This is a genomic window from Paraburkholderia sp. BL10I2N1, assembly GCF_004361815.1.
GTDB lineage: Bacteria > Pseudomonadota > Gammaproteobacteria > Burkholderiales > Burkholderiaceae > Paraburkholderia.
On record NZ_SNWA01000001.1, the window covers coordinates 2226025 to 2282735 of the forward strand.

General features: G+C 57.8%; 53 protein-coding genes and 3 pseudogenes (1 of these 56 running past the window's edge). 31 read left to right on the top strand and 25 right to left on the bottom strand.

Annotated features, from left to right (window positions below; all coding sequences use genetic code 11):
- Positions 1 to 756, top strand: the 3' portion of a protein-coding gene (locus B0G77_RS10415) for a DUF3800 domain-containing protein (RefSeq protein ID WP_133662060.1). 390 nt of this gene lie to the left of the window's left edge; 756 of the gene's 1146 nt are visible here — the last part of the coding sequence; its start codon lies beyond the left edge, outside the window; its stop codon occupies positions 754 to 756.
- Positions 757 to 777: 21 nt separating this feature from the next.
- Here the strand turns inward: B0G77_RS10415 and B0G77_RS10420 are convergent, their stop codons facing one another.
- Positions 778 to 1035: a hypothetical protein gene (locus B0G77_RS10420; RefSeq protein WP_133662061.1), complete on the bottom strand. Its 258-nt coding sequence runs from the start codon at positions 1033 to 1035 to the stop codon at positions 778 to 780.
- A gap of 86 nt (positions 1036 to 1121) precedes the next feature.
- Positions 1122 to 3461, bottom strand: a complete 2340-nt coding sequence (locus B0G77_RS10425) for a hypothetical protein (protein ID WP_133662062.1) — start codon at positions 3459 to 3461, stop codon at positions 1122 to 1124.
- 265 nt (positions 3462 to 3726) lie between these two features.
- Here B0G77_RS10425 and B0G77_RS43125 point away from each other — a divergent pair, with 265 nt between their 5' ends.
- On the top strand, positions 3727 to 3900 hold the full coding sequence (locus tag B0G77_RS43125) for a hypothetical protein (RefSeq protein WP_166656134.1): 174 nt from the start codon (positions 3727 to 3729) through the stop codon (positions 3898 to 3900).
- A 19-nt stretch (positions 3901 to 3919) separates the two neighbouring features.
- Positions 3920 to 4108 (top strand): annotated as a pseudogene (locus B0G77_RS10430) (hypothetical protein); the annotation flags it as partial.
- A gap of 4 nt (positions 4109 to 4112) precedes the next feature.
- On the opposite strand, the gene B0G77_RS10435 reads toward B0G77_RS10430, so the two are convergent.
- Together B0G77_RS10435 and B0G77_RS10445 are read right to left on the bottom strand one after the other, a co-directional pair.
- Positions 4113 to 4616, bottom strand: coding sequence for a hypothetical protein (locus B0G77_RS10435; protein ID WP_133662063.1), 504 nt, complete (start codon positions 4614 to 4616; stop codon positions 4113 to 4115).
- Between the two features lie 1225 nt (positions 4617 to 5841).
- A complete protein-coding gene (locus B0G77_RS10445; protein WP_133662065.1) occupies positions 5842 to 6762 on the bottom strand; it encodes a LysR family transcriptional regulator in 921 nt (306 codons plus the stop codon).
- 93 nt (positions 6763 to 6855) lie between these two features.
- Here B0G77_RS10445 and B0G77_RS44160 point away from each other — a divergent pair, with 93 nt between their 5' ends.
- From B0G77_RS44160 to B0G77_RS10460, 4 genes are all read left to right on the top strand, one after another.
- Entirely contained in the window at positions 6856 to 7230 is a 375-nt protein-coding gene (locus B0G77_RS44160; protein ID WP_243751156.1) for a hypothetical protein, read from the top strand.
- Complete coding sequence (locus B0G77_RS10450; protein WP_243751115.1) at positions 7154 to 7846, top strand: LLM class flavin-dependent oxidoreductase; 693 nt, start codon at positions 7154 to 7156, stop codon at positions 7844 to 7846. Before B0G77_RS44160 ends, B0G77_RS10450 begins: the two co-directional genes overlap by 77 nt.
- A 53-nt stretch (positions 7847 to 7899) precedes the next feature.
- Entirely contained in the window at positions 7900 to 9030 is a 1131-nt protein-coding gene (locus tag B0G77_RS10455) for an alkene reductase (protein ID WP_133662066.1), read from the top strand.
- 274 nt (positions 9031 to 9304) lie between these two features.
- Positions 9305 to 10411: an EthD domain-containing protein gene (locus B0G77_RS10460; RefSeq protein ID WP_133662067.1), complete on the top strand. Its 1107-nt coding sequence runs from the start codon at positions 9305 to 9307 to the stop codon at positions 10409 to 10411.
- A 115-nt stretch (positions 10412 to 10526) separates the two neighbouring features.
- Here the strand turns inward: B0G77_RS10460 and B0G77_RS10465 are convergent, their stop codons facing one another.
- From B0G77_RS10465 to B0G77_RS10495, 7 genes are all read right to left on the bottom strand, one after another.
- Positions 10527 to 12395 carry a CocE/NonD family hydrolase gene (locus B0G77_RS10465; protein WP_166656135.1) on the bottom strand — a complete coding sequence of 623 codons (1869 nt, stop codon included), beginning with the start codon at positions 12393 to 12395 and terminating at the stop codon, positions 10527 to 10529.
- Between the two features lie 150 nt (positions 12396 to 12545).
- Positions 12546 to 13235 carry an EthD domain-containing protein gene (locus tag B0G77_RS10470; RefSeq protein ID WP_133662069.1) on the bottom strand — a complete coding sequence of 230 codons (690 nt, stop codon included), beginning with the start codon at positions 13233 to 13235 and terminating at the stop codon, positions 12546 to 12548.
- Between the two features lie 43 nt (positions 13236 to 13278).
- Positions 13279 to 13989, bottom strand: coding sequence for an ABC transporter ATP-binding protein (locus B0G77_RS10475; protein WP_133662070.1), 711 nt, complete (start codon positions 13987 to 13989; stop codon positions 13279 to 13281).
- Between the two features lie 13 nt (positions 13990 to 14002).
- The gene (locus B0G77_RS10480; RefSeq protein ID WP_133662071.1) at positions 14003 to 15784 is read right to left on the bottom strand and encodes a branched-chain amino acid ABC transporter ATP-binding protein/permease; all 1782 of its coding nucleotides are present in this window, start codon (positions 15782 to 15784) and stop codon (positions 14003 to 14005) included.
- Positions 15781 to 16704, bottom strand: coding sequence for a branched-chain amino acid ABC transporter permease (locus B0G77_RS10485; RefSeq protein ID WP_133664093.1), 924 nt, complete (start codon positions 16702 to 16704; stop codon positions 15781 to 15783). Before B0G77_RS10485 ends, B0G77_RS10480 begins: the two co-directional genes overlap by 4 nt.
- 53 nt (positions 16705 to 16757) lie before the next feature.
- On the bottom strand, positions 16758 to 17954 hold the full coding sequence (locus B0G77_RS10490) for an ABC transporter substrate-binding protein (protein ID WP_133662072.1): 1197 nt from the start codon (positions 17952 to 17954) through the stop codon (positions 16758 to 16760).
- A gap of 64 nt (positions 17955 to 18018) precedes the next feature.
- Entirely contained in the window at positions 18019 to 19230 is a 1212-nt protein-coding gene (locus tag B0G77_RS10495; RefSeq protein ID WP_133662073.1) for a porin, read from the bottom strand.
- 545 nt (positions 19231 to 19775) lie between these two features.
- Here B0G77_RS10495 and B0G77_RS10500 point away from each other — a divergent pair.
- Entirely contained in the window at positions 19776 to 20552 is a 777-nt protein-coding gene (locus tag B0G77_RS10500) for a glucose 1-dehydrogenase (protein WP_133662074.1), read from the top strand.
- Positions 20553 to 20782: 230 nt separating this feature from the next.
- On the opposite strand, the gene B0G77_RS10505 is transcribed toward B0G77_RS10500, so the two are convergent.
- A complete protein-coding gene (locus B0G77_RS10505) occupies positions 20783 to 21571 on the bottom strand; it encodes a helix-turn-helix domain-containing protein (protein ID WP_133662075.1) in 789 nt (262 codons plus the stop codon).
- Between the two features lie 157 nt (positions 21572 to 21728).
- Complete coding sequence (locus B0G77_RS10510) at positions 21729 to 23492, bottom strand: FAD-dependent oxidoreductase (RefSeq protein WP_133662076.1); 1764 nt, start codon at positions 23490 to 23492, stop codon at positions 21729 to 21731.
- Positions 23493 to 23808: 316 nt separating this feature from the next.
- On the opposite strand from B0G77_RS10510, the gene B0G77_RS10515 reads away from it, so the two are divergent.
- The gene (locus B0G77_RS10515) at positions 23809 to 24462 is read left to right on the top strand and encodes an EthD domain-containing protein (RefSeq protein ID WP_166656136.1); all 654 of its coding nucleotides are present in this window, start codon (positions 23809 to 23811) and stop codon (positions 24460 to 24462) included.
- Between the two features lie 204 nt (positions 24463 to 24666).
- On the opposite strand, the gene B0G77_RS10520 is transcribed toward B0G77_RS10515, so the two are convergent.
- Entirely contained in the window at positions 24667 to 26010 is a 1344-nt protein-coding gene (locus B0G77_RS10520) for an MFS transporter (protein ID WP_133662078.1), read from the bottom strand.
- Between the two features lie 456 nt (positions 26011 to 26466).
- On the opposite strand from B0G77_RS10520, the gene B0G77_RS10525 reads away from it, so the two are divergent.
- Positions 26467 to 27636 carry an MFS transporter gene (locus tag B0G77_RS10525; RefSeq protein WP_243750962.1) on the top strand — a complete coding sequence of 390 codons (1170 nt, stop codon included), beginning with the start codon at positions 26467 to 26469 and terminating at the stop codon, positions 27634 to 27636.
- Between the two features lie 82 nt (positions 27637 to 27718).
- On the opposite strand, the gene B0G77_RS10530 is transcribed toward B0G77_RS10525, so the two are convergent.
- Positions 27719 to 28552: an IclR family transcriptional regulator gene (locus tag B0G77_RS10530; RefSeq protein ID WP_166656137.1), complete on the bottom strand. Its 834-nt coding sequence runs from the start codon at positions 28550 to 28552 to the stop codon at positions 27719 to 27721.
- Between the two features lie 97 nt (positions 28553 to 28649).
- Between B0G77_RS10530 and B0G77_RS10535 the strand changes: the two genes are divergently transcribed.
- The 6 genes from B0G77_RS10535 to B0G77_RS10560 all read left to right on the top strand — a co-directional run bounded on the left by B0G77_RS10535 (position 28650) and on the right by B0G77_RS10560 (position 36855).
- Positions 28650 to 29459 carry an IclR family transcriptional regulator gene (locus B0G77_RS10535; RefSeq protein WP_133662079.1) on the top strand — a complete coding sequence of 270 codons (810 nt, stop codon included), beginning with the start codon at positions 28650 to 28652 and terminating at the stop codon, positions 29457 to 29459.
- Between the two features lie 657 nt (positions 29460 to 30116).
- Entirely contained in the window at positions 30117 to 31073 is a 957-nt protein-coding gene (locus B0G77_RS10540) for an MBL fold metallo-hydrolase (RefSeq protein ID WP_116117929.1), read from the top strand.
- 150 nt (positions 31074 to 31223) lie between these two features.
- Positions 31224 to 32558, top strand: coding sequence for a homogentisate 1,2-dioxygenase (gene hmgA, locus B0G77_RS10545; RefSeq protein ID WP_133664095.1), 1335 nt, complete (start codon positions 31224 to 31226; stop codon positions 32556 to 32558).
- Positions 32558 to 33940, top strand: coding sequence for a fumarylacetoacetase (gene fahA / locus B0G77_RS10550; RefSeq protein ID WP_133662080.1), 1383 nt, complete (start codon positions 32558 to 32560; stop codon positions 33938 to 33940). Before hmgA ends, fahA begins: the two co-directional genes overlap by 1 nt.
- Positions 33937 to 34584 (top strand): maleylacetoacetate isomerase, encoded by a 648-nt coding sequence (gene maiA / locus B0G77_RS10555; RefSeq protein WP_133662081.1) that lies wholly within the window; start codon positions 33937 to 33939, stop codon positions 34582 to 34584. Before fahA ends, maiA begins: the two co-directional genes overlap by 4 nt.
- A gap of 273 nt (positions 34585 to 34857) precedes the next feature.
- On the top strand, positions 34858 to 36855 hold the full coding sequence (locus B0G77_RS10560; protein ID WP_133662082.1) for a malonate decarboxylase subunit alpha: 1998 nt from the start codon (positions 34858 to 34860) through the stop codon (positions 36853 to 36855).
- A gap of 936 nt (positions 36856 to 37791) precedes the next feature.
- Here the strand turns inward: B0G77_RS10560 and B0G77_RS10565 are convergent.
- Positions 37792 to 38529: a Sir2 family NAD-dependent protein deacetylase gene (locus B0G77_RS10565; RefSeq protein ID WP_243751116.1), complete on the bottom strand. Its 738-nt coding sequence runs from the start codon at positions 38527 to 38529 to the stop codon at positions 37792 to 37794.
- A gap of 436 nt (positions 38530 to 38965) precedes the next feature.
- On the opposite strand from B0G77_RS10565, the gene B0G77_RS10570 reads away from it, so the two are divergent.
- Positions 38966 to 39604, top strand: a complete 639-nt coding sequence (locus B0G77_RS10570; RefSeq protein WP_133662084.1) for a sel1 repeat family protein — start codon at positions 38966 to 38968, stop codon at positions 39602 to 39604.
- 65 nt (positions 39605 to 39669) lie between these two features.
- Here B0G77_RS10570 and B0G77_RS10575 read toward each other — a convergent pair whose 3' ends face one another.
- From B0G77_RS10575 to B0G77_RS44165, 3 genes are all read right to left on the bottom strand, one after another.
- Positions 39670 to 40389, bottom strand: coding sequence for an H-NS family nucleoid-associated regulatory protein (locus B0G77_RS10575; RefSeq protein ID WP_133662085.1), 720 nt, complete (start codon positions 40387 to 40389; stop codon positions 39670 to 39672).
- Between the two features lie 705 nt (positions 40390 to 41094).
- The gene (locus B0G77_RS10585) at positions 41095 to 41691 is read right to left on the bottom strand and encodes a hypothetical protein (RefSeq protein ID WP_166656138.1); all 597 of its coding nucleotides are present in this window, start codon (positions 41689 to 41691) and stop codon (positions 41095 to 41097) included.
- The gene (locus tag B0G77_RS44165) at positions 41594 to 42013 is read right to left on the bottom strand and encodes an enolase C-terminal domain-like protein (protein WP_133662087.1); all 420 of its coding nucleotides are present in this window, start codon (positions 42011 to 42013) and stop codon (positions 41594 to 41596) included. The genes B0G77_RS10585 and B0G77_RS44165 overlap by 98 nt, the downstream gene beginning before the upstream one ends.
- 342 nt (positions 42014 to 42355) lie before the next feature.
- Between B0G77_RS44165 and B0G77_RS10595 the strand changes: the two genes are divergently transcribed.
- Entirely contained in the window at positions 42356 to 42838 is a 483-nt protein-coding gene (locus tag B0G77_RS10595) for an HU family DNA-binding protein (protein WP_133662088.1), read from the top strand.
- 257 nt (positions 42839 to 43095) lie between these two features.
- Here the strand turns inward: B0G77_RS10595 and B0G77_RS10600 are convergent, their stop codons facing one another.
- Positions 43096 to 43569: a hypothetical protein gene (locus B0G77_RS10600; protein ID WP_133662089.1), complete on the bottom strand. Its 474-nt coding sequence runs from the start codon at positions 43567 to 43569 to the stop codon at positions 43096 to 43098.
- Positions 43570 to 44063: 494 nt separating this feature from the next.
- On the opposite strand from B0G77_RS10600, the gene B0G77_RS10605 reads away from it, so the two are divergent.
- Positions 44064 to 44492 (top strand): hypothetical protein, encoded by a 429-nt coding sequence (locus B0G77_RS10605; RefSeq protein ID WP_018420731.1) that lies wholly within the window; start codon positions 44064 to 44066, stop codon positions 44490 to 44492.
- A gap of 708 nt (positions 44493 to 45200) precedes the next feature.
- Positions 45201 to 45422, top strand: a complete 222-nt coding sequence (locus tag B0G77_RS10610; RefSeq protein ID WP_133662090.1) for a hypothetical protein — start codon at positions 45201 to 45203, stop codon at positions 45420 to 45422.
- 50 nt (positions 45423 to 45472) lie between these two features.
- Here the strand turns inward: B0G77_RS10610 and B0G77_RS10615 are convergent, their stop codons facing one another.
- Positions 45473 to 46024 (bottom strand): hypothetical protein, encoded by a 552-nt coding sequence (locus B0G77_RS10615; RefSeq protein WP_133662091.1) that lies wholly within the window; start codon positions 46022 to 46024, stop codon positions 45473 to 45475.
- Between the two features lie 420 nt (positions 46025 to 46444).
- Here B0G77_RS10615 and B0G77_RS44170 point away from each other — a divergent pair, with 420 nt between their 5' ends.
- Together B0G77_RS44170 and B0G77_RS10625 are read left to right on the top strand one after the other, a co-directional pair.
- A complete protein-coding gene (locus tag B0G77_RS44170; protein WP_133662092.1) occupies positions 46445 to 46717 on the top strand; it encodes a hypothetical protein in 273 nt (90 codons plus the stop codon).
- 46 nt (positions 46718 to 46763) lie between these two features.
- Positions 46764 to 46940, top strand: a pseudogene (locus B0G77_RS10625) (cold-shock protein); the annotation flags it as partial.
- A gap of 300 nt (positions 46941 to 47240) precedes the next feature.
- Here the strand turns inward: B0G77_RS10625 and B0G77_RS10630 are convergent.
- The 3 genes and pseudogenes from B0G77_RS10630 to B0G77_RS44175 form a co-directional block, all read right to left on the bottom strand.
- Positions 47241 to 47420 (bottom strand): DUF2934 domain-containing protein, encoded by a 180-nt coding sequence (locus B0G77_RS10630; protein ID WP_133662093.1) that lies wholly within the window; start codon positions 47418 to 47420, stop codon positions 47241 to 47243.
- Positions 47421 to 47789: 369 nt separating this feature from the next.
- Positions 47790 to 48053: a DUF4148 domain-containing protein gene (locus B0G77_RS10635; RefSeq protein ID WP_347814156.1), complete on the bottom strand. Its 264-nt coding sequence runs from the start codon at positions 48051 to 48053 to the stop codon at positions 47790 to 47792.
- A 1181-nt stretch (positions 48054 to 49234) separates the two neighbouring features.
- A pseudogene (locus B0G77_RS44175) lies at positions 49235 to 49384 on the bottom strand (hypothetical protein); the annotation flags it as partial.
- 139 nt (positions 49385 to 49523) lie between these two features.
- Between B0G77_RS44175 and B0G77_RS10645 the strand changes: the two are divergent.
- The 6 genes from B0G77_RS10645 to B0G77_RS43130 all read left to right on the top strand — a co-directional run bounded on the left by B0G77_RS10645 (position 49524) and on the right by B0G77_RS43130 (position 53597).
- A complete protein-coding gene (locus B0G77_RS10645) occupies positions 49524 to 50408 on the top strand; it encodes an NAD(P)-dependent oxidoreductase (RefSeq protein ID WP_133662096.1) in 885 nt (294 codons plus the stop codon).
- Between the two features lie 77 nt (positions 50409 to 50485).
- Positions 50486 to 51184, top strand: coding sequence for an SDR family NAD(P)-dependent oxidoreductase (locus B0G77_RS10650; RefSeq protein ID WP_133662097.1), 699 nt, complete (start codon positions 50486 to 50488; stop codon positions 51182 to 51184).
- A gap of 105 nt (positions 51185 to 51289) precedes the next feature.
- A complete protein-coding gene (locus tag B0G77_RS10655) occupies positions 51290 to 51598 on the top strand; it encodes an acylphosphatase (protein ID WP_133662098.1) in 309 nt (102 codons plus the stop codon).
- Positions 51599 to 52196: 598 nt separating this feature from the next.
- The gene (locus tag B0G77_RS10660; RefSeq protein WP_133662099.1) at positions 52197 to 52634 is read left to right on the top strand and encodes a response regulator; all 438 of its coding nucleotides are present in this window, start codon (positions 52197 to 52199) and stop codon (positions 52632 to 52634) included.
- A gap of 208 nt (positions 52635 to 52842) precedes the next feature.
- Positions 52843 to 53307 carry a PRC-barrel domain-containing protein gene (locus tag B0G77_RS10665; RefSeq protein ID WP_133662100.1) on the top strand — a complete coding sequence of 155 codons (465 nt, stop codon included), beginning with the start codon at positions 52843 to 52845 and terminating at the stop codon, positions 53305 to 53307.
- A gap of 119 nt (positions 53308 to 53426) precedes the next feature.
- Entirely contained in the window at positions 53427 to 53597 is a 171-nt protein-coding gene (locus B0G77_RS43130; RefSeq protein ID WP_166656139.1) for a hypothetical protein, read from the top strand.
- A gap of 343 nt (positions 53598 to 53940) precedes the next feature.
- Here the strand turns inward: B0G77_RS43130 and B0G77_RS10675 are convergent, their stop codons facing one another.
- Positions 53941 to 54498, bottom strand: a complete 558-nt coding sequence (locus B0G77_RS10675; RefSeq protein WP_133662101.1) for a Uma2 family endonuclease — start codon at positions 54496 to 54498, stop codon at positions 53941 to 53943.
- A 543-nt stretch (positions 54499 to 55041) separates the two neighbouring features.
- Between B0G77_RS10675 and B0G77_RS10680 the strand changes: the two genes are divergently transcribed.
- From B0G77_RS10680 to B0G77_RS10695, 3 genes are all read left to right on the top strand, one after another.
- Positions 55042 to 55251, top strand: a complete 210-nt coding sequence (locus tag B0G77_RS10680) for a hypothetical protein (RefSeq protein WP_133662102.1) — start codon at positions 55042 to 55044, stop codon at positions 55249 to 55251.
- 77 nt (positions 55252 to 55328) lie between these two features.
- On the top strand, positions 55329 to 55610 hold the full coding sequence (gene hfq, locus B0G77_RS10685; protein ID WP_133662103.1) for an RNA chaperone Hfq: 282 nt from the start codon (positions 55329 to 55331) through the stop codon (positions 55608 to 55610).
- An 810-nt stretch (positions 55611 to 56420) separates the two neighbouring features.
- Positions 56421 to 56648, top strand: coding sequence for a DUF3562 domain-containing protein (locus B0G77_RS10695; RefSeq protein WP_133662105.1), 228 nt, complete (start codon positions 56421 to 56423; stop codon positions 56646 to 56648).
- Positions 56649 to 56711: the final 63 nt, after the last annotated feature.

Here is a 56711-nt window from a genome sequence, read left to right on the forward strand (position 1 = left end):
CGTCGTCGTCGGGGCCTTGAGGGCGAAATGCGCGATGCAGTCCTCGAGGATGCGGCGCCAAGGCAAACGCTCCAAGTATTTGCTGACGAGACGGGCAAGACCGAGGCGCACGTTATCGTCGGAGCCGTTTGGGTGCTAAATGGTCGCGCGGTATTCGACGTGTCGCAGGCCATCAATACGTGGAAGACCGGCTCCACGTTTGCGAAGAGGGAGATGCATTTTGCGAGGTTCGGCAAAGGAGACATTGCTGCAATTGCCGACTATCTCGATGTCATCAATGCCAATCGGGAGTTTCTGAGCTTCAAACTCATTGCGGTCCGGCGAGACAATCTGAAACGAAGCATCGAGGACACGGTGCAACGTCTGCATGAATTCATGCTGCTTAAAGGTCTGGAGCACGAGGTGCACAGCGGCCGAGTGGGACTGCCTCGGTACGTCACCGTGACGCTGGACGAGGAACAGTCTCTCGACCAGATTGCGATTGAGGGCATGAAGCAACGCATTCACGATGGTCTTCAGAACCGACACGGAAATGAGCTGATACTCGAGTCAATCATTGCCGTGTCTTCGAAGAATAGTGCGTTAGTGCAACTCGCAGACGTGGTCGCAGGCTCAGTGAATCGCCGATTGAATTTCGCCGGCACTCGAAACCACAAGGACGAAATTGCAGACCTCGTCATCGAAAGACTGAGCATAGAGCTGGACAGCGACGAACGCGATGCTGACTTGGACGCGACAGTCATGTTTCGCATTTAAGCAACGTCCCCTCCCGGTATGTCAATCTGATAGTCGATGTGCTGTCAATGGCTTGCCCGTGCGCAGCGTCATGGCAACGAACACCATGGTGACTGCCGCAAGGGCGATAACGCCTAAGAAGATAGCGGCACCGACCCTGTGCGCATCGAGCTGCACGACGAAGTTGCTGCACGCCTGAACTAGCGCAGCGCTTCCCACGAGATAGAGTTTGCGCGGACGTGTTGGTCGCACACTCCGATGCCCTTTTCCTGAAACTCCTGCCTGTCGCTTCTCGTTCATGTTGTATCACCGTCGCGCCGTTGGCGCAAATTGAAGGTGATACGGATTCTTTTACATGCCAACGGAAATCCCGATAGCCGCCTGCCTTAGCCTGCCTTGTCCTGTACAGCGCTGTTTAAGCCTGCCATATCTCGCTTCTTCATATTGCGCAGGCGTTCGGCCAAAGCCTTTTTTGTCAGCCGCTGCTTGGAACCCTTCGCATCTGTCCACAGGAGCGCGCCATCGTCGTCCACACCGTTGAATGGTCCGTCCTCTTCGATAGCGACTTCTCGAAGGGGTGTGAATATTACGTTGGTATCATAGCTTCCCGTTTTTGTGACAACCGCTTTAATCACCGGCGTGAGCAGGTCCCCACGAGTCGTTAGCGTATGCCGCGTCGCGCGCGACGGAGCAGTGGTAGGTTCTGCACGGTCGGCTTGCTGTGGCAATGTCGAATTATTCCGCACCGGAGCGCAAGCTTCAGTGACTGGCTGGGCCGCGTTGGCAAATTGCGGAGTGGCCGCACTAGCATTTGCCTCGACGTGCGGCGCATCAAAGCGGAACGTTATGCGTGGTTCGTGGTTTTCAGGCCATGTGTTTAGGTCGTTCCAGTACGCTTCTTCGTAGAATGGCCTGACCGGCTTGTCGTCCAAATATTCGTAGCGTGCTCGCTCGCCCGGGGCATGCATCGGAAGGTCGCCACGCCGTGCAGCGCTGGAGATTTTTTCGATAAGCGCCTCAAAGCGTTCGCCAGTCGCGGCAATCGCTTTCCCAGCATCGTTCAATGTGTATCGCCCCAAAGCGCGCCGTTCCTCTGCTTGGCGGGCGCCCTGTTCGGCGAGCGCAGCGGTGTCCGCAATCGCTCGGGATGCACTTTGACACTGCGAACTGCTCATCAACGCCCAGTCTCCAGGTGTCAGGCCGATGGTCGACAACTCGCGAGCATCGGGAACAATTTCATGACCAACAAATTCTGACCCTCCCGAGATGCTTGCGACTCCCACTGCATTGCGCGCCGTTCCATGGGAATCCTGCCACCGCAGGTGATAGCGGTCCAGATACCGCTTAATGTCGTCTCGGCGGATGAAACCCGCCGCGGTGTCTACTGTCGTTATGCCCTCTGCCGTCACGAGCGCCAATTCGCCATCTGTAACGTTTTGAGCGATTTGGGCCTTGTGTGCTGTCGATACGTCGCACCATCGAGCTTGCGCCTTTTGCATCTCTGCGCTCCCGCAGAAATCTCCGCCCAACGACCATGCGGGGCGGTTGGGTGCCTGGTCGAAAACTTCACGCCACTCAGCAAATTGGGCGCGCGAGCATCGCGTTGGGGGATTCCCACATATCGAGCGCACAATTTGCCAGTCAGCACCGGTCAACGGTTCGCGTTTCGATTGAGTTAGAACAGGGATTTGCTTTAGCACCGTCACCTTGAAAACCGTGGTCAGGCGCTCGTCGTCCGGTATTGAGACGAACGTGAATGCAATATGGTCCGCCAGCCAGTCGCATGAAACCAGCGGTGTGCTGGGAACCACCACCACGCCAGAGCCCATCGCGGCCTTCATGTCGTCCCGCTCCCTGTTCGACGCCTGTTCCTCAAGGCTTCGCAGCCAACCGACATCTAAGCCTCTTGCCTGACACCATCGGACGAAATCAAGCGGACGAATTTTGGTTGGCGGATTGACTTGGCTGCGCCAGATGCCTAACACGCGTCGAGCCTCGTGAAATGGGTCTTGACTGCCTGAGAGGAAGCAGTTGTCGAGACCCATCGCTCCTTTTTCGGAAATCTCGGTGCATAGCTGCCCCTCAACAATTGGAGCTTGGATGCCACAAATGAGCATCGCGGCCGCGGCTGGCGTCCAAGTGTCAAATTCCAGGTATTTAGTCAGCGTTGTCCGCTTCAGCAACTCCGGACTAAAACCGGCGCCTGCAAACAAGGGAGCCGGTTGGCGGCGCGCCCAAAGCGTTGACTCCGATATTGCATCAGGATGGGCAAGTGCGGACAAGGCCCGTGCTTCGTACCGAAGGCGCCCGGCGGTCACGTCCATCCTCATGAGCGTCAAGGTATCGTACAGATGTAGCTCGCCGTCATATACCCCGCACAGAAGTTGACGGTCATAGCGAACCATTACTAGGTCACGAAGCCGCTGGACCGGATTCGTTGGCGCGGCGAAGTCGTGGGCAGCCCCGAGCTGCGTTCGTGCGTCTTCCGGGTCGGTGTCGTCTGGGACGACATTCCGGGAAATCGTGTCCGACAGGATTTCGTAGGAGATGAAGTGGTGCGCGGCATCATAATCATCACCCGGGTCAGCTACAGCGAAGAGCTTGCTGAACGAGATGGGAATCTTTGTCGATGTTGCCCATGTATCCAGCTCGCCGACGTTGAACATCGCGCCATTCGCGTATTCAATCACAGCCCGATAGCGGTACTTATATTTGTCAGCGTCCATGTGCGCCCTTTGTGCGCGAGACTGCAATGAATAGTCTCCGATGCACCGGAGGGCACAAGCAAGAATCTCGGGGCAGTAGTCGAAGTCCCGCACTGAAATCAGACTGAACATTCCCAAGCGTTGTGCGAATTGGCTTTATAGCGCGTGCACGTGCGCGCCTTCTATGGCGCCATGATACCTGCGAAAATCCTGGTTATCTGTATATTCATACAGTATTTGAGGTGCCCGGTGGTGAAGCGTCTCGCGTCACCCAAGGAGGTTCAAAGTGAAAGCGAATGAGTGGGTCCGTGAAGCGGAACGAGAATCCAAGCTCGTCGACGCTTTGTACAAGGCGCGGTATCTCATTTCTTTGCATAACGGCATGACCGTACGATGCGACGGTGAGGAATGGCCGCTTGATTTCCGTCAGGAACTGAAGGTAATCGATGCGCTACGTTGAAGATGTGGCCGGCATCGACAACGTGAACGTCATCGTCTGGCCGACACCGCTCGAGAAATTCCAGCAGGCAGCGCTGGGCGCCTCGCTGCTCGCGGCGTATGAAATGTGGCAATGCGAGGGCGAGGTCCGCCACCTGGTCGCCCAACGCGTTGTTGATATGTCGCACCTCCTCGGTGGGCTTGCGGCTGTCAGTCGAAATTTCTGTTGAGCAGCTACCGGGTTTGCTGAGCGAATGGGTTGATGGGGTACACCTTCTCGGGTTCCTTGACCCGTTCGAGCATCTGGACCTTAGACCAGTCCGCCACCTTTGCCTCCAGGCCCCGCACCACATTGGTTTCCAGCGGCTGTATTCCCGCGTCACCGTTGAAGTTCGCACTGAACGCTGAGTGGAACCGGTACTGAAAGTATCCTGAGACTTCGGCTATTCGCTCCGGCGTATTTGAGTCCGTGTAGATGACCGACTCGGGCGAGAACGGGTCGTAGTAAATCACGTTTGGGTAGTCAGTGTTGACTGCAACGCGCGGCTCGTCGCAGACCATCAGCGACCCTACTAGCTGAATTGAACCTTTCATGCCTTTCGGCGTCTTGAACACCCAGATTCGCTCGGGTAATCGTCCAGCGAGTTCCGAGAGCTTTGGGTTGTTGGAACCAAAGTACCCGACCTCACGGTTCTTGAGGTTCGTTTCGAGCTTTTGCCAGTAGTAGAAGATGTCCATTCAACGACGCTTGATTGTTCGGTTGGTTGATAGATACATGGTGATTTTACCAACTCGGTGCATGAGGTCCGTCTGGCGCATGCCGCTCGCTAAGAGTAGGAGTATCGTTGTGCGACGGTCTTGATTGCCATGCGCAATCCGACTCATCGAAAGCGGCCAGTAGCGCTCAATATATCCAGCGGAGGCGGCGATGAGCAAACGAACAGGTGGTAGCCAAGGTGGCGCCCGCGGCAACTCGGGCGGTGCATCGAAGGGCTCGTCCAGTGGCGCCAAATCGAGGGGAAGTGGCGGCCGGTCGGCAAACGGCTCTCCCGGCGGCAATTGGCCGAGTACGACTGGAAATCCCTCAGCCGGTGAGCGCGGCAACGCCACACCTCGAGGGAGTCGATGACGGGTCGTTTGCCGAGGTCGAATACGCCGCCCAACGAGGTTGAGAGGCTATTCTATGCCGCAGCTTGGTCATCCCGCAATGCAAAGCGCTCGTCGTCTGCGGAAGGGGCGGCTGACGACCAGCCGTCCCTACAACGCCGCCTCGAGCCGAAGGCGAATCACTCCGGAAGTCGCCCGCTGCACTATAGGCGGCAAAAGAGAGGTTTTGCTTCCCTCCAGCGCAGCAAACCTTCGCTGAACTTCAGCTTCTCGCAGCTCGGCCCCAGACTCCAACATTTTTTTCGCAGGCAAATCTCCCGAGCACGCTGCCAGATTTCCTCGCGCTCCCCGCCAATGCGAAATCATCAACCCTGTTGCGCGGTATACATACTGCTGTCCGTTACGCGGTGCAGCCGCGCGACTGGTCGGACATCAACGGCAGCGGTCGCGGGACAACCGGTACTGTGGGATAGCCTTGAGACACCGGACAGGGTGGCGAAGTTAGCGCCCTGAGGCGAACGGCTGACGGGCGACGCTGGCTCCGAGGGGCATCTCATGATGCTTTGGAACGTGTCTGAAGGTCTCGCTCAGGATAAGGCGGGGCTCAACTTCACCAAGGGGCATTCACAGAAACAAGAGATGTACGCCAGAGAACATGCTCAAACGTAGGAAGGTGGAACGAGAGCGTTACTGGGTTACGCCGCGAGACGACGCTTGCAGCTCGGCCGCTGTCGGTCGCGCGGGATGGCGAAGAGTGACGCTGGGTCCTCGGGTCGAGATGCAACCGGGCTTAGCCGTGTCTGGCGACGGCACGGGACTGGTACCGAGTGCCACGAGACCATCCGAGGCCTGATATTCAAGGCTTGAACCCGGAGCTAACGTCGTTGGCCAACCGGATGAACTCGTCAATCACCACTCTGACTCGTGGCTGGACATATTTTGTTCTCGGCCAGATGACATGAACCGGCATCTCCCCACCAGACCATTCCTGGAGGATTTCAATCAGGTCCCCGTTGCGAAGATGCGCACCCACAAGCCAAGTTGGAAGCTGAGCAACGCCGCAACCTGCTACCGCAGCATTTAGCATCGCCTCACCGTCTCCCCACTCATGCCGCGCTCTTACCGGCGTGAGCTCAAATTCGCCAGCGTCATTCCGAAGCAGCCACGCGGGCCGGCGACTTCGTTGCAACCCCGCAATGCAGTCGTGATTCAGAAGCAGGTCTGCCTTGTCATTAGGTCTCCCGTGTTCTTCAAAGTATTGAGGCGAGGCGCAAATCACCAGACGCTGTTGCCCAAGTCGTCGCGCGGCAATGTCAGCGTCATCCTTCAATTGGCCGATTCGAACTGCAACATCGACGCCTTCGGCGATAAGGTCGACCAGCCGTTCGCTGAAATTCGCCGAAATGTCCAGCCGAGGATAGCGGCGCGAAAGTTCGAGCAGCGACGGAAGCACGTGACGCCGGCCAAAGGTGGCCGGCAACTCAATTCTGACTCGACCCACCGGTTCCTGGTGTCCTGTGGCCAAAAAGCTCTCCGTCTCGTCCAAATCTTCAAGCACGCGCAGACAGCTGGCCAGGTAAGCCTCTCCTTCGTTCGTTAGGGTGAGACGCCGAGTGGTTCGATGAACCAGCTTGGCCCCAATACGTCCCTCTAACCGCGTGACGGCCTTGCCGACCGCACTGCTGGTCAAACCAAGCCGAGCGCCGGCTGCCGTGAAGCTTCCCTCCTGGGCTGACAGGACGAACTCGCTGAGTCCATCGAATCTATCTTTCGACATGATTTGGGAATCGAGGGATGAAGTAAATGGAATTCTAGGCGGTTATTTGTCTTTTCGGACGAAATTAGAATGGAGCCAACATGGAGAACCCGTATGAACGCCTACGTTGAGCAGGGCTTAAGCCGCGCCCAGCTTTCTGAACAGCCCGCTTATGCGCGGCTCTTTTTGCGAGAAAAGTTGACCGTCGGCCTGATTCTGCCGCTTGAAACCCATCCGAACAGGCCGGCGCCGACGATGCGAGACCACGTTACGATGGCTCAGAAAGCCGATAGTCTCGGCTTTGCTGCCCTCTGGATGCGCGACGTCCCGTTCTATGACCCTGACTATGGCGATGTTGGTCAGATTCGACCCTATTCCATACATCGCCTATCTCGCTGCCTTTACTCGGAAGATAGCGCTCGGGACGGCAGGAATTGTCTTGCCAATGCGCGAGCCGTTGATTCTTGCCAAGCAGATAGCTTCGCTTGACCAGCTGTCGGGCGGACGCATAGTCTTGGGGCTCTCATCTGGCGACCGCCCGGCCGAGTACCCTCTCTTCGGCATCGACTTTGAGACAAGAGGCGAGCGCTTCCGTGATGCTTTTGATGTCTTCACCAAGGTGCTGGAGGAGGATTTTCCCCGCTTCTCTTCGCCCAGATTCGGAAGCTCGCGTGGAACGCACGACCTTGTACCGAAGCCGCCATTCGGTGGGACGCTGACTATTGCAATCGGGCGAGCCCAACAAAGCATGGCCTGGATTGCTGAGAACATGGACGGATTCATTGGCTCCTCGCCGGTGCCCGAACAGCTGCCATCATTCGCGAAACAATGGAACGTTCAGCTTGAACAGACATGCGGTTCCGGACAATTCAAGCCGCTTGGTATAGGAGGCTTCCTCGACTTGGTAGAGAACCAGAATGAGCCCCTTATCCGCACGCGCGGCGGATTTCGAGCCGGGAGCAAAGGCCTTGTGAACTTTCTGCACGACGCTCAAGCGGCGGGCGTGAATCACATCGCGCTGAATCCCAAGGTTAGTCGACGCCCGTACGCTGAGCTGATGGATGAGCTCGCTTCCGAAGTCCTTCCGCACTTTCCTTCACACTGACGATGTGCACCCGAGTGCACGCTGGCTCCCTGACGTGGTCGCGTAATCCATCTATGAAAACCATTTTTGAACCATTCTATCTCTCTGGCACCGCATTAAAGAACCGCATTGTCATGGCTCCGCTAACGCGAGCACGCGCTTCGCGTGATGTCGCTGATGAACGCATTGCTCTCTATTACACGCAGCGCGCTACCGCTGGTCTGATTGTCAGCGAAGGCACATCGATTTCGCGAGAAGGAACGGGTTATCTCTTCAACCCAGGCATCTACACGCCGGAGCAAATTGCCGGCTGGCGCCTGACTACCGATTCCGTTCACGCCGTCGGTGGAAAGATTTTCGCGCAGCTCTGGCACGTCGGTCGCGTTTCCCATCCTTCGATTCAGGATGATGGGAAGGCCCCCGTCAGCGCCAGTTCCAAACATGCAGTGAACGCGAAGGCCTTCGCCTACGACGATAACGGGAAGCCCAACCCCGTAGACACGCCCACGCCTCGTCAGCTCGAGACGCAGGAAGTTCGGCGTATCGTCCAGGATTTCGCTCAGGCTGCCGACAATGCTATGAAGGCAGGGTTTGACGGGGTCGAAATTCATGGCGCGAACGGCTATCTGTTCGAGCAGTTCATGAACCCGCTCGTCAATGACCGGAGCGATTGCTACTCAGCCGACAACATTGCGAATCGGTTGCGCTTCACTCTCGAAGTCATCGATGCCGTTGCTGGGCGTATCGGTGTTGAGCGGGTCGGAATTCGAATTTCGCCTTATGGCAAGCTATTCGACATGCCCTTCTATCCGACCATTGATGCGACATACACTGAGCTCTGCCGCGAAATCGGGAAGCGAAAGCTCGCGTATGTTCACGTCATGAATCAGTCGGGATACTCGCGCCTGGACAACGCTCTTGAACCGGAATCCGAGTCTGGATTTATGGCCCTCCTGCGTCTCCTGAAAGGCTATCTGCCAAATACTGCGCTCATTCTTGCAGGAGGTATGTCGCGAGAACTTGCGGAGGAAATGATTGACGATGACGTTATCGACCTCGTTGCATTCGGCGCTGCATTCATCAGCAACCCCGACCTCGTTGCCCGCCTTCAGAATGATTGGCCACTGAGCCCCGCAAATCCGGCGACCTTCTATGGTGGCGGCGCAGAGGGTTACGTGGATTACGCTCCCTACGCTCCGTCTTGAGGGCAATCGTGGCGCCAGATGCAAGGGTTATCGACCTCGGCAGATGTCAAGACTCTATCTTCCAGACGAAACCCACGTCGCGGACAGCGAGTGACAATGAACTCAAGATAGACCTTCGTCAGTGTGTCGGTGTCGAGTCTCCGCATGTTTAGCCTTAATGCCGTTTACCCCTATCGAAGGAGGCGCGCTGGGCGATGAGATGTCAGCGTGGTTGCGGGAGACGTCTCCATTCCCGTTCCCATTTCTCTCTTTCAAATCGTCCGAAGGTCAACCCATGTCTAACTTCGTTGTCGAAAAGCTGTTTCGACCGCCCTACGTCCAAACTCGACCAGGTGGAAGCGGGCCGCTGACAGTTCTCTTTTCGTTGCTTTCCCGTGCGGACACGACGCCAATCGACGTACGTCGAGTGGGTGATGGTTACACGCTCGACAGGTCTGGCCATCCATTACGAGACCCGGCGGAAAACTCTTCCGCCATTGGTTTCGAGAGTAATCCCAACGTCAACTTCGAGCACTGGGGCGAGTATTGGCGAAAGGTGCATGGCGTTCGTTTCACCCACATCGAAGAGGACGACGACCGCAGCTTAGAGCGACTGCTGCGTTATGACCAACTGCATCGATTCGCTCCAGGGCCAACAAGCTTTAACGCGCCCCCATACCGCGCTCCAGTCGACGAAAGCGGAATGCTCTGGCCGACAATTCTCGGACACATTGAACCGTATCAACGGCCGCGCTGGGACGGCGTCGCGTATCTCAACTTTGAGAGCATCGACGACGTCGCTGCTGTGTTCGCTAACGAGCGAGTGCGCACCAAAATTCTTCCCGAGGACTTGACCATGTTTCGTGACATCGCGCCGGTACTTGCTCGGCAGCACATCATCATTCCCAGCGAATCGGGAAATGAAGCAGTCACATTGGTCAAGCTACATGTGCGTCGAAAAGACGAGGCGCGCGAATCATTCCAGCAGTGGTGGCTCGAGGACCATGGCCCCAATGTCAGCAGTCACTGCCAGGGCAGTCAGTTGGTCAAACGTTATGCCCAGCTTCACAACATCGGTGGTCGAGAACCCGGCCAGCCGTTTTTTCACCCTGACGCAGCGAAGCTTGATGGAATAAGTCTTATGAGCTTTTCAAGCCTCGCAGACCTCGAAGATTTTCTGGTGAGCCCGATGAACGCAAGTATTGTCGAGCACGAGTCCCTGAAGACTGAGCAAGCAGCGTCAGAATATTGGACCACCATCGGCATGATGATTGTCAACCGCATCCGCCCCGAGGTTCGCACCGCGCAACGAATTCCGCTGCGGCGTTGGAGCGACCGGCCGAACTCACCTGTCCGAATAGGCGCCGCCTTATCGATTTGCTCGCCGCGCCATCTCGACTGAAAGCATTATGGGAGTCGACGGCATTGGGGCAACCTGTTGAATCGGAAATTTCCGACCCCCGCGAAACGCCCCGTCCCTTAGGACGGGGCGAACTACTTACCGCATCGAATCCCGCTCAGTCGTCGTCTGCCTCCTGGCACACGGGACCTTCCATCTTCGCCGAATCAGAGTCCCAGTATGGGAGACTCGTGTTGCCTTCAGACTTGAAGCAGCCTGCTTTGAGCAAAGGCAAATTCAAGGACGACGGGAGGCTTGCGCCAACATACAGTGAGACGGTACTTCCCGTGAGTGAGACCACCTGAGGATGCGTCGGAAAGCACGCATCCGTGCCGAGTACGGGAGAGCATTGCGAGTTTGCCGGAGGCGGCGACCCGATGCCGTTCGACTGCTGCGTCGGAGTCTGAGTGCTGACGATGAGTCGGACCTTGCTTCCCGCCGGAATTGAGGCAAACTTCGGCGAAATCACGAAGTCGTAACGACGAATATTACCGGCGGGTACGTAGTGGTCTGCGAAGTATTCGCCGTAAGGCTTCACAGGCACGCCGTTCTTATCGAGCCACGAGCGATTCGGGTCGTTCCTCGAGAGGCTGCCAAGGACAGTACCACTGGAAAGCGGAGTGACAGTCCCATCCGGACCCACCAGTTGCACCGTCGCGATGAGTTCCAGATTCGGCGTTGTCGACGAGGCGTAGAATGACGCACTCATCGGGCCGGCAAGCGTCGCTCCCTTCTTCAGAACCGGCCCATCAAATTGGGCCGTGCTACCGGCGCCTGGCTGCGCCCAAAGTAGATTAACTTCCGCCGATTGATTCGAAGGCTTCTTCGATAGAATTCCCCGTGGCGTCAGGAAGTATTGCTTGTACACGGGCGCAACAGGGTAAGCCGAGGTGCTAATCCAGTTGTTGGAAATCAACTCGTGGACGTGGACCGGCTGCTTCGTGTCGGCCATCCCCGTCTTCTTGCCTTTAAGCCAGGTGTCGAACCATTCCAGCGTGATGTTGTTTGCAATGTTCTGCCCTGTCGTCTGCTCCTCAAATTGGCAGTGACCGCCTTGGCTGATAATCACCTGATAGCGGCCAGTGACATCCTGATTCGGACGCATAGGCCCGTACACGTATTGGCCGCTTCTCGTGTTCTGCAGATATGCGTACATGGACATAGAACTCTCAGCGTAAATGTCCTGGTGCGTGCTCCAAATCAGAGTCGGAATGTCGAGGTCTGCGAGTTGCCGAGCGAACGTGCCGGGAGAGCGCGCCTTCCAAAAATCTCTGTCATAAGCCCTGGGACCACCCGCGTTGATTTCGTCGACCATAGACTGGCCGTAGGCGGTCGCGCCATGATTGTTACCAACCGCCGCACCGAAACCCAATGGGAATTGGCCCGTTTGTGTCGGGATTCCGCCTGCGAAATACGTCTCACGGTAAAACTCCGCCCCTGCACAAAACGGCGCCAGAGCTTTGATTGGTGAATTTTTTCCGGCTGCCAGCGCCGTCGTATATTGGTTCAGTCCTGACCAAGAACCGCCTTGCAGAGCAATCTTGCCGTTAGAGTTCTGCAGCTTCGTGGCGGCCCATTGGACTATCTCGGCACCATCCTTCCCGTCGCTCCCGAAGAAGGAAAATTCGCCGCCTGAATTCCGTGTCCCTCTGACCGACGCTGTCACATAGATGTAGCCTCGCTGAACGAAGTAATCACCAGCCGTGGACGGATTCGTGAGGTATGGCGTTTGAGTGAGGATGACAGGGAACGGACCCTTCGCCCGAGCACCGGTATGCAAGTCGGTGGGGTAGGACACATCGACCATAAGCACTGTTCCATCGCTCATGGTGACCGGGACGCTTTTGTCTAGTGCAGTCCCGTAAGTCGGGTTGCCCGGGCTCCATACTCCACCCGGAAAAGGCGTGGACGCAAGCGCGGGAGCTGCCGCACCGGATAACAGAATTGCCACGGCTGCAAGCAGCCCTGCACGACTTGAACGCTTCATAACGACCTCCATCGGTGTTTCGCCAATTGTTAGATAGAATTGACTCTGCATTCCTAAATTTATTTACAAAACGTAATCCACTTACGCCGGCACCACAACCGCAGCCCGCGCCGTCGCCGGGACGCGGGTACCTACTCAATTCCAGCGACGTCAGATGATTCGGTGCTCCTCGACCAGGAACGCGGTGATGCCGGCGAGGAATGTCTTCGCATGTTCCATCGTCTTCAATCCAACCTCTGATTCGAACGCCTTTTGCAGCGACTCAGTGCTTTCGAACCAGAACTCAACGACCCCATCGATGGGTAGGTCGTCGTAACTGCAGGGTGTGCCTTTCTGTAGCTCTCGCTGCAGTACCGCGTTCTGCCGATAGCCTTTGACGCCGGGCATCGTGCGAACGAAATCCGCATGTACTTTCCACTCGTTCAGAAATTCCTGTTCCGAAAGCTCAGGGCGACGGCGGATGAGAGAAATCCGCTTCTTCAGCTTTGCACGAGACGCGTCTTCCGGCACTTCCACGACCGTCGTCTGCTTGACGGTCAGGATATGAAGGCGGCCGAGGAAATGGTTCTCGTCTTCGATGATTCTTTGCGGCAGCTCCGCCTCTCCGAACGGCTTGTTCGGGTCCGAAATCCACAGTTGCGAGAAACCGTCGAACTCCCACGGCTCCCGCTCGAAGTCGATTCCCCGCTGAACACGGTCGACAATGTGGTTCTGCCAATACTGACTAAGTCCAGGTGCGTTTTTCACCAACGGGCCGTGATGACCGAGCCAATGCTTGTAAAACTCATCGTTCGACCATTCGGGCTTTCTTGAAATAAGCCCCATGCGTACCGTGCTCATCAATCCTCCAGTGTCGTGACTTCAGGTCGAAAGGTCGGCGCCGTCAATTTGCGCCCAGATATGCTGCTTTGACTTTTGGGTCATTCAGCAAGTCGCGCCCGGAGCCCTCCAGCGTGATACTGCCAACCTCGAGCACGTACGCCCTGTCAGCAACGCCCAAGGCCTGCTTCGCCATTTGCTCAACCAGCAGAATGGTGAGACCCTCCTTGCGCAGACTACGGATGGCATCGAAAATGTCACGGATGACCAAGGGAGCCAGGCCCAACGAAGGTTCATCGAGAAGAAGCATTCGCGGCTGACTCATCAACGCGCGCGAAATCGCGAGCATTTGCTGCTCCCCCCCGGACAGCGTTCCCGAGAGCTGGTTCTGGCGTTCCCGAAGACGCGGGAACCGGTCAAACTCCCGCTCCATCGCTGCCTCAGTCGCGGACATCGGCTGCTTGCGGGAATAGGCCCCGAGAAGAAGGTTCTCACGCACGGTCTGGTCGGGAAACACGCCGCGACCTTCGGGCGATAGGGCAATGCCGAGGCCGAGGCGCATGTGTGCAGGCAACTGGGTGCAGTCGCGACCGCCAACCGTGATGCGACCAGAGGAGACCGCCTGCAGCCCCGCGATGCTCTTTAGAAGGCTACTTTTCCCGGCACCGTTCGCGCCGATGATGGTGACGACTTCGCCTTCCCTCACCTCGAGGCTCACACCCTTCACGGCCTGAATAGCGCCGTAAGAGACCTTTACTGAATCGACTTTGAGCATCATTGCTCCTCTCTCACGCGGCTTCAGCTTCGTCGACGCCGAGATATGCTTCGACGACGCGGGGGTTGGCCTGGACGTCTGCAGGCTTGCCTTCGGCAATCTTGATGCCGTAGTCAAGCACGATGACGTGGTCGGAAATCGACATGACGAGGTCCATGTGGTGCTCGACCATCAGGACGCTGACGCCATATTTGCTGATACGAAGGAGCAGCTGTCCCAGCTCCGCCGTTTCCTGTGGGTTCAAACCCGCTGCCGGCTCGTCCAGCAGTAACAGCTGCGGTTCGGTGGCGAGTGCACGGGCGAGTTCGGCCCGACGTTGCAGGCCATACGGCAGACTCCCTGCGGGACGGCTCGCCAGGTGACCGAGGTCAACCAGCTCAAGCAGCTCGCGCGCACGTTGCCTCGTGATTTCCTCCTCATGACGCGCCTTCGGGGTCGCGAACAAGGAAGCAAACAAGCCGTTCTTCATCCGGCTGTGCCGACCAAGCATTACGTTGTCGAGAACCGACAAATCGGCGAAGAGTCTCAGGTTTTGGAAGGTACGACCCATCCCCATGCAACAGATGGAATGAACCGCGCTTCCGCCAATCTCCTTCCCGTTGAAGCGAATCGACCCGCTATCCGGACGGACGATGCCCGTTACCATGTTAATCATCGTGCTCTTCCCGGCACCATTCGGGCCGATGAGCGCGTGGATATGACCCCGCTTCAAGGCGAACGAAATGTCTTGCGCCGGCTTCACGCCACCGTATGCTTTCGAGAGCTTCGTGACTATCAGCAGTTCTGCGCTGTTCGCCCGGCCGCCGCGCAAGAGCGTCGTAACCTGCCCGCCCGGGGCAGCGTATTCTTCCTTCGAGTCTCGACTCTTGCGTCCGACCAGCTTCGACAGCGCGCCGACAACTCCCCCGGGCATCACATAGAGCGCAAACAGGAGAAGCAGCCCATACAGCGTGTGTTGAACTGAAGGCCAACGCGCGAGAAGTGCGTCGAGCAGGGTCAGGACGATTGCGCCAACCACGGGTCCAAGCTTCGTTCCCGCTCCGCCAAAAAGGACGAGCAGCAGGATGAAGATGGAGAGCTGAAACGAAATAAAATCGGAATTGATGTACTGGTTTTGCTGAGCGACCATTGCGCCAGCAAGTCCACACGTGACCGCTGCAATCACGAACGCAATCACTTTGCCTCGATAGACACGAACGCCCACCGACGATGATGCAATTTCGTCAGCCTGAAGCGAAAGGAAGGCACGACCAAACCTTCCATTCAGCAGGTTGCGAAGCAACAGGTGAGTAACCGCGCAGAAAACGAGTCCGACGCACACCCATTGACCGAGCGACATCAGCTGCCCACCCATTTCCGGGCTACGAATCCCGTAGATGCCCTGGGCTCCGCCAAACACGTCTGTCCAGTCGCTGACCAGCCGTTCCACAACGATACCGAACGCGAGCGTGACCATGGCCAGGTACGGCCCTTTGACGCGAAGCGACGGCAGCGCGATGAGCACCCCGCAGACGCCCGAGATGGCCGTTGCGATGGCCATGGCTGCCCACGGATTGATTTCCGTCTGCGATGTGAGAAGTGCGACTGCGTAAGCTCCCGCTCCGAAGAGCCCAGCTTGACCGAGCGATTTCTGCCCTGCGAAGCCGACAAGGACGTTCATGCCGGCGGCGCACAGGTAGTAGACGCACATCATGAACGCGATGTGCAGGTAATAGTCATTTCCGATGGACAGCGCGGCGGCGCCAAGCACGACCGCGATGGCGCTTACGCATGCTATGTGGCTGTACTTTTTCATACTTTCTCCACGAGGCGGCTGCCAAAGAGGCCCGTCGGCTTGAAAGCAAGGACGAGAATCACCACAGCGAACACCGCAATCTCACGCCACTGCGCCTGCCACAAATTGACCGTTGACTCGAACACTCCGAGAGCAAAGCCACCGATAACGCAACCGCGGGGATTGTTGAGACCACCTACCATCGCGCCAGAAAAGCCCTTCAGCCCAATGGCCAGGCCCATGAAGAGAGACGCCTGCGTGATGGGTGCAATGAGAAAGCCAGACAGCCCAGCCAACGCCGAGCTCACCACGAAGGACCCAATCATCACTGCATTCGTGTTGATGCCCATCAGGCTCGCGACGTTACCGTTGGCGGCGACAGCGCGCATCATCTTTCCAACCATCGTCTTTCGCATGACGATGTCAAAGGCAATCATCACGAGGACGGCCACCGCCAGGAGAAGCAGCTCTTGCGGACGCACGCCGATTCCGAAAAGTTGAATCACGGAGTCACCAACAGGGGACGGCACCACAACCGGTTTGGGGCCCCAGATGGCCAGCCCGATGCTGTCCAGGACCACACCGAACCCGAGAGTGCTCATGACCCACGCCATTCCGGGCTGTTTTGCGAAAGGACGCACGCCGACGGCATACAACAACCAACCGAGCGCGCCCATCACGACGAGTGCGGCAACCAGCGCCAACAATTGCGCACTCACGCCAGGAACTACCCCGCCGAAAGTTGTCGAGGTGATTGGCTTGCCCAAGAGGAGCAGCATCGCGCTCATTCCAATGAATGCGCCGCTCGATACGAACTCGCCGTGCGAGAAGTTGAGCGTTTTCGTCGTAGTGAACGTAATGCTGAAGCCCAGCGCCACAAGCGCATATGCGCCGCCGACCGCCAGTCCACTGATTAACGCCTGAAAGATAGCTTCCATGATGAGTGTTCTCCGCTGTGGCGGCACCTGCGGTGCCGCCATCATCAATGGGACCGTTACTGCTTGTAGTCGGCCGGGGTCAGGGACGCAACGAGCGCATCGCTGTACGGCACGAGTCGGCCATCTTTCCAGTGCACCCAAACGAAGTCCTTTGCTACCAGTGCTTCGTGATTTGTCTTGCTGAAAGGCTTGTTGTAGGTTTTAAGCAGACCTTGCACCGGTGCATTGAGGTTCTCGAGCGCAACACGGATTGCCGAGCCATCTGTACTGTTCGCCTGCTTGATTGCCTGAACTAGAATCATCACTGAGTCGTAGCCGTGCAGCGCAAAGGAGAACGAACTGGGTGCCTTCAGTTGAGACCCAACGCGGGTGAACAGCTTGTCCTGGGCGGGGGTCCGATTTTCACTGACGGTACGCAGAAAGAGCGGCTTCTCTGCCAACGTCTTTCCAGCTGCATCATAGAATGTGATGTTGTCCGCCGCCCACGAACTTAGCGTACGCGGGTAGTAGTTGATTTTCTCCATGCTCCGCATGACCTGAGCGATAGGAGTACCCTGCGCCCAGATGATGACCGTGTCGACACCCGCCTCCTTAAGCTTGTTCAACTGGGAAGTCATGTCTGTGTCGCTGACGCCAAATTGTTCGATGGCAGCGGGAGTGATTCCCTGCATCTCGACGATGGACTTCATGTCTTTGAGAGCACCTTGACCGTAGCCTGTCGTCTCGGTCATGAAGCCAACCTTCTTCGCACTACCCGTCTTCTTCACATACGCCATCAGCGCCGCGACTTGCTCACGGTCGACCATCGAGACACGGAACATGTAGTTGTCCGCACCGGGGCTCATCGGCTTGGTGATGTCCGTTCCCGACGAGACATTGTCAATCACCGGCATCTTCTTCTGATTGACGATGTGCTTCCATGCCATTGCGTTTCCAGAGTTCGTCGGACCGAAGACGGCAACAACCTTTTCGTTGTCGATGAGGTCCGTCATGTTCTGGATGGACTTGGGCGGCTGTGATACATCGTCGCGCACGACGAGCGCCAGTTTTTTGCCGAGCAGTCCGCCCGCCGCATTTACATCAGCGATTGCAGCTTGCATGCCCAGGACAGCGGCTTGTCCGCTCTGTGCCGATGGCGACGCAGAAAGGTCGCCGTTGAAGCTAATCTTTATTTCCTGCGCCGACGCGGCGGGGACCGCCGCAGCAAAACTGAGCGAGGCTACGATTCCTGCGATGACGCGAATTGCTTTCATGATGTCTCCAACCTGTTGCTTCAGCATTCGATGGGCGTATTCATCCCATCGTCGTTTCAATCAATCAGAACTTGCTCACGACACCCAGACTGACCGCGACCAAGGAGCGGCTCGCCCCCGGGGTTGTCTGGAAGCTGTCACCGATGGCCGGTGTGGCATTAATAATTGCGCCAGTTCCCGGGTTACCCAGCGTCTGGCCCGACGCACGCTGGTATCCTTCGAGCGCGTATAAACCTGTACGCTTCGAAAGCGCGTAATACTGGGAGAGAACGACCTGGTGATACTTGGCTGCGTCCGAGATGTTGTTCGCCTTGGAAGCCCAGGTGTAGCTGTAGCCGAGCGACAAGTCGAACGCAGCGGCCGGCTTCCAATGAAGCACACTGCCCACCGTGTTCCAGATGGCCGTGTCCGTGAACTTGGAATTCACACCCGGGATGTACTGCACATTCGAATATGCAAACGAGATGTCCCAGTTCTGGTTGAAGACATAGCCGCCATCGACAGCGAAACGCTGCTGAGCCTGGGCTTGGCTGTAGCCATTTGTGATGGCTGATACGCCCTGCTGACCGGACGAGTTCACTGAAGATTCTGCGCCGTATGGGCCACCGCCAGGAGTTGAGTTATTGATGCGCCAGAAGCCTGCGGCAAGACCAAAATTCCCACCCTTGTATTGAAGTCCGCCGCTCCAGGTCGACCCCTGATTCAAGCTTCCGGGCACGCCGGCAGGTGCAAATTCGCCGCTCGCCGTGATGCCGTAAAACGTTGGCGTCGTATAAACAATCGCGTTGTTAGCGCGATAGTAGGTGTCCATGCCGTCGAGGTCGCCGGGATGCGAACCGTACCCTGTCTGATAGAACGCGGGAACCCAAGGCGAGAGCATCACGTAATAAGCGCTATATTGGCGGCCCACTGATAAGGCACCGTATGCAGGGTTCGACAACTCGATGCGCGCCTGTCTACCGAACATGGCATTCGTGAACTGCTGCCCGCCGTTCGCGAGATTGAAACCCGACTCCAGGACAAACAATGTCTGATAGCCGTTTCCGAGGTCCTCTGTGCCACGCAGCCCCCAGCGGTCTCCGTTCCATACACCCGACTGCATGCGAACGTTGGACTTTCCTGGCGTCGTCGAGCCGAGAGTTGTTTGACTGTTTTGAAAGGTGATAGACGTGTCGACAATGCCGTACAGAATCACGCTCGACTGAGCAAATGCAGGAAGAACAGCCAGACCAAGACTCGCACCTACAACACATTGAACAATTCTCTTCTTCGACATTAAAAGTCTCCTTAATAATTCTCTAGTCCGAGTCGTCAGTGGTGGCGTCTGAATGCCATCACTTGTCGCAGCCTGTCGTAGGCAACAGGCCGATTCGGCTTTTTATATGTAGGATAACGAATTGGTATAGCGATTTGCTATCACTGGATTCTTGAGGAATGCACCGTGTTACGCGCGGCACGCATGAATGACTTATTTGCGGCGCTCGTTGTCTCGAGGGAGGGTTGCCTCCCCCCATAGACCAGATACTACGTCACAAAATTAAACATACGCTACTTCTTTTGCATAGGTGCAATCCCCTATCGGAGAACTTCACATTTGCTCAAAAACAGTGTGCACGGCGCGGGCCCAAGCGCTACGTCGAGTCCAGAGGAGGTCATGCGTGCGGTCGCATGCACACGACAGCGCTATCCGACTACCGAGGCCGATAAAATTCATGGACCCGCGTAATTACAGCTATGCAATTATATATGCTTATGTGCAATACTAATGTGGTACAGGGGCTATCGAAGCCTGTTTATCCATCAGGACATCAAGGAGAAACCATGTCGTTCCCTCAATTCATCGCGCCTCGCCTGCTCGAAGACCGCCTGGCCATGGTAACGGGTGCCGGCCAAGGCAATGGGCGTGCACTCGCGCTCGGCCTTGCGCAGGCCGGCGCCAAAGTTGTGGTCAGTGACATCAATTTTGAACACGTTAGCGAAACCGCCGCGCTCATTGATAAGGGAGGTGGGAAAGCGTGCCCGTTCGAGCTGGATGTCACGAACGCAGACGCGTGTTACACACTTGCCGAAAAGGTCTCCAACGACATCGGCCGTGTCGACCTGCTTGTGAATAATGCGGGCATCATTATTCGTGAGAATTCGACAAGCCCGAATGCAGCGAAGAACTGGAAGAAAGTGATGGACGTGAACGTTCAAGGGACGTTCAATGTCACGCACGCGTTTCTTGAGGCTATCAAGACCACCAAAGGCGTGATTATCAACGTTGCGTCTATCGCCGCTTATGCTGGACAAGGCGCTAGCCTCGGCTATTCCCCGTCCAAAGGTGCAATCAAGATGTTCACGCAGTCGCTAGCCGCCGAACTCGCGCCTCATGGGGTACGCGTAAATGCATTGGCGCCCGGCGTCATCGAAACCCCGATGACGGCTGCAACACGCGAGCATCCGGCGCGTCTTGAGGCGTTTATGTCACGCATCCCCATGGGTCGGGTTGGCCAAACGGAAGACCTCGTCGGCCCGACAATATTCCTAGCGTCTGGAATGTCGCGCTACGTGACGGGCGTAACCCTGGCGGTAGATGGTGGATTTCTAGCTATCTAAAGTCTGTCTTGCAAAAGCCCGCCTAGCGGGCTTTTTTTGGCGCAACACCGTCCACGCCGCAGCAGTCAGGAGCGAGTCGTTCGCTGCTCTCGCGGCGAAATCCGGTTGCAGATGGCACGAGCCGACGCCAGCACGAGAAGCTGCGCATTTTCGAGAACCTCCCTCCAATCATCCTTTCCACCAGCTTGCTGGGCAGGCATGGACTACACAAATCTTCGATTCCCAAGGCCTCACGAAGACAGCTTTTCGGAGAGCTGAAGCAGTCCCCTCGCAACAGTTCCGGTATCAGACGTATCCAGCGTGCTTGACGGGCCGAAAATGGTAACTGAAAGTACCATCTGCCCGCGGTCGAAAACAGGCGCGCTCAGGCTGTCGACGCCTGGGATTGGCACACCCAGCGTTCGTGACAGATGTGTGCCCCGCACATCTCCTGCTAAGTTCTCAATTACATCGTCAAAGCACCGCGCTGAGACCGCATCGGCCTTCGCAACTTCACGAGCAAGCATCGGTTCTATCGTCTGCCTCGGAAGGAACGCGGCGAACAGTCGTCCTGTGCTGCTGTGGGCGATAGACATTACCGACCCCACGTGCAAGCCGACATGCAGGTACATTTCGGGGCCGTGGTATCGAATGACGGTGGGGCCATGGTCTGTCCATATCGCGACAAACGCACCGTGATTGTCGTCTTTAAGCAGTTCAATGGCCAGCTCCACCGTCTTATGCAATGGGTGGAGCTGCGCTAAAGCTCGCAGGCCAAGCTTCAATGCAAGTGGTCCGGGCTCAAAGCTGTGGGTCATTGAATCACGGCTAACCAGTCCTGTGCGAACCAAGCTCACCATATATGTGAAGACCTGATTCAAAGGTAAGGCGGTTGCTGCGCTCAGCCCCAGCATCGAAACAGGTTTTCCGGCGTCAGCCAGGTGCTGCAAAAGCGTCCCTCCAACCTCCATCGCATGAATTCCACGCTGCTCCCTGGTTCTTCTCGGAGCAAGTTGCTCGACGCATTCGGCAGCCTCCATATCTCCCCCTCGATTGCGAGCATCGTCCCGGACCTGGTGATGCCGACCCGTCGGCACGTCGCGTTTTCTCGACCAGGTCCGACATGCGAAAAAAAACCGCGGCCGCTGGGCAACAGCAACCGCGGCAATGCACGCCCATCGGAATTCCTACGCTTCGTTAATGGGACACCACTGCAAATTTGGTGGCCTGAGTGTCCATCACAGTGTCTTCCTTCCGAACCTCTGTGGCAGATGCGATTGCTTTGCCTGCGATGTAGCCGAAAGTCAACGCCGGTCCCAGCGTAATGCCGGCGCCGGGGTAGTTCCCGCCCATGATGCTGCATGCGTCGTTGCCAACCGCGAACAGCCCGTGGATTGGCGAGCCGTCGGAGCTGAGCACGCGGCATGAAGAATCAGTCTTCAGGCCAGCGAATGTGCCAATGTCACCGATGCGAATTTTGAGAGCATAGAAAGGGCCTTTCTCGATAGGCGCAACACACGGATTCGGCGAATGAAGAGCGTCACCCTGATAACGGTTATATGCTGTGCTTCCCTTCCCGAAGAGTGAGTCGCGACCTAGTCGCGCCTCGGCGTTATAGCCCCGCACCGTCTCTTTGAAGTTGAGCGCATTGACGCCAATCTTCTCGGCCAGCTCGTCTACGGTTGATGCTTTCGTCAGGTAGCCGACACGCAGATAGCGGCCAATGGGCATCGGGAACGGAGCAACACTACCCAGGCCGTACGTTCGGAGAGTCTTGTGGTCGCAGATGAGATGTGCGGAAATCTCCTCTCCCGCCGGCGTCGACTTCACCAGGGCTTGCACGAAGTCATGGTACGAGTGGCCTTCGTTCGTGAACCGACGGCCGTCGCGCAGCACGGATATAACGCCAGGCTTCGCGCGGTCGATAAAGTGCGGCATGATGCCTGTTGTTCCATCCTTTCTGGTCAGCGTCGAAACCGGCACCCAAGCAGCCGCGTTCGGCAGCGTTGTCGTCACTTGACCGCCGACTGCTTCAGCCATGCGTAATCCGTCGCCCGTGTTACCGGTCGGAGAAGGCGAGAAATGTTCGGAACCTGTCGGAGCGTGGGGGAAGAGTTGCTTGCGACGTTCGATGTCATACGGAAAACCGCCGCTCGCGAGGATAACAGCACTGTTCGCGGTCACCCGTACTTTCGAACCGGCCCGGTCAAGGACCGCACCAGTAATTCGGCCGTTGTCATTGGTGAGGCTGAGCGCCTTGGTGTTGAGCCAAAGAGGAACGTTCAGGTCGAAGAGCGACTTCGCGAGACGACCGGCAAGCGCGTTGCCGTTCGTCAGCGTCATGCCGCGACCATGCTTCAAAACGTCTGCAAAGTGGCGCGACAGACGCTTGGTGACGTACCAGGCAGACTCGATTGACTTCGTCACCCGCATGAAGTGCACAATTTCCTTGCCCGAGCCAAGCATCATCCCGAATACGGTGAGTTCAGGCAGAGCAGGAGCGAGGTCTTTAATTGCCGCGCCGAGTTCACGGCCGTCAAACGGACGAGTGACCATGGAACGGCCACCTTGGGTGCCACCGGGCGCCTCGGCGTGATAGTCGGGAAACACGAGAGGCATGTCGAAGCGCACAGCTGTCTTCGCCGTGAAAAAGTCCACAGCTTCCGGCCCATTCTTGATGAAGGCGTCGACGCGCTCACCATCAAAGCTCGACCCCGCCTCGTGCTGGAGATACGTACGCGCGGCATCGCCCGCTTCGTAAATTCCTTGCACCTTTGCAAGCGCAGTATTCGGAATCCAGAGCCAACCGCCCGAGCGAGCTGTTGAGCCGCCGAACTTGGGCTCTTTCTCGATGACGAGAACATTGAGCCCCTCAGAGGCGGCCGTGATTGCCGCGGACATTCCCGAGCATCCCGAACCAATAACAAGCACGTCACAGCTGTATTCGCTTTCCTGCTTCATCACGCATCTCCGATAGCGAAGACGCGACCACTTCAGGTGCGTCCTCATAATCATTCCCCGTCTTCCGGGCCATAGTCAAATCATACGCCGCAAATTACATATACACACATCTACTTGCGTACGTACAATCCCTATGCAGGATTTTATTGCCTCGGATGTACATTGAAGACTCCATGGGAAAGGCTTGGGGCCTTTCGTTTGGATGCAACTGGTGGTCTTGGGCGCAGGCGCTGCGCTCGCCACCTTTGTCATCGAATTTCTGGCTACGCGGCGGTCTGTCGCCTGTACCGTTTGCCTCACCTACTCTGGAGACGACATGATTAAACGTATGACTTTGCTGGCGCGCAAAGAAGGCACTTCGGTAAGCGACTTTCGTGCGTACTGGTCTGGCTGCCATGCTCAACTCGCTTTGTGCATGGATGGCATTGCGAAATACACGCAAAACAGGGTCGAGAAAACTCTCTGGAAGTCCGCAGGTGGTTCAGGATGTTTTGATGTCGATGGCATCGTCGAACTCTGCTTCGAAAGTGATGAACTCATGTCCGAAGCGCAACGTTCCGCGGTCGGGAGTCGATACATTCCCGAAGATGAGCCAAACTTCCTGCGTGGATGGACGCTTTGCGTGGTCAACCATGAAGATGAAGCCAAAGAGCATGCAGGCGAGAAGGTCATCCTTGTCGCTGCTCTAAAGGCAGGTGTCTCACGAATCGAGTTCGAGAAGATAATCGTCGAATCCGACGAGGGACAACCGACGCCTGCGACAACATCGCTCAATTGGACGAACGAAAGCGCGAAGCGCGAACGCCTATGGGCAGAGCCGGTTGCGCCCACAGTGCTTGCCGCGCTGTGGTTCACGAATATTGCGGAAGCGCATGAAGCGTTTCGAGCTGAGAGCAGCCTGGTGCAAAAGATTGGCGGCTTAGCGGACCGCGCAGCTGCTTACCTTATCAACCCGCTCGTGGTCAGGTAACCCGAATGGTCGTCGGCATCTGATGCCGGCGACCATTCCAGACCGGTAGCCGGTTTGGTGGGCGCGTCGTCCCCTCTCTCTAACGAAACCATAGCGCAACGCAATTCCGCAATTGCTACGAAACCGCACTATCAGCCCGTACAAAAAAACAAAACGGGCGCTGAAGCTCCGAGCGCCCGGTGCATCTCATTTTCGGCTCTCAGTTCACGCTTTATGCAGATTGCTCGCTCGTTCAGACCTTAACGCAAAAAACATCGCCGTGCAGGCAAGAAGCAGCATGAATGCAATGAAATAGAACGCGTTGTTCATGCTTCCAGTGTAAGTCTTGATAAGACCGATTAGATACGGGGTGATGGTCCCGCTCGTTACGCCGATAGTGCTGACCAGAGCGATACTCGCAGGAGCGCTGGAGCCACGGAAGAAGCTGGCGGGCACAGACCAGAAGATGGGATGAGCCCCGTAAATAAATACGGCCGCCGCAGTCAACAGCGCCATGGATAGTGCGAAGCCCAGGCCATGCGAGGTCAGCAGCGCCAGAGCTGCAGCGGCGCCAGCGCCACAGACGATGAAGTGCCATTTGCGTTCGTTGCGTCGGTCGGAACGACGGGCAATCAAAATAACGCCCACAGCGCCGATTGCATTCGGGATTGCCGAGTACAGACTAATCTGAACGATGTCGGTAATTCCGAATTCGCGAATCATCGTCGGCATCCAGAATAGCAACAGGAGGATGCCCGAGGTCAGGCAGAAGTACACAAACGCGAACACATAGACGTACGGGTTACCCACCGCCGCAAGCAGGGAATGGCTATGCTCAGCAGGCTTTCCGTCGTTCGCCAGCACGTCTTCCAGTCGCCGCTTCTCACCTGCGCTAAGCCACGGTGCAGCGGACGGCCTGTCTTTCAAGAAAAAGAATGCGATAACACCAAGCAGGATTGCCGGAGCACCCTCGATGGCCAGCATCCACTGCCAACCGTGGACACCATGGACCCCATCCATGCCGCGCATAATCCAGCCAGAGACCAGACCGCCAAGCACACCGGCGACGGCGACACCAGCATAAAAAACGGATAGCGCTCCTGCGCGACGGCGTGCCGGGAACCAGTACGTCAGATATAAAACGATGCCTGGGAAGAAGCCGGCCTCGAATACACCGAGAAGAAAGCGTAAGACGTAAAACTGCATGCTGTTGGATACCGCGACCATCATGACCGAACACGCGCCCCACAACACCATGATTCGCGCGAAGGTCTTCCTCGCTCCAAACTTATGCAAGAGTATGTTGCTGGGCACTTCGAAGAGGACGTACCCGACAAAGAAGAACACTGCGCCCAAACTGTACGCGGCGTCAGTGAAGGAAAGGTCGTGCTTCATCTGCAACTGAGCGAACCCGATGTTGTTCCGGTCCAGGATTGCAATTACGTAACAGAAGAAGAGAAACGGAATGATTCGCAGCGTCACCTTGCGAAACAGAGTGTCATCCGATGTGCCGACAGATGGGGGATTCGTCGGTGCAGGGACCGTGCCGACTGAACTTCGCGTTGTCATCAGAAACTCCAGTGCAGTTATTTTCAGTTGTGGTCCGCTGTCAGTCGAAGTACCTACGCCACCCCACTGACCGCCAACCCACTCAGAAGGCAACCGCACCATGGCAGGTCCACGCTTCTTGATTACATATTAACGCTTCACTTCGCACATGTATAATTCTCGTTTGTACCTATCTGGCTCTTCTTGGACCGCATACGCCGTCGAAATGATGGTAAACACCTAGTGAGCCTGCGGCTGGTTCGTTAGATGAGCCTAAGAACTATCGGAACTCGGGCTATTCGTCGCACTGGCTAGGACAAGCAAGTTCGAATTGCCCGGGTTTGCCTCGAATTCGCTTTGCCTGGGGTCCTGCAGCGTCACCAAAAATATTTGGTTGTACGCGTATTAGATTGCATATATATAATAAAACGCGGGTAAGCTGCCACGTACAGCGATTGCATCGTTAAGGAGACCAGTTTGTCCGCGAGAATTTTGTGGCTTCTGAGCGCGTGCTGCTTTGCCAGCATGGCGTCAATGCGGGTCTGCGATTCGCTGCTACCGTCGTTGCAGGCGGAGTTTGGCGTGAACATCGGGCACGCCGCCATGGCAATTTCCGGATTCGCCCTCGCATACGGCCTTACTCAACTCGTCTTCGGGCCCTTGGGAGACAAGTTCGGAAAAATCCGCGTAATCGCTCTGACCACGCTGGCCTGCACGATAGGAAACCTAGGTGCAGCATTGTCCGGTCATATGGGCCAATTGGTCGCGGCCCGCGTATTGTCCGGGGCTGCGGCCGCGGGAATAGTGCCTTTAACTATGGCGTGGATTGGCGACACAGTGCCTTATGAACGGCGTCAGGAAATCCTTGCACGGCTGCTCGGCGCGACGGTTTTCGGGATGATTGCCGGTCAGTGGCTAGGGGCGTTGCTTGCCGACGCGGCTGCCTGGCGAATCTCGTTTGCCTCACTGGCCCTGATTTATCTGGTTGCGGGGCTCTTCGTCTTGCGAGAAGTCAATTCGGCGGACATGACGGGCAAGTCGACGCCCGGCCGTTTCGCGTACCGTGCTTTTGAGGTGTTGGCGATTCCTTGGGCTCGAACAGTGCTCCTCGTCACCTTCATTGAAGGCTCGCTCGCGTTCAGCGCGCTATCGTTCATCCCGACCTATCTACACGGGACATTCGAACTTCCGATGTCGAGGGCGGGCGCGATTGTGGCTCTTTATGGGGTAGGCGGTTTAACGTATAGCCGATGCGCGCGCCTCTTGGTCCGTCGCTTGGGAGAAGCCAATCTGGCGAGGCTTGGCGGTGCCTGTCTCGCAGTGTCATACGGCGGACTCGCGCTTCTCAACACCTGGTGGCTCGCGTTGCCCGCCTGCTTGATGGCTGGATTTGGCTTCTATGCGTTGCACAACACCCTGCAGACCCATGCCACGCAGATGGCACCGAGCGTGCGCGGAACCGCCGTGTCCCTCTTTTCGTGCTTTCTTTTCTTTGGGCAATCACTAGGCGTTGCCTGCGCCGCGTGGTTTATTGACAGATTCTCAGCGCCGCCCGTTTTTATAGGCTGTGCTTTCGGCCTTTTTCTAGTCGCAGTCGTGTTTTCGTCGCTGGTTTCTCGCCAAACCGCACAGTTGGCGAGGACCTAACGAAATGCCGGCGGAGCAGAGACCCGGGGTGGCCGCCAGCTGGCAAAGGAAGCGCACGGCGAATCAGATGGAACATGCGTGCCTAGACGGCCGGTACAGTCGGCGCGGAATTCTGTTCGGTCAACAGCTTGGTGGTCGCAAGAAGACTGGTAACCAGCGGGCCTTTCCAGGAAACGTCGAAATTCCCGGCAACGCCGAAGAGCGTCAAAACAAGAACAATCTCTCCGTTGTTGTCAAAAACCGGTGCGCTGATGCTGTTGATACCTGGAATCGGCATGCCTTCTCCTCGCGCGACTCCTCGCTTTCGAATATCCGCCAAAATGGCGTCAAACTGCGTGATGGTCAGACGCTCGCCATCAGGAGTTTGCGACCCGAAGTCCGCCCCGACGAGCTCGTCGAGCGTGGAACTCTGCTTGTATGCAGCAAACACACGGCCAGTCGTCGAATGCGTGAGCGACATAACTGTGCCGACGTGAACACCTGCATGCAGCGAGGCGGCCGGCTCAATGCTTTGCAGAACGGTTGGACCACGGTCTCCCCACGCGGCGAGAAGCACACTTTGCTCGACGCGCGTCGCAAGGTCGGTGGAAGGCTGCATTGCATTACGGACTGCGGGCACCATGCGAAGCGCATGCAACCCCATGCGGAGAGACAAAGGCCCTGGCTCGAAACGCGAGGTGACGGGGTCCCGTTTGACGAGGCCGGTACGAAGCAGGCTCACCATATAGGTGAATACCTGATTCGTGGGAATGCCGCTGCGCGCGCTGAGCTCCGCAAGTGTCACTGGTTCGCCAGCGTCCGCGAGATACTGAAGGAAGCGGCCACCAACTTCCATGCTCTGAATGCCGCGTTGCTCCTTCCGGGCACTTGAATCGAGGCTTTCCGGATTTTCTTTTGCCCGCTGCTTCGTTACCATGCAATCCTCTGTGCACGAACACATTATGTTTCGCCGATTTTACCGGCTTCCTGGTTACCGTAAGCCACTTGGATTCTGAATCCGACAAGATACGCAAATGGACACCGAAAGCACCGAAAAAGCCCAGCGGGGAATCCAGTCAGTTGAAGTGGGCAGCGAAATTCTGCTGGCACTCACGCAATCTGACTCGCCCATACCGCTCAAAGAAATTTCGCGGGTCACCGGGATGTCTCCCGCCAAACTTTTCCCGTATCTGGTGAGCCTCATCAAGCTTCAACTGGTACAGCGAATGGAGCCGTCAGGCGATTATGCCCTAGGTCCTCTCGCGCTGCGGCTTGGCCTGTATGGTCTGCAACGATTGAACCCTCTGCGCGAAGCCGAGGCAGACGTGTTGGCGCTAGCATCGAAAACCGGACAAAGCGTTTTTTTGACGACTTGGGGGCCAAACGGACCGGTCGTCGTCAGGCAGGAAGACCCTTCATATCCGCTGCATCTCACTTTGCGAGTCGGCACGGTCATGTCGCTCGTCAACACGGCAACGGGACGACTTTTTGGCGCGTATATGCCGGAGTCCTTGGTGCAGAAGGCTCTCGCAGACGAAGGCATACGGCTCAGCGGTGCAACCGCACTGAAGACAACGGACAAGGAGGACCTGTTCAAGGAGTATCAGAAGATTCGCGAGGAGGGCATGACGCGAACATCGGGCCATCCTTTGCCGGGTGTAAATGCTATCGCGGCACCTGTATTTCTGTTCACTGGGTCGATTGCGCTCGCCATCACTCTGGTTGGGCCCGCAGGTACGTTCGATACAAGTTGGGACGGGGAACTTGCGTTGACCCTGCGCCAGACCACACTGGACCTGTCCTACCGACTAGGCTACTCGGCCATTCCGGGCGACGAGGCCTAGTTCCTCGCGATGCGTCAGGAATGCCCGAGAAATGCAAGACAATTCGCGGCTGCCGCTGGCGTCACCAGTCAGCGACTTAAGGCCTTTCCAACGCACGCCGGCGGCGCTCCCGCAAGCCCCCTTCAAATTCCTGCATCGCTCTGATGCCAATCGCGCAGGCGAGCCTGAAAAACCTGGGCCCACTTGCGCGGCCATCTGCCTGAAACCCATCGAAACGCAGAAGCCCTGACGTCGAGCACAAATCAGTGCGGCACGTCGGCCCACGAGGCCGCCAAGAACAATCAACACGCGTGTCGGCCTCCCGGTAGTTCGCCGCAACGCGTCCTCCCAGTGCCGAAGGCATCCACGGACGCAAGTGTGCCGTCTCCGACAATCACACGGAATGAAATCCACGCTTGCGTCTTGGCGTCGCGCCAGTTCATCCCCGCTTTCCGCCGCTCGTCCGCAGCCAGCGCGCCAATATGCCAGCTTGCTTCGGATGTTTGTAATTGCAGAGGGCAAGCAGGACTGGCAGTCCAGGTTTTGGGGACACCTCAGGGCGTACGGGAAATTATCTATATGCGACTTAGTTCTCTTATGTATAATTACCTCGATGCCGGGGTTGCTGGTCAAAACCCACCCTGTCCCCTTCAATCACTCTTGTAGAGGTCCCCTGCCATGGCGACAGAAAAGAAGTTTGCTTCCCACGCGGACGTTGAAGAAAAGAAAGTCACGTTCGAACAGCTTTCTGAACATGCGTACGCATACACCGCTGAAGGCGACCCCAATACCGGCATCATCATCGGGGACGACGCAGTACTCGTAGCGGACACCCAGGCGACGCCGGTGATGGCTCAGGACGTGATTCGCCGCATTCGCGAAGTCACGGACAAACCTATCAAGTACGTCCTGTTGACTCACTATCACGCGGTCCGCGTACTTGGAGCATCGGCGTATAACGCTGAGCAAATCATCGCCAGTCAGGACACCTACGACCTGATTGTCGAGCGCGGCGAGCAGGACATGAAGAGCGAAATTGAGCGCTTCCCGCGCCTCTTCAATGCGGTTGAATCGGTGCCCGGCCTGACGTGGCCCACGCTTACCTTCCAGAAAAAGATGACGCTGTGGATGGGCAAGCTCGAAGTGCAAATTCTGCAGCTTGGTCGTGGGCACACCAAGGGCGATACGGTTGTCTGGCTTCCCCAGGAAAAGACTCTGCTCTCCGGCGACCTGGTCGAGTACGGAGCAACTCCGTATGCAGGTGATGCGTATTTCCAGGACTGGCCTGCCACGCTCGATGCAATCGCCGCACTGAAGCCCGAAAAGCTGGTTCCCGGCCGAGGCGCTGCTCTCAAGACGCCGCAGGAAGTGGCCGACGGTCTGGCGGGAACCCGCGCTTTCGTCAGCGAGCTCTACAGCAAGGTCAAGTCCGGTTCCAGCGAAGGCAAAGACTTGAACGCCATTTACAAAGAGACCTACGCCACGCTGAAGCCGAAGTTTGGCGACTGGGTCATCTTCGACCATTGCATGCCGTTCGACGTCACGCGAGCACACGACGAAGCAACGCAGTACCCGGACCCTCGCATCTGGACGGCGCAGCGCGACAAGGAGATGTGGGAAACCCTCGAGGGCTGACCTGCATCGCGCGCCGGCCTGTGTGCATCAGGAACGCACAGGTCGCTTCAACGACAAGCTCAATCTGGAGTTTACAAAGTGCAACAACCGACGCGAGACATATCAAGTCGCCGTGGGCCTGCTCAGGCGGGCGCGCCCTGCAATCCGTTACTGGAGCGCGCATCGTCCGCGTCTGCGTTCTCCGCCCATCCAGTTGGCTACCAATCTGGATTTGCGAGCGAGTTCGCCACCGAGGCGCTCCCCGGTGCTCTCCCGGCTGGTCAAAATTCACCTCAGCGGGCACCCTACGGCCTGTACGCCGAACAACTGTCGGGCACGGCATTCACTGCTCCTCGCTCCCACAACCGCCGTTCGTGGCTGTATCGTGTGCGACCTGCTGCGGTCCATATGCCGTTCACGCCGCTACAGAGCGACAAACTCGTCAGCGACTTCTCGCGTGTGCCTCCAACGCCTCCAAATCAGTTGCGCTGGGACCCGCTTCCGATGCCGGAGACGCCGACAGATTTTATTGACGGTCTTGTAACCATGGCAGGCAATGGTTCGGCGGAGGCGATGTCGGGTTGTGCTATCCATATGTACGCAACGAACCGGTCTATGGCAGACCGATTCTTCTACAGCGCTGACGGAGAACTGCTGATTGTTCCCCAGGCCGGCCGCCTGAGCATTGCGACCGAACTGGGTCTTCTCGACGTGGAGCCACAAGAAATCGCTGTCATTCCGCGAGGCGTACGCTTTCGCGTCGAGTTGCCCGATGGCGAAGCACGCGGCTATATCTGCGAGAACTTCGGCGCCCTGTTACGCCTGCCCGACCTCGGTCCTATTGGTTCGAACGGTCTTGCCAATCCACGCGACTTCCTGACGCCACTTGCAGCGTATGAAGTCCGTGAGGGCAATTTTGAACTCGTAGCAAAGCTTAACGGGCACCTGTGGCGCGCAGATATTGGCCACTCGCCGCTCGACGTCGTAGCTTGGCACGGTAACTATGCGCCGTACAAATACGACCTCCGGCTCTTCAACACGATTGGCTCAATCAGCTTCGACCATCCGGACCCGTCAATTTTTCTGGTGCTGCACTCGCCGAGTGACACGCCCGGCGTTGACACCATCGACTTCGTCATCTTCCCGCCTCGGTGGCTTGCCGCCGAAAACACGTTCCGGCCACCCTGGTTCCATCGGAACTTCGCCAGCGAGTTCATGGGGCTAATTCACGGCGAGTATGACGCCAAAGCTGAAGGCTTTGTGCCTGGCGGCGCCAGCCTGCACAACTGCATGTCAGGTCATGGCCCCGACGCCGGCACGTTTGAGAAGGCATCAGTGTCCGACACGACAAAACCGATGAAGGTTGATTCAACCATGGCTTTCATGTTCGAGACGCGCAATCTCATCAAGCCAACTCAGTTTGCTCTGGAAACCTCGCAGTTGCAGGCACAGTATTTTGAGTGCTGGCAAGGCCTCAGAAACAACTTCAATCCGGACGTCAAGTGATGCCAGCCAATACAGACGATACCCTGATGCTTAGTCGGACGACTAACCCAAGCCTTCGAAGCTGGGTCGAGTCAGCGAATTCTGCAGATACCGACTTTCCCATCCAGAATCTTCCTTTCGGGGTGTTCTCCGACGACAAGTCCGACACGGGACGGGTTGGTGTCGCAATCGGAGACCTGATTGTCGACCTTTCAGAGCTCGAGTCCGCAGGACTGATTGCTGTGCCGTATGTTGTCACGGACGACACAGGTCAACCTAAAAGCGTCTTCCGCCAGGCACGGCTCAATGATTTCGTAGCCTTGGGAAAAGCCGCCTGGACCAGTATCCGGATTCAGCTGTCGACGCTATTGGCCAAAGACGGCTCGACGCTTCGGGACAACCCAGAATTGCGAGAGCAAGCATTCGTGCGCCAACGCGACGCGGTCATGCAACTCCCCTTCGATATACCAGGCTACACAGATTTCTATTCATCCAGAGAACATGCGACGAACGTCGGAGCGATGTTCCGCGACCCGAAGAACGCGTTGATGCCCAATTGGCTCGAGATTCCTATCGGATACAACGGTCGGGCGTCTTCCGTAGTAGTCAGCGGCACACCGATTCGCCGCCCTAATGGGCAGCGCAAGGACCCCGACGCTGAGCGCCCCACCTATGGGCCTTGCCGCAAGCTCGACATTGAGCTGGAAACAGGGTTTTTTGTCGGCGTGGGTAACGCACTTGGCTCACCTATTTGCGCAGCCGACGCGGACGGGCACATCTTTGGAATGGTCCTCCTCAACGACTGGAGCGCGCGCGACATCCAGCAGTGGGAATACCAGCCACTTGGCCCGTTCAACTCGAAAGGATTCGCGACGACCATTTCTCCGTGGGTGGTGACCATGGAGGCACTGGAGCCGTTTCGCGTCGAACAACCGCCGCAAACGCCGAAGCCCTTGTCATATCTGTGCGGTGCGACGCGAGCGGGCGTCGACCTGCATCTTGAGGTACAGCTGAAGCCAAAAGCTGCTGCATCGCCGACAACTATTGCCAAGACCAACTTCAAGTACATGTACTGGTCGATGGCGCAGCAGTTGGTGCACCACACCTCCGCTGGCTGCAACACGCGGGTCGGAGACCTTCTGGGCTCGGGGACCATCAGCGGACCGAAATCTGAATCGAGCGATGACAAGGTTGGGACGTTCGGCAGCTTGCTCGAGCTCACATGGAATGGGCAATCACCCCTCAAGCTCGACGATGGCGAGACACGGGGCTTTATCGACGATGGCGACGAACTTACTCTGACTGGCTGGTGCCAAGGCGATGGCTATCGCGTTGGGTTCGGTTCATGCGTCGGCGCCATATTGCCCGCGCTTGAGGTCCCCGTCCCGGAGGACGGTGAATGAAGCTGTATAGCTACTTTCGCAGCTCTGCGTCTTATCGGGTTCGTATCGCACTCGCCTTGAAAGAGCTGCCGTTTCAGTATGAGGCTGTTCATCTTCTCAAAGATGGCGGCCAACAGCTCTCACAGGCATACCGTCGGGTAAATCCAGACGGTATCGTCCCAGCGCTTGAGGACAGACCGGAGGTCTTGACGCAGTCTCTGGCGATAATCGAATACCTCGACGAGATGTATCCCGACCCGCCGCTCCTTCCCGGAGACCCCATCGACCGGGCCTACGTCCGCTCCGTTGCGCTTCAGGTCGCCTGCGAAATACATCCGGTCGATAATTTGCGGGTACTTCAGTATCTGAAGAAAAACTTCGGCATATCTGATGAGCAGAAGTCGCAGTGGTACCGGCATTGGATTGATGTCGGCTTCGGTTCATTGGAGGTGCGGCTTAAAGCGGAAAGACGCGTTGGAAATTTCGCGTTCGGTGACGCACCAACTCTTGCTGACATCTGCCTCGTACCACAAGTCTGGAACGCCCGCCGATTTGACATACCGCTGGACAGCTATCCGACAATCAAACGCATTGCCGACAATGCGATTGATTTGAAAGCCTTCAGGCAAGCCGAACCCTCCGGCCAACCGGACGCGGAGGGTTGAACTGACCGTTCATCCCACGCTTAATGGTGCGGGCTCAGCCGTCTCTGTTTTGTCCATGGCAGCTTACCCACCGCGGTCGTGGCTGTAAGGCGCGGGAATCAATGATGACACGGCGGGCACTCGTTACGAATGAGCCTACGGTTCTCCACTTGCCGTCCGTAGCTGATAGATAATTCATCATTAACTAAGAATGAAGACTGTGGTCGAGTTACGGATGGTCGCAACAACTATATAGCGCCGGAGCCTGGCTCCATGGTGCAGTTTGGAGACATCATGAGCGCAGGCTTTCAACACCCATTCCCCGCAGCCGCCAATAGTGCCGCGCGAGGCAAAATCGTTAGCGCACAACAAGCCGTCAGGCTGATTCGACCAGGAAACACCGTGGCAACCGGTGGCTTCGTTGGCATCGGGTTCGCGGAAGAAGTCGCCATCGCGCTGGAGCAGCTGTTCCTTGACTCAGGCCGCAGCGGAAACGACACGGCTCGAGACTTGACACTGGTCTACGCAGGTGGTCAGGGCGACGGAGCCAGTAAGGGCCTAAATCACCTCGCCCATGAAGGACTCGTTCGGCGGGTTGTCGGTGGCCACTGGGGACTTGTTCCTGGCCTCCAACGCCTGGCCGTTGAAGGTCTCATCGAAGCCTACAACCTTCCGCAGGGCGTCATTTCCCAGCTGTTCCGCGACATTGCCGCTCATCGGCCAGGTCACTTATCCACAGTTGGACTCGGCACGTTCGTCGACCCACGCAACGGTGGCGGCAAGCTTAACGCCCGAACGACGGAGGACTTGGTCAGCCTCATATCCGTCAACGGCGCTGATTGCCTTCTGTATAAAACTTTCCCGGTCGACGTCGCCATCGTGCGTGGCACCACCGCCGACGCGAACGGGAATGTGACAATGGAGAAGGAGGCACTCACGCTCGAATCACTGGCCATCGCGATGGCCGCGCGTAACTCTGGCGGAATTGTGATAGTCCAGGTCGAGCGTATCGCCGAGTCAGGCACTCTGAATCCACGACAGGTCAAAATACCTGGGATTCTGGTCGACTGCATCGTGGTTGCAAAACAGGAAAACCATTGGCAAACGTTCACTGAGCCCTACAGCCCAGGCTTCGCGAGTGAGCTTCGCATCGCGACAAGTTCGATTCCGTCGATGACGATGAGTGAGCGAAAAATCATCGCTCGACGTGCTTCGTTCGAGCTGATGGCCAATAGCGTCGTTAATCTCGGCATCGGAATGCCAGAGGGAATTGCGAGCGTCGCTAATGAAGAGAAGGTATGCGACCTGTTCACAATGACGACCGAGCCCGGCGTCATTGGCGGGATACCGGCCGGCGGGCTGAATTTCGGAGCAGCAACCAATACCGATGCCATCATCGACCAGCCGTACCAGTTCGACTTCTACGATGGCGGCGGCCTAGACATCGCATTTCTTGGACTCGCACAGGTTGACCGCGAGGGTAATCTCAACGTCAGCAGGTTTGGGCCAAAGCTCGCTGGCGCGGGCGGGTTTATAAATATCTCGCAGGCAGCAAAGAAAGTCGTCTTTGTCGGTACGTTCAATGCAGGCCAGCTCAATGTGAGTATCAAAGATGGGTGTCTGCAGATTCTCAAGGAAGGTGTCTGCCAGAAGTTTGTTGACGCAGTAGAGCATCGAACTTTCGGTGGCCGTTACGCCATTGAACGCCAGCAACCGGTCCTGTATATCACAGAACGTTGCGTCTTTTCTCTTACCCGTGATGGCCTCGAACTCGTCGAGATTGCACCAGGGGTCGACCTCCGCCGTGACATCGTCTCTCAGATGGGTTTCGCTCCCATCATGAAAGCTACTCCCCGCATCATGGACGCTCGCATCTTTGAAGACCAGCCGATGGGGCTGCGTGCATTGTTGCTGCGGCTCAAACTCAGCGAACGGTTTAGTTACGACTCAGACAAGAACATGTTTTTCATCAATTTTGAAGGACACAAGGTATCGACGGGGGACGACGTTGAAGCAATCCGCGCCGAGGTTGAACGTTCGCTCTCCGGACTGAATGTCAGACCCCATGCGATAGTCAACTACGACAATTTCTCAATAGCGCCCGAGGTCATCGATGCATACTCCAAAATGGTGGCCGGCCTTGTCGGACGATTTTACTCAGATGTGACTCGGTATACGACAAGCAGCTTTCTGCGGATGAAATTGGGCGACGCGCTACAACAGCGCAGCGTCGCCACATATATCTACGAAAGTCCAGAAGAGGTGACGTCCCATGAAACGCGTGAGAAATGACGGGCTTCAATCCATTTGCTGCAGCCCATGCGCGCGATTTCGCCGATAGACGCCGGTTGCGAGGGAATTGAAGCGGCCAGCGGTAGCCATGCCTCCTCAATCAGCGCTTCGTCCGTTCCGTTCAGAAAAAGAAGCCGCCGTCGTGTTACCAGCTAGTTGGCAATGACTGTTCGAAATGGAGTCGTCGGAAGACCGGCTAAGCCGCCTCAACGAGAATAGACGAGTTGCGCCGGCGTGAGCCGCTTGCGAAGTAATGAAAACCCTATGAACGTACGACGACAGGTCGTCTCAGCACGGAGCAGTCGCCCCAGTCACTGGCTAGGCGGGTCACCTTCGCGAGACTGCGCAGAGGGCAGCCAGGGAGTGCGCTGGACGGCGGTGACTTTCGAACAGCTTGACGCTTCCTTAAGGCGGCGCCGGCTTGATAGCAGAAACGCCGCTCGTGCGCACAGCCCTTCGACCTGGTTGCCATAAGCGCTACCCTCTGGGATATTCAGGGCCGTACAACAACACCGAGAAGTTTCATCGGAATCGCTGTCTTGAGTCAATTTTTGGGGCTCCTCGCTCACGCAAAGGGATTTACACAGATTAAAGATTATAAGATTACCGGAGTGCTCGACCGAGAAAACGTCTTGCCTGCACCACGGTTTTCAGAAGTGGATACCCATTTTCCGTGTGTGAAGGCCAAGCAAAACTTGGGTGGAGGACAAGTCGTATCGATGAACTTCGACAGAACGATTGCGTCACGAGAACGATACGGAACGCAGCAACTGCAGCTATGTACCTGTTCGCATCAGGCCGTCGTCCGGACATGTCGCAGAGTTTCAGCGTCCTCATGTACGAGTTGATTGGTCGAACGGCGTTTTCTGATACATCAATCATCGGCGAAGTCTTGAAGGAGCGGTCATCGCGAAGGTGAACTTGCACCCGCCTTACCTAGAGCCGGGCGTCAAGCAGTCGAAGCATCGCCGCGGCACCACCCTCAATTCCGACACCGTGCGACGGATTGGTACTTGCCTCACGAGGATGAATCCGGATGAGCCGATTCCGTGCGCTTTTTTCGCTGAACCGTCGTACTGTCGGCAGGGCTTTTCCGGCACCAAGTTCAACGACAACCAGCTTCGATACCGACGAAGTCCAAGCTGCCAGGCGCTCCCGTTGCTTTTCATACGGCACATCGACCCACGCCCAGTCTCCGAACATGAGGATATTCGGACGCGCGAGAGAACCGCAGCGCGGGCAACGGGGCATTGGGCTTTCCAGGAGGGACGTCTTCTCATTTACGAGCGGGCGAAATTCCTCTGCCGACCATGTATCGTTCGCGCAGGCCTCCAGGCATTGGAGTGCGTGAATCGACCCATGGCATTCGTAGACCCGGCTTTCCAAGAACCCGGCCTTCTGGAACTGGCCGTCCACGTTGCTAGTGAACACGAAGGCGCCATGGACCATGCGGTCCGCCCACCGGCGCAAAATCGCGAAACCCTCGTGCGGTACGGTCTCGCGGTAAAGCTTTAGGCGGTGTCCGTAGAAGCCCCAGGCCAGCTCAGGATGCTCCGCAAACCTTGCAGGGTTTGCCATGTCCTCGAACGACGACCCTTGGTGCTGAAGTGCGGGATAGGCACGCCAAAAGCCTTCGCTGCCGCGAAAGTCAGGTAGGCCCGAATCGACACCCATACCCGCGCCCGCGGTAATTAGAAGCCCGTCGGCCTCTCGCAGCCAGGCGGCAGCTTTCTCCAGCTTCTCGTCTTGCGAATCGGTCACCTCTCACTCCAAATAGATTACGACGACTCTCGACGAAAATTACCTGGGCGTTCTACTCAGTAGCGTGAAACGGTTTCGCCAGTGGTGGGGACCCACCATGTGCGAGTATTGCGCATCGAGTTGATGCCGGTGAGTTCCGAAAAAAGTCCCTGCCGAAAACGCTGGGCGCTTCGGCGTAGTGGAAGCCAGCAGAGCCGCGACGGAAAAATCAATGAGAACCTTGCTCGGGCAGAGCGGCAGTCACCGACTTGAGCTATAGCGAATACAGCCCCGCCCGGCTTGGGGCATCGGACAGCAGTAGCGGTGAGGTATCATTGTGCGCATCACTCACCACAGGACGCGAAATCTGATGTCTGTAGATTCCAGCTGGTTGGGCCAAATTGAACGTGAGTGGGCACAACTTCGCCAGAGCGACCCGGCACTCGACATAGAAAAGTTCTTCCGGCACGTTGTGTCAGCGAACAAGGTTGGATTTCTTTCACTTGAATCAATCGCGGCCATTGCGAATGGCTTGCTCACAAGCCCGTTGCCGGGCGCACCCTATCTCGGCCGGCGCCTTCTTGAACGGGTTGGCCCTGACCGGCACCCGTCGCTCCGGGTCGCCCTTGCACTGTCTCTTGTCACGGAGACAGGTGGGCCTGCCGATTTCGAGGGCGGACACGTCATTCTGGGCGATGTCCTCAAGGACGATTTGGCGAGCGAGCCGCTGCGTGGCATGGCGGCAGCGGCTCTTGCGGACAGCGCGAGGCTTGGTCGTGGCATGGACACCGACCCCGAGATGGCCAAGGACATGTATGCCACGGCCTTGGAGCTTGGACACCGGTCGGCCGCGTATAACTTGGGCTTGTATTGGGAGGGACGCTGGGGTACGAGTGCTCCCGGCGACGTCGTCCCCGACAGCACAAAGGCGGCACAGGCCTACAAGCGTGGTGGTTCGAACGCAAAATGCGCCGCCCGCCTGGACGCATTGCGGACCCGTTCGAGGTAAACCACGCCAATCGCGCATGCCGACGCAAAAAAAAGCGAGCTCTGTGTGCTCGCTTACACGGTCGATTAAGCAGCCGCAGCTTCCGGCGCAGCCGCGACATTCGTCGTCGTGCCCACCTTTTTGGCGCCAACCAGTTTCTTCGCCGGTGCCTTCTTCGCTACCGCCGCCTTTGTCACGGGTTTCTTCGCGACGACTTTCGGCTTGCTCGCAGCGCCAGAATCTGCAGCTCCGCTAACGCTAGCAATCAGAAACCTTGCCCGGTCTTTCGCACCGGCTAGCCACGCCGGAGCCGGACCGCGCCCGCTCCAAGTCGCACCGGACTTCGCGTCGCGATACTTAGCCGGCTGCGGACCTTTCGGCTGACCCGTGCCAGCAGCGGCGCTGACTGACGACGAGACCTTCTTGCCCGCAGTCTTGGCCTTCTTCGCACTTGCCACGCCTGCAGCGACAACTGCATCGGCACTACCCTCAATCAGGAATTTGCTGCGGTCTTTCGCGTTCGCAATCCAACCCGGAGCGCGTCCGTGTCCGGACCATGTAGCCCCTGTCTTCGGGTCCTGATATTTCGCTGCGGACGGCTTGGCGATGACCGCAGATTTAGCTGCGGCTTTCGGTCCGCGTTTCTTGTCGCCAACATGCGCGTCAAGGTCAGCTGTCGTCAGGCCGTGCGTTGACATCAACTCGCGAATCTTTTCGATAGCAGCGCTCGACTTCTTCGCGATGAGTGCGTCTGCTTGGTTCTGCAGTTTTTGGATTTTTGCTTGCAAGGATTCCAGGGGCGTCATTCGCACCTCCGTAGTTGAGATGCCGGCACTATGCCATGCGCAAGATGCATTGCGCTACTTCTTGCTGGGTGGCCGAATAGATAACCGAACATTCTTTAGTGGTTCCTCGGCGCGCCATCACTCTTTTTTCGGCGTCTGACGAGCGCGCCGCATCCAATCGCAACAAGCAAGACTGTCATCAGACCCGCGCTCATGCCGGTCGTGCTGCGGGATGCGCTCCGACTGGAAGCAGCAGAAGCGACCGTAGGCGAAGAGGCCTGCGTCGCAACCGGCTGCGGAAGCGCTACGCCGGCGGCACTGCGTTGGCGAACGAGCGAGGCTTCCGACGTTGGGGAGGCCTTCCGCTTGTTCCTCAAGGAGCTCGCTTCCTTATTCTTTATAGGAAAAGGGGCTCCTTTAATAACCAGAAGACTCTTTTTTAGAAGCTGTAGGTAGGGCGGTTTAAATGTCGGCTGGCGGTAGCCGTCTTCAGCGTGCTGAAGTGCCTTGGTTTGCGACAGTCGCAGCGCTCAGTTCAGTGCTGCGACTTCGTCGCCTATCAGAGGGCTGCAGGCGGTCTGAATGTCGTACGTCGTACAGACCTTGAGTTCCTCTCTGAGCGGCTGTTCGCACAACTCGGCGACTGCGTCGTCCAGCGCCGTGTACTCGCCTTATAGATAGGGAACCGTGCTCGCGGCGGGTCGGACGGCCGACTCGTTGGGTTCGTTACTTCTTTCGGCTTTCCATGGCATCCGCGGTGCAACTGATGAACCAAGCGAGGGCTGGCGCCATTTCAGCCAGTGAGACTGAGGCCACCTGGAAAGTCGCGTCATCCATAACCGGCGCCGGGCGCGCTCTGTCCTCGCGCGAGTAAGCTTCGAACAGAACACCTGTTCGCGCAACTGAGACGAGCGCAAAAGCTGCTTTCTTTACCCGATGCGTGTCAGGGTTCGCGCCCGGCGAAGGTTCGTCAATCGATTGGAGCGAATGGATAAGTTCCCGCAGCGAATTGTGCAAGCGCCACGCGTTGTACAAAGGATGGTGAATCACGAACAGAAAACGGTGTCGACTGGCGCCCGAAAGCGTACTCGCCGCGCTCCCCGTCTCCAGGTACTTCTGCTCCTGCGGCGGGACAATCTCGACATGCTCATCGATGAACTGGGCGCTGCGGACGCTTTGGGCGACGGTGTCGCGCTGGAACTCCGCGCATTTCGCCGGACCGATGCTAGTGTCGTCCTCTTCCGGGGCCACCGGCGCTGCAAAGGTGTCGCACGACACGAACACCAGCAGCAGCACCCCCGCGATTAACTGCCACATGCTCATCCTCCCTCGATAGGACCCAGTCTATCGGTACGGTCGAGCGGCGTTCGGTTAGCCCGTTCGCCTGCGCCATCGCAGCGACTCGCATCCAGCCGGTTACGCCACCAACCTTCATCACGTCGGGCATCAGGTTGTCCGGCGCACCAGCGTCTATTGCGGTGGCGAAGCGGCCGGAGCAATCGAAGGCGCCGCTGGCAGTACGGTGTGGGACGGGCATGGAAAGCCGGACAGCCCGAACGTTTATACCGTGATTTCGTCCGTCGGCGTCATTTCCGTCTCCATCGTGTCTGCCGCGTTGGCGGGCGGGCAAACAGAGCCACGCCATTTCAAGGATAAAAAGCCGTGTCGAAACGTCAAGCTAAAGCGCGTCGCAGGTGACGTCCGACTGCCAGATAGCAGGTCGGTTCGATGGTTCGGCCATCATTGAAATCCCACTCGAAGCCACGGTCCGCGGGGTTTCACTGGCCGAATGTCCCTACAGCAGGCTACAGGAACCGCTTTTTTAATTTTTGCGCCAAAAACCCCTTGATTTAAGGCCTCAGACGTTGCGCCTTCACGCCGGTCTTGTTACGCTGGCGCCCAACCCGAGGATTTGTACCTTTGCGCTAGTCGGTGACGGTGCAAAGGCAAAGGTCTTGGGCAACCTTTGATTAGACACGAGGAATTTATGGCAACGACAGCTACCAAGAAAGCCGCTGCTCCGGCTACGAAGAAAGCGGCAGCACCCGCCAGCAAGAAAGCTGCTGCACCAGTTGCGAAGAAAGCGGCAGCGCCCGCCAGCAAGACAGCTCCCGCACCCGTTGCGAAGAAGTCTGCTGCGGCTGCTGCTCCCCTGAAACCTATCAAGGACTCGTTCACGAAGGCATCGCTGACCATTCACCTGGCCGAGCGCTCAGGCCTCGAACCGAAGGCGGCCAAGGCGTTGATGGCGGCGCTCGAAGAAACGGTGCTCGCATCGATTCACAAGAAGGGCGCGAAAGAGTTCACGCTCCCCGGCCTGCTGAAGGTTGTCGCGCAAGACGTACCCGCCAAGAAAAAGCGCTTCGGCAAGGACCCGTTCACGGGTGAAGACAAATGGTTCGCGGCGAAGCCCGCTTCGGTGCGGCTTAAGGTGCGCCCGCTGAAGAAGCTGAAGGACGCCGCACTGTAAGCGAAAGTCTTCTGACGTGATAGCGCCCCTCGCGACCAAAATCCGAGGGGCGTTTTTATTTGCGACGCACGACGTCGGCGTAGCAATTGGATAGCGCGTCGTTTTGTGAGTGAACCGGTTCTGGTTGAGCGCCCGCCATTTCCTTCTGAAGGACCAGCTCGCGCGTGAGTATGACGCACGACACTTCTCGTCCGGGCCGAAAGCCTCACTACGGTGCGACGGCATTCGACGGCGGCAAGCCTGGCGATGAAAAGCCTTCAGGCCAGCTCTTTAACCTGTCGCGTCGCCCGCTCCGAACCAAGGAGACCCTCGAGCATCCGAGCCTCAGCTTTCGCGATGTCGTTGAGGGAGACAGCGCTGAGTTGTTCAGTGAATACAGCAAGAGCGGTAGATAAAGGCAAGTAATCTGCATCACAGACACGCCACCCGCCACCCGCGTGCTCCTCGGCGTTGATATGCATAAGTGCGGCTTGTGCCGATTCAATTTCGCCCGCCGCGCATGCCCGATGACCGAGCCGTCCGAGTTCTTCCGCAATCAGAAGGGTTCGACCAAGCGCTGAAAACAGGTCGCGTGAGCCGTGGCCCCGTCGGAAAGCATCCAGTGCGGTGTAGCACTGCAGAAGCATCGCCTGCGTCACGGGCTCGAGCGAAGCGTGGCTGTAAGTCAGCGCGCGCAGTAAAGGTGACATAGCCGGACGGCTTTGTTTCCGAGAGCGAATTTTGCGGTTCACGCTCAGTTGTCTGGTAGCGCGGTAAACGGGCAATATGTTGAGTTGTATGGACAAAAACCAAGATGGCTACACGCCCGCTTTTTGCCGAGCCTCTCAAGGCTACGGCCAGGTCGGCCCGTTAGCACGCTGTGACCCATGACACCGGCTCAAACCCGATGTGTCTTGCAGCTCAAGGCGAGACACGCGCTGGCCGGACTGTTGTCGCCAATGCCAGCTTGACCCGCATGCCGTAATGCGGATGACCAGTTAGATTGGGCCGCGAGGCATCGATGCTGGAGCCTTGGTTTGATGCAGGTAGGCCAATCCGATGTCGGCATGCGGGTCAAAATCATTTTGGCGTCGACAGCAAATCTGCTTGTTCCCTCCCCCTGAGGTTACCGCGTCGTTTTGCCGAAGTACACCGCTCGGCCGCTTAGCCTCCGGCCAGCTGGCGTCGTGTATTATCGTGAACACCGACGTTGCCCCGAAACAGGTTGTCAGCACAGGAGGAGCCAATGGACGTATCTTTTCTCATCGACCCACTGCGCAAGACTGTGACAAGTGTCCCGGATGGCTACGCGCGAGCCGCTGAACTGATAGGCACTGATACGGCGAGCGGCTCGCCACTATGGTCGGAAGCGACTGACCCGGATGCCTCTGTCGAGGTGATTACTGCGGACGACAGCCTGACAAACGAGCCCCTTTCGCGTGGCTTTTTCATGGTCACCTTGACCAGGGACGGTGTACCTTATGAACGCGTATTTGCGGGCAAGGCAATTCTGAACGCCTATGGCAACCCGCCGTCGGACATCAAGGACCAAGTGAAGACGCTGAAAGCTGCACGAGAGCGTGTCAGGTTTCTCGGCTCGGAAGATGCGCTCCTTTGGTTCGAGCAGCACGCAGGTGGTGCCCCCTTCAACCTCGACGGGTCCACGGAAAACTGATTCTCGACGCCGAGCATTTTTGAGTCTGTCGGAGACAGCCCTCGCTATAACCTGCAGGTCACCAGGACCCTCAGTGAGGAACTCTATGTCGGCTATTCCTGCTCCGCGCCTACGATAGGCGCTTGCTGCTTTAACTTCGTTTTCATGTTGCGCTTTCGCGTGTTCGGGCCTTCGCCAGAGTTTTCCGTGAAGAAATTATCGGCGGAATTAAGCTGGACTTAAGCCCTGAGAGGGAGATTGCTGGCGCGTCGGGCTCAGGCACCTTTCTTGAGGGACGGCTCTGGGCTACATAGCCGTCGCTACTCTGAGCACAACAATCTTTATGATGGCGCCGGCCTCCAGCGGCGCCGAAGTCAGCAATCAGCTACGATGAAATCAATGAAAAAATTCGCGCTCTCAATGGCTACGGCAGTTCTCGCGCTTTCGGCCTCGACGAGTTTCGCACAGGCATCCGACGCGTCGACCCAGAACACACCGACAACCTGCCGAAGGCACTGGTCAAGGCGCTGAGCGCGGGCATGAAGTTGGAGAAGACCTTTCCGGCTGCAGGCGGCCTGACCGGCTACATCATCCCGCCCTGCAGCCCTACGAAGCGGCCGGCCTGCAAGTGCGCTGGCTGCCGGTCGCGTTCCAGCAAGCGAATGCTGCGCCACGGCGAAAGCACCTACGTGGAAGAGAACGAATCCAATCGGTATTGACCCCATCCCCGTGTCGGTTGCCGCAGAGGCAAAGATTGATGCCAATGGCAAGCTGATGGCCGATATGGGCTTTTCGGGCACGCCGACTGTTCTCTACAAGGACGCGTCCGGCGCGTATGTCGCCATCCAGGGCATGCCGACGTTGAGCCAACTGCCGAAAATCCTGAACATGCCGAACAGGCAGTCACGGACCCCGAGTTGCAACGCTTCCGTTAACGAGAAGGACATTTAAACGCACTAACTGCGGTCAGCGCTCATCTACCTTCACGCCGCTCTCACAACTTACGCATCTGGCTTCCATGGCCAGGATGGGTAGACTCGCCCACTGCTATCAATGCTCTCCCGGTGCTCCTCGGTTTGTCCGCCGTTGCGCTCGACATCATCAGCGCCCGGAACGTCGTCCGCCTGCAAGCTATCGGGGTTGCCATCGGTCGAATCCGGGCGCACGCCCTCGCCGGCTTTCAACGACGGCAGGCCCACGCCGAACCACCGAACTTCACTGCGCAACGCAGCGACGTACGCACCCCATCCCGCTGCGTCGTCCGCGAACAAGGTCCGTCGAACAGTGGAAGCAAGATTCTTGCGATTCAGCTCGGGCTCGAGCAGTTCGCGTGGCCACGCAAAGAAGGCCTCGGTCCCGTGCCGAACGAACTGTTCTGCTGTCATGCGCGGCGATACCTGTCCGAGGAGCGGGAACCCTGCAAGCGAGTCATTCGTTGCGGCCAGTTCGCGTACGGTCTTGTGGCCGTCACCACATTTCAGGAGGAGGTGCACGACCTCCAGTACGTCACCAAGGTGAAGCAACAAGGCACGGCGCTCGAATGCATCATTCATCTGCTCATTTCTCTCTACCTAAGTCGAAGCACAATTCTAGCTTGCCAGTCGCGCAGCGCTGTGAGAGGCACGGTGTTCGCGTTGCCTCGAGCGGCAAGAACTCGGACTTCTCCGCGGACCTGTCTGACAAGGCGTCCATCCTGTCGATTTATTAGCAACCCGGAACTGCCGATGCATGGCGAGGCGACAGGAGTCGCCCTCAGGCAACGCGGGCGCGCGGATTTCGATGGTCAGGGTACGAGCCGGACTGTGCCGTCGGCCGTCCAGCTCCTGGCGATTCTCTGAGGCCCACTCACCTCGAAATATCCGGTTTCAGAAATCACAAATCCCTGGTCAACATTGCGGGCGTCTGCGGCGTTAAGGAGATGAACGGTGAGAAACCGTCCCGTTACCTGAACGGAAAACCTGCTGGAGCGGAACATGAAAAACACGAACGAGCAGTCCCTGCGTTGTCAGGTCGAAAAGTGGCTCGCACCGGCTCCCACGATGCACGTTCATGTAACCAGATTCAGTCGCACCGCAGGGAATGGGAGACGCTACGTGTGCGTCGAAACGTCGTCACCAGCCGGAGCGCGCGCGTTGTTCTTCTTCAGGAACGATGACGGCAGGTGGAGCGTGTTCCCGCCCACTGCCAACAGGCGGAAGTCAACTGCAGAGCCCCCTCTCGTGCAGGTGTCCGCCGCCACCTTTTGATGACGGTCACGAGTTTGCCGCGCTCACTCCCGGCGCTCGGGATTCAAACGATGCGAAGGGCTTCGGATTTATCACGCCGGACGACGGCGGGGACGACCTGTTTGCCCACTTCTCGGAAATCAGCGCAGAAGGGTTCAAGTCGCTGCAAGAGAATCAGAAGGGCAGCTTCGACGTGAAGATGGGGCCGAAGGGCAAGCAGGCCGCGAATATCAAACCGGTCTAGGAATAAATCTGCGTCTTGGTGGCCCACGATTCCCGGTCCGTTGGGCATCGTATTTTCAGGGCGGAGTCAGCCCCAGAGCGCCGCCCGGCAGCGAGCGCCGAGATTCCGCGTCACGCGAAGCTTGGGTATAGGCGCCTGGCTAAACTGTCGCCGCGGTCGCACGCAGCGGCAACGAAAGAATACCGCGCAAGCACCGTGCCGCCGTGCAGTTCGCCAAGCAATACTAATGTAATGGCTTGAGTTATGGCTCGGCCACGCACTCAACGGCGTGGCGACGCCTCAGCCCCTAGCCGGTTTTCGTCACCCTGGCAGCCGGCCCTTCGGGCCGTCTCCGTTGCCGTCGGCTTCTGATTCTTCCTCATCTATCTGAAACCGCGCCTGTTCCCAATACTCGTCGGCGCGTCCCTCCGGGCTGCCGTCTTTTTCCCAGAGCTGATAGGCCCTTACACGAATCTTCTCTTCCCGCGAATCGTTATCCATTGCATGGCTCCTGGTAGGTTCCCCACGACCAGCTAATCATCAATTTGCACAGCGACCCTTTCGATGACAGAAGGCGAGCAAGAGCGAACGAAAGAACAGACCAACTCAAAGTCGGCGAACATATGAAAGCGTTCCGGACGCTATCCGCGCTCCCGGCAACCTGCCGCGTAACGCTCCCTAACCGGGAGCCTGACCGTGCAGATTGCTGGGTACACGTCCAACAGCACCACCTCGCATCCGGGTCTTCGCTTTCGCGCCCATCGTCCGCATTGTCGCGCAGCATCCCTGACCCTTTCCAGACCGCATATGAAAGTTGACGACCCCGGGATGGGACGCCTCAAACCCGACCAGTGCGAGCAGGCACCGTGCTTATTGACCCCCATACTCCGCGTTTATGCGGTCGAGTTCGCCCGATTTGCGCGCTTGCAGCAACTCCTGCTTGACCTGGGCTCGGGTCTTTCCCGTTGGAGCGCCAGCGTCACTCCTCGTGGCGGGCACACCACCCAACGAGTCTGTCGAAGACACGGTGGGATTTGTGGGCTGCGTTGCAGGCGCCATATTTTGCGCGTGGGCATATCCGAATGCGAGAACGGCGGTGATAGTTGCCGCGACTTTGAGCGGTTTCATATCCATGTACTCCACAAAGTTCGATTGGTTTGGTTTCTTGAACCGACCACCAGAACCGCTATTTCAAATACGGTCTCCTGGGACTATCACGTCACGGGCAAAGCGGTCGGACGATAAGCCGCGGCATGACACTCCCCGGCTGCGTTCTGACTTAATTGCCCAAAAAAACGTCGCACTGAGGCCTCGGCTGACCCACCTACCGCTTAAAACGAGACTCGAGCAACAACGACTCGCGGCCAATCAAGGTGGTCATCCAAATTTCCGCATGCGGGTCAAGCTGGCATCGGCGACCTCAAGCGTGCTAGCTGCCCTGATAGATATCGCAGGACAGGCCCACCGTGCACGAGGCACCGTTTCTGGCTTTGCCGCTGCCGCTGCTTCCGCCGGGCTGGGGTCCGTATCCCAGGTCAGGGGTGCGGTCCATAGTCGTGGCCGGCTGAGCAGTTGTCATGGGCTGCTGGGCAGACGACGGGTCAGTTGTACCCGACGGTTGCATTTGCTGCGAGTGGGCGGCGCCGGTCGCAGCGAGCAGGGATACCGCACTGACTACAGCTAAAAGTTGCACTTTCATCTCGTCACCTCTTTTTCATCAACGGGTTGCGAATACCACGACCCCGGAATAACAAGGGGATTGGCATCCCCAGGAGCGCGCGATGGTTGCATCAGACCTTTTCTCGCTCCTTGCTGATTCTTGCTTTCGCTCCACCAAATGCCATACAGCGTCGTCTCCGACGCCGTTTAGCCGAGCAAATGCGAAGTGGGCTTGTTGCACCGTTTGTGCTCAAAGCCGGACTTATTCGATGACTACCTGGGTAATGACGCGAGGCTGGTACCGGGCGGGGCAGAAGGATGCGCAATAAGTGCGCTGGTGACAGGACGTTGTACGCCCATTGACCAATAAGACCGCTGCTGCGTTTATGTTATAGAACGCAAAGGTCGTGATTGACAGCGGAATCGACAATCGGCAAATCAGGGGCGACAGTCGCGCCTGGTCGCTCGCACTGCCATCGGAACCGGCGACACACCTGTCGCCCAGGCATCCAGCTACCCGAGGCCCCCGTAGATGCAGTCAACGCAGCGCACCGCCGGTCATGTCGGCTTTCACGATGAATACGACGCCGTCAGAGAGTCGCTGGCGACGTGGACTCGCTCACCAATCTGCAGGGTCGCTGCCAGTCGCAGTTAGCACTGGCGTCAAGTCGTCTGCGTACCACGCCAATACTTACTCCTGCCGCGGGCAACGAGTCTGCGCGATGCGCCTCATAGCGTGCTGGCAGCGTCTTGCGCTTCGCAAGGTCGCCAGTTGCACCATACAAAACACAAGCGAAGGAAGCCACGCGCGAACGACGGGTTCAGCGACTGCGGCTCACGACGAGATGAGTAACGTACGCCATCCGCTTCACGAGTGACGTCTACATCGGCAACGGCGTGATGACGGCAGCAGCGTATGCTACAGGGAGTGTTCAGGAGACAACTATGAGCCTTGCCGGCAAGACCATATTCATGTCCGGTGGCAGTCGCGGCATCGGACTCGCCATTGCACTCAGAGCCGCACGCGACGGCGCGAATGTCGTGATTGCCGCAAAGACCGCCGACCCAGACCCACGTCTCGAGGGTACGATTCACACGGCGGCTGCAGCTGTTGAAGCTGCTGGCGGCAGGGCGCTCCCGCTTGTTGTGGATATTCGCGACGAAGAACGCGTGAAAGCCGCGGTTGCCGAGACCGTTGAGTTGTTCGGTGGCATCGATATCCTCGTGAACAATGCCAGCGCCATTCGACTGACTGGCACGCTAGACACACCCGTCAAACGGTACGACCTGATGCATGGGGTCAATGGCAGAGGCACGTTCGTGTGCGCGCAAGCGTGCCTGCCGCATCTCCTCAATTCGCCGAACCCGCACATCCTCACGCTGTCACCTCCGTTGGTCCACGACGCAAAATGGTTTAGCGACTTTCCGGCATACACCATTGCAAAATACACGATGAGCCTGTTCACATTAGCGCTTGCCGGGGAGTTCAAAGACCGAGGTGTCGCAGTCAATTCGCTGTGGCCTCGAACAGCTATCGCGACCGCGGCTGTGCGAAATGAGATTGGTGGTAAGGACATGATTGCAGCGTGTCGCAAGCCTGAGATAGTTGCCGACGCGGCCCACTATATCCTGACGCGCCAGGCCAAGGAGTGTTCGGGAAACTTCTTCCTCGACGACGAGGTTCTGCTGGCAGCCGGTGTGCGCGACTTTGCACAGTACGACGTGCAGGCTGGGGCTGCATTGCAAGCAGATTTCTTTGTGGAGGCCTTGCCGGGCATGTTGCCGGCGGACAATATGACGAAGCGTCCATCCCGCAATCCCCTCCGCTAAATAGTTAGGATGCGCGGAAACGGACTGACGGCACGGCATACGTAGCTACTCTAGTCCCTGTTGAATTCGGAGGAACCGTGAATCGAACCGAGACAGCGCTGATTGTGGGTGCAGGAAAGGGATTGAGCGCCTCCCTTGCTCGCCTGTTTGCGGCGGAGGGTATGCAGGTTGCGCTCGCCGCCCGCGAAACGAGCAAGCTCGCCGACCTGGTCGACGAGACGCGTGGCGTGGCCGTGGGCTGCGACGCCAGTCGCCCGGACGAGGTTGCAGCACTCTTTGACCAGATAGAGCGCGCCTTTGGCGTCCCCGACCTCGTTGTCTACAACGCGAGTGGCCGCTATCGCGCGGCAGTTGAAGCCATCGAGGCAGAGAGACTTGAAGCTGCCGTTAGGGTCACCGCATTCGGCGGCTTTCTCGTCGCGCAAGCCGCAGCCGTGCGCATGCTGGCCCGCGGCCACGGCACCATCCTGCTGACCGGTGCTACGGCAAGTGTGAAAGGGCTAGCCGGTTCGACACCGTTTGCCATGGGAAAATTCGCCCTGCGGGGAATGGCCCAGTGTATGGCGCGAGAGCTTGCCCCAAGGAATATCCACGTTGCGCATTTTGTGATTGACGGCGGCATTGCCAGTAGCTGGGCACAATCAGACGATGGCGGCACGGACGACAAATGGTTGAACCCTGACGCGATAGCGCGGGAATACCTTCACGTTCATCGTCAGCACCGCAGTGCGTGGACGTGGGAGGTGGAACTCCGACCATGGGTGGAGAGGTTTTAGGAAACACCGCTCGCCTCACGACGCTGCGAATTTGGCCGCTGTGCCAGCCGTGGTCTCGCTGAAGAGATAGTGAGACACACCTCGTCATTCTTTCAAGGACTTCGCATGGACGCTGACGACGAAGATGAGGCGCTTGAGACTCGGCTGGTGCAGGTGCGTGGTCAGGTGCAGGGCATTGGCTACCGGGAAGCGTGCGTACGTCAGGCCCGGGCGGTAGGCGTCACCGGCTGGGTACGTAACCGCATGGACGGTTCGGTGGAGGTGATGCTGCAGGGTTCGCCGGAACAGCTTGCCAACATGTGCGCCTGGCTAAACGACGGCATGTCCGCAGCGCTGGTCGACGAGCTTGAAGTGACCGAGGTGCCGCCGCCGTTTGCCCGCTTTGACTACTTTGAGCGATTGCCCACGCTGTAAAGGCGAGCATTTCGACACGGCGGAAGATGTCGGGTTTTCCATCTGCAGGCCTGTCGGGCGGCGCCATCGCTGATGTCAACGGGATGGACCTCGGGGCCTTTCAGCTGCGGGGTCACCGCGCGCTTCGAAATACATACAACCAGGCGGTAGCGATATGCCAAACATCGAGGCCTGCCGCTGGCCCAACGGCCCCCAAAATTCAACCTGTCCGCGCCGACCCCCGACAATGACTTCGCTGGCGCCCCCTTCCAGATAAGCTCCGACCCTCCGGTCGATGACCTGCGGCCCGTCCCTGTCGAGAAGCACCTCAACACAGAGGTCGGGCACGAACGGCACGGGGTCATCGCGGTCGAAACCTTCTGGTCAGACGACGCCACGCGGCGACCAATCCGTTGCGGTCCAGGAAAGTGGGGCGCGTCCATAAGCTTCTCCCCGGGAAGTTACTTAAGCGTATACCCTTCCGTTGCGATTTAACAATTATGTATGTGTACCCTGCACCATTAACGCCACTATCACGGCCGTCGCCGGGGTCTGCGGCTGGAGGACTTCGGCACGGTTGTTGCGGCTCCTCCGTAAACGTCCTGTGTCGCATCTCGTCATGTCAACAGTCCTGCTTGTCGACGATGAGTCGGATAACCTGTGGGTACTTCAGCTTCTTCTGGAAGAGCATGGCCATCACGTGCTCTTTGCAGAAGATGGGGACGTGGCGCTGCGAAAGGCTGCCCGCCACGTTCCGGAACTGATTGTTACCGACTGGGAGATGCCCGGGATGAGCGGGGTCGAACTGTGCGAACGTCTGAAGCTCTATCCGGCGCTTGCCCAGATTCCCGTGGTGATGGTTTCCGCCCGGGCTCCTCCGGAACGAGACGTAAAACTCTGGAACGCCTTTCTGCGCAAACCCATCGACCCGGAAAGTTTTGACGCAACTGTGAGCTCGTTCCTGGCTAAACGGCTAAGGGATTTATCGAGACGCTCATTCCCTTCGGACCGCGCAATGTCCCGATGGCAGCCAATCTGTTCGAAGTGTTGGCCGTAGCGGATTTGCAGACGGCCTGAATGCGTCGGCGGCCGTGCCCCAAAACTGAGGCCCTCGGCAGGAACCGGCGCCCAGACGTTCGCCATCAGCGACCGCTCGTATCGGGCATCGGAAGGCGAAACGCACCCCGTCTGCCCGGTAAATCCACTGGCGTCATCGGGCACGTGGCTTGCTTGTCATACGGTGTTATCTTCACCCGGAGCAAATCATGACTACGCCTGACCCGCAGATGCATCCGTTCGGTACCGGCGCGAAAATCGTTGGCAGCACCGTCGGCGCGGGGCCCGGACCGGAGGTGATGGCAGCGACGACGCTCAATGGCGACAAAGTCATGTCATCCGACGGCGAACACGTGGGCAAGATATCAGACATCATGCTAGATGTACGGAGCGGACGCATTGCCTATGCAGTCCTCTCGACCGGGGGATTCCTCGGCATCGGTGATACGCTGCACGCAATCCCGTGGAGCGCTCTGACACTGGATGCAATCGACAAGTGTTTCGTCGTAGACATCCCGGCCCAGCGACTCAAGGATGAGCCCGGGTTCGACAAGGACCACTGGCCTTCGATGGCGGACGAAAAGTGGGGCACCACGGTCCATAACTATTACAACCGCGAACCGTATTGGACCGCTACCCGTGATGTCAGCGAAGGACGCACGACCGACATTTAGCAACGTCAGGGGGGCGGCTGGCGGTCGAATTCCGCGGCGGTTCCGGAGCGCGGTGCGGCCGGCCTCCCGTGCGTATTGCATTCGATTCGCCCCGCACTACCTCTGTTAAGGAGACTCTGATGAGAAGTCGAGGAAAGGAGCATCTGCGCGACGCGGACCATGAAAATGGTGCTGTCAACAAGCCAGACGGAGCTGCGGTTCCCGATGGCACGCCGCCAACTTCCGACCCGCCCACTCCCATTCTTCAGTCGGACGACGAAGAGTTGCTCGACGAGGATTCGCCAAAGTAGCCAGCTGACGCCTCTTGCGAACGCCAGGCTCAAGTTCGCGCGCTGCTACGACTTCGGGCTTGCTAAATCGCCGGCCACAATGCACTCGCCATCCACCTGCGCGGCCGCGAGCGCTTCTTCCTTCGTGGGCTCGGGCCGAGGTCAGCAGCGCCTTCGCGTGCGGGTAGCAACCGCCCCGTCCGTCTTTCTTTGCACTCCTGGAAAACCGAAATACCGGCGAAAGGCAGTCAACCGCGTAGTGGCAGAGACCTCGAAATCCAACGCTGACGTAGCGGGAGTCCGACATGCGCGGTCGGCGTAACGATGACAGCGCTCACGACCGACTTCGAGCTGTTGCGTTCACTCAGCAACGAGCAGACAACGCGGCGGCTACGTCGCTTTCTTCGAAGTACATCCGGTCAAGCGGTAGCGCTACCCCCAACATGGAAGCTTGCCGCAGACCCTCTGGTCCCCAAATTTCAATCTGCCCGCGCTGGCCCACAACAATGACTTCGCGGGCACCGCCTTCCAGGTAGCTTGTGACCCGCCGGTCGAGGTCAAGCGTCCTGTCACTGTCGAGAAGCACCTCAACACAAAGGTCGGGTACAAACGGCACGGGGGTATCACCGTCAAGACCTTCCCATTTTTCGGGCGCCATCCATACCACGTCCGGGACCCGGATACCAAACGATGGCGTCACAACGGGCACTGACATGGCGGCAAGGTGCCCCATCTGGTCGGCCAGCTGACAGTAAATGTCTGTGAAGGCCAGCTGGCGCGTCCCCGACGGGCAACCATTCGCCACCACCTCGCCGAACCCGTTCAACTCGTACCGGTCGCGCACGGCATGTTGCGCTGTCGCGACAAGGCGATGCCATGCGGCAAGCAATCCGTTGCGGTCCAGCAGGATGGGAGTGTCCATGGGTGTCTCGCAGGGCATTCACTTAAGCGAATACCCTCTCAGTGTGGTTTGACAATGTGTAACACTTCTTTCGTGCTGTGCAGTGCACAATTACAGCTCGGCCAGCAGCCGTTATCGAGTGTCGGCAGCCCCACACTGCGGACTGTCAGTTTCCTTGCTCCTAGAGGCCTTGCAGTCTAGTATTCAAGTAGTTTCTCAGGTTCGCTGTGCACCGCGGCAGGAGGACACCGATGAGAGCCAGAACTCGACGTGCCGAAAGGACATTGGGTGGCCTCAACCGCGCCCGCACCTGCGCGGTGCTGAGGGCGGTCGCGACCCGGAATACAATGCGCCTGGCAGCAGCGGAAGGCGCCACGGAGGCCGCCTTGCCACCCGACGTCCAGCACCGCGAGTCACATGAGCCGTCAACGGAGATTCGTCTCCTTCGGAGGCCGAAGCGGGTGCTTAACTGAACTGTTGGGGCGCCCGCAAGTTGGCGGGGCCGGGCAGCGCCTTGAGCCAGTCAGCTTAGGGGGTGAGCTCTGCCCGCTGAGGAGTTCCGATATGAAACTTGACGCCGCCACTTTCCGGCAACTGCGTCGCCTGGCTCCCGTCCTCGACGACATCCTTAACGCAGGCGAGGTCGAGTATGCAGACCAGGCTGTGAATCTCACTGCATTGGCAACCCTGTGCTCACAATTGTTCGACGCATACCGCCACCTGCATCCGAACGATACGGAGCAGGCACGCCTCGACGCCCTCGAGTCGCGGTAACACACTTCCTCTGGACTGGCTCGCGGCTTCAGGTATCGCCGCTACAATCGAAGGACCTATCTCATTGACCTCAGAACATGACTGCACGCCCATGCGTACAAGACGATTTTCTGCAGACGCTCGTCAAGGACAAGACCACCGTAAACGTGTTCCTCGTGAACGGCATCAGACTGAGTGGTCAACTGGCCGGCTTTGACCAGTTTGCAGTGCTGTTGGAGTCTGGCGCAGGCGTGCAACTTGTTTTCAAGCATGCCATTTCGACCGTGATGCCGGCCAATGGCAAGGGCCCGGCACGCGACCCGACCGACGCGCCGTTGAGTCGCGACAAGCCGAACCACGTGCAAGCTCGCGACCGATGAGAACTGTCATATCATGCTGTGACCTACGCTTCATCTGCGCATAGCCACGAGACGTCCACGTGGAGAAGTTCAGAAAGGCGTGCACAATCCGTACTCTTCGGAACGGTAACTCCGGCGCGCCAAAGGGTCACGTCGCGTTCCGGTACGCCGAGCGACCTGGCCACCCGACCGGAAGTAACCTTTGCGCGCTTGATGGTCATATCCAGCCGTGCTGCGAAGGCCCGCCTGGAACTGTAGTTTCTGAGAGTCCTCTCCAGATGTGCATCCAAATTCAGGCGACGATTCATGGTGTGCAATGCTCCATGTGACTCCAGCCCGACCAAACCTATGTGTCTGAAGCTATGAATGTATGACGCGGCGCCAAAGCTGATGCTTGCGGTCGAATACTAGCGCTCGGGCAGGCGTGTCGTTCGCGTGAACTCCACTGCATCGAAACGCCCCTTGCGCATGTCGTCTCCGCTCCGCAATGAGCTAACGTTCAGTCGGTGGCAATTGACCCGGGTGCCGTTTCTGCTATCGTGTTCACGGCCAGAGGTCGCTCCGCCGCTTTCTTCGAGTGAAGTGGGAGCGCAATCAAAACGCTCACCCGGCGAAGAATCCGTCGGAATACTCGCCTGAAGGTCCACTCCTGTCCGGCGGCACCCGTTTTTGTCTCCATCGGGTCCGGGAAGTTCCACTGGCAGGATAGGGCTTGCCTGGAAAAAAAGGGCGTGCTGTTCCGCGACTTCGTCACGCATCGCGATGATGACCGCCGGGCGGAAGCGCCATCGCAATGAGGGCGCAGACGAATCCAGTAGCGGCGAAAGAACAATGCTTCCTCACAAAGTGCCCCGTGATAGGCCGATTCAATTGGCATCCCAACCGCCACCGTCCTGTAATGGAATCTTCGTCGTCTGCAGCTCCTGCATCTGTCGACGCTCGCGGAGCACCTTCCCGCAGCCCAACGCCGAGGAAGCTGTACAGGCAGTCGCTGCTGAGACCGATACGCCTGCGGAGACTGTTTCGAAAATGTATGTCGACACGGTGGCATCCAGGTGACGCGTTTCATCACCTGGTCACCGTTGCCCGACATGCTGAACATTGGACATACGTCTTCAGGAG

Bases quoted from the DNA above. Each gene is read 5' to 3' on its own strand.
- B0G77_RS10475 (WP_133662070.1), bottom strand. From the start codon at position 13,989: ATGCTCAAAGTCGATTCAGTAAAGGTCTCTTACGGCGCTATTCAGGCC.
- B0G77_RS10615 (WP_133662091.1), bottom strand. From the start codon at position 46,024: ATGAATGATGCATTCGAGCGCCGTGCCTTGTTGCTTCACCTTGGTGAC.
- B0G77_RS10435 (WP_133662063.1), bottom strand. From the start codon at position 4,616: ATGGACATCTTCTACTACTGGCAAAAGCTCGAAACGAACCTCAAGAAC.
- B0G77_RS10460 (WP_133662067.1), top strand. From the start codon at position 9,305: ATGTCTAACTTCGTTGTCGAAAAGCTGTTTCGACCGCCCTACGTCCAA.
- B0G77_RS10630 (WP_133662093.1), bottom strand. From the start codon at position 47,420: ATGGATAACGATTCGCGGGAAGAGAAGATTCGTGTAAGGGCCTATCAG.
- maiA (WP_133662081.1), top strand. From the start codon at position 33,937: ATGAAGCTGTATAGCTACTTTCGCAGCTCTGCGTCTTATCGGGTTCGT.
- B0G77_RS10470 (WP_133662069.1), bottom strand. From the start codon at position 13,235: ATGAGCACGGTACGCATGGGGCTTATTTCAAGAAAGCCCGAATGGTCG.
- B0G77_RS10500 (WP_133662074.1), top strand. From the start codon at position 19,776: ATGTCGTTCCCTCAATTCATCGCGCCTCGCCTGCTCGAAGACCGCCTG.
- B0G77_RS10520 (WP_133662078.1), bottom strand. From the start codon at position 26,010: ATGACAACGCGAAGTTCAGTCGGCACGGTCCCTGCACCGACGAATCCC.
- B0G77_RS44165 (WP_133662087.1), bottom strand. From the start codon at position 42,013: ATGGCGTGGCTCTGTTTGCCCGCCCGCCAACGCGGCAGACACGATGGA.
- B0G77_RS10425 (WP_133662062.1), bottom strand. From the start codon at position 3,461: ATGGACGCTGACAAATATAAGTACCGCTATCGGGCTGTGATTGAATAC.
- B0G77_RS10490 (WP_133662072.1), bottom strand. From the start codon at position 17,954: ATGAAAGCAATTCGCGTCATCGCAGGAATCGTAGCCTCGCTCAGTTTT.
- B0G77_RS10560 (WP_133662082.1), top strand. From the start codon at position 34,858: ATGAGCGCAGGCTTTCAACACCCATTCCCCGCAGCCGCCAATAGTGCC.
- B0G77_RS10595 (WP_133662088.1), top strand. From the start codon at position 42,356: ATGGCAACGACAGCTACCAAGAAAGCCGCTGCTCCGGCTACGAAGAAA.
- B0G77_RS10695 (WP_133662105.1), top strand. From the start codon at position 56,421: ATGCTTCCTCACAAAGTGCCCCGTGATAGGCCGATTCAATTGGCATCC.
- B0G77_RS10495 (WP_133662073.1), bottom strand. From the start codon at position 19,230: ATGTCGAAGAAGAGAATTGTTCAATGTGTTGTAGGTGCGAGTCTTGGT.
- B0G77_RS10445 (WP_133662065.1), bottom strand. From the start codon at position 6,762: ATGTCGAAAGATAGATTCGATGGACTCAGCGAGTTCGTCCTGTCAGCC.
- B0G77_RS10665 (WP_133662100.1), top strand. From the start codon at position 52,843: ATGACTACGCCTGACCCGCAGATGCATCCGTTCGGTACCGGCGCGAAA.
- B0G77_RS10635 (WP_347814156.1), bottom strand. From the start codon at position 48,053: ATGGATATGAAACCGCTCAAAGTCGCGGCAACTATCACCGCCGTTCTC.
- B0G77_RS44160 (WP_243751156.1), top strand. From the start codon at position 6,856: ATGAACGCCTACGTTGAGCAGGGCTTAAGCCGCGCCCAGCTTTCTGAA.
- B0G77_RS10505 (WP_133662075.1), bottom strand. From the start codon at position 21,571: ATGGAGGCTGCCGAATGCGTCGAGCAACTTGCTCCGAGAAGAACCAGG.
- B0G77_RS10540 (WP_116117929.1), top strand. From the start codon at position 30,117: ATGGCGACAGAAAAGAAGTTTGCTTCCCACGCGGACGTTGAAGAAAAG.
- B0G77_RS10535 (WP_133662079.1), top strand. From the start codon at position 28,650: ATGGACACCGAAAGCACCGAAAAAGCCCAGCGGGGAATCCAGTCAGTT.
- B0G77_RS10510 (WP_133662076.1), bottom strand. From the start codon at position 23,492: ATGAAGCAGGAAAGCGAATACAGCTGTGACGTGCTTGTTATTGGTTCG.
- B0G77_RS10515 (WP_166656136.1), top strand. From the start codon at position 23,809: ATGATTAAACGTATGACTTTGCTGGCGCGCAAAGAAGGCACTTCGGTA.
- B0G77_RS10605 (WP_018420731.1), top strand. From the start codon at position 44,064: ATGGACGTATCTTTTCTCATCGACCCACTGCGCAAGACTGTGACAAGT.
- B0G77_RS10575 (WP_133662085.1), bottom strand. From the start codon at position 40,389: ATGACGCCCCTGGAATCCTTGCAAGCAAAAATCCAAAAACTGCAGAAC.
- B0G77_RS10680 (WP_133662102.1), top strand. From the start codon at position 55,042: ATGAAACTTGACGCCGCCACTTTCCGGCAACTGCGTCGCCTGGCTCCC.
- B0G77_RS10455 (WP_133662066.1), top strand. From the start codon at position 7,900: ATGAAAACCATTTTTGAACCATTCTATCTCTCTGGCACCGCATTAAAG.
- B0G77_RS10465 (WP_166656135.1), bottom strand. From the start codon at position 12,395: ATGAAGCGTTCAAGTCGTGCAGGGCTGCTTGCAGCCGTGGCAATTCTG.
- B0G77_RS10585 (WP_166656138.1), bottom strand. From the start codon at position 41,691: ATGAGCATGTGGCAGTTAATCGCGGGGGTGCTGCTGCTGGTGTTCGTG.
- fahA (WP_133662080.1), top strand. From the start codon at position 32,558: ATGCCAGCCAATACAGACGATACCCTGATGCTTAGTCGGACGACTAAC.
- hfq (WP_133662103.1), top strand. From the start codon at position 55,329: ATGACTGCACGCCCATGCGTACAAGACGATTTTCTGCAGACGCTCGTC.
- B0G77_RS10660 (WP_133662099.1), top strand. From the start codon at position 52,197: ATGTCAACAGTCCTGCTTGTCGACGATGAGTCGGATAACCTGTGGGTA.
- B0G77_RS10480 (WP_133662071.1), bottom strand. From the start codon at position 15,784: ATGAAAAAGTACAGCCACATAGCATGCGTAAGCGCCATCGCGGTCGTG.
- B0G77_RS10570 (WP_133662084.1), top strand. From the start codon at position 38,966: ATGTCTGTAGATTCCAGCTGGTTGGGCCAAATTGAACGTGAGTGGGCA.
- B0G77_RS10675 (WP_133662101.1), bottom strand. From the start codon at position 54,498: ATGGACACTCCCATCCTGCTGGACCGCAACGGATTGCTTGCCGCATGG.
- B0G77_RS10530 (WP_166656137.1), bottom strand. From the start codon at position 28,552: ATGGTAACGAAGCAGCGGGCAAAAGAAAATCCGGAAAGCCTCGATTCA.
- B0G77_RS10420 (WP_133662061.1), bottom strand. From the start codon at position 1,035: ATGAACGAGAAGCGACAGGCAGGAGTTTCAGGAAAAGGGCATCGGAGT.
- B0G77_RS10645 (WP_133662096.1), top strand. From the start codon at position 49,524: ATGAGCCTTGCCGGCAAGACCATATTCATGTCCGGTGGCAGTCGCGGC.
- B0G77_RS44170 (WP_133662092.1), top strand. From the start codon at position 46,445: ATGAAAAACACGAACGAGCAGTCCCTGCGTTGTCAGGTCGAAAAGTGG.
- B0G77_RS10655 (WP_133662098.1), top strand. From the start codon at position 51,290: ATGGACGCTGACGACGAAGATGAGGCGCTTGAGACTCGGCTGGTGCAG.
- B0G77_RS10565 (WP_243751116.1), bottom strand. From the start codon at position 38,529: ATGGGTGTCGATTCGGGCCTACCTGACTTTCGCGGCAGCGAAGGCTTT.
- B0G77_RS43130 (WP_166656139.1), top strand. From the start codon at position 53,427: ATGAGAAGTCGAGGAAAGGAGCATCTGCGCGACGCGGACCATGAAAAT.